The sequence below is a fragment of the Burkholderia sp. MS455 genome (assembly GCF_016899445.1).
Classification (GTDB): domain Bacteria; phylum Pseudomonadota; class Gammaproteobacteria; order Burkholderiales; family Burkholderiaceae; genus Burkholderia; species Burkholderia pyrrocinia_C.
Map to the genome: position 1 here is coordinate 2,333,681 of NZ_CP041778.1, position 57,671 is coordinate 2,391,351.

At 61.1% G+C, this 57,671-nt stretch carries 34 protein-coding genes and 2 pseudogenes (1 of these 36 cut by a window edge); 9 read left to right on the top strand and 27 right to left on the bottom strand.

The features are described from left to right. Positions 1-23: 23 nt before the first annotated feature. From FPJ27_RS14960 to FPJ27_RS15075, 24 genes are all read right to left on the bottom strand, one after another. Entirely contained in the window at positions 24-6,605 is a 6,582-nt protein-coding gene (locus FPJ27_RS14960; RefSeq protein ID WP_204421635.1) for a cycle-inhibiting factor, read from the bottom strand. A gap of 253 nt (positions 6,606-6,858) precedes the next feature. After that, entirely contained in the window at positions 6,859-7,068 is a 210-nt protein-coding gene (locus FPJ27_RS14965; RefSeq protein ID WP_204421636.1) for a hypothetical protein, read from the bottom strand. 233 nt (positions 7,069-7,301) lie between these two features. Then, positions 7,302-13,865 (bottom strand): cycle-inhibiting factor, encoded by a 6,564-nt coding sequence (locus FPJ27_RS14970; protein WP_204421637.1) that lies wholly within the window; start codon positions 13,863-13,865, stop codon positions 7,302-7,304. Between the two features lie 613 nt (positions 13,866-14,478). Continuing rightward, the gene (locus FPJ27_RS14975) at positions 14,479-14,856 is read right to left on the bottom strand and encodes a phage holin family protein (protein ID WP_204421638.1); all 378 of its coding nucleotides are present in this window, start codon (positions 14,854-14,856) and stop codon (positions 14,479-14,481) included. After that, a complete protein-coding gene (locus tag FPJ27_RS14980; protein WP_204421639.1) occupies positions 14,853-15,239 on the bottom strand; it encodes a putative holin in 387 nt (128 codons plus the stop codon). The genes FPJ27_RS14975 and FPJ27_RS14980 overlap by 4 nt, the downstream gene beginning before the upstream one ends. A gap of 118 nt (positions 15,240-15,357) precedes the next feature. Further along, on the bottom strand, positions 15,358-16,242 hold the full coding sequence (locus FPJ27_RS14985) for a DUF4255 domain-containing protein (protein WP_204421640.1): 885 nt from the start codon (positions 16,240-16,242) through the stop codon (positions 15,358-15,360). 70 nt (positions 16,243-16,312) lie between these two features. After that, positions 16,313-18,547 carry an ATP-binding protein gene (locus FPJ27_RS14990; protein ID WP_204421641.1) on the bottom strand — a complete coding sequence of 745 codons (2,235 nt, stop codon included), beginning with the start codon at positions 18,545-18,547 and terminating at the stop codon, positions 16,313-16,315. Continuing rightward, a complete protein-coding gene (locus tag FPJ27_RS14995; RefSeq protein ID WP_204421642.1) occupies positions 18,544-20,424 on the bottom strand; it encodes a contractile injection system tape measure protein in 1,881 nt (626 codons plus the stop codon). Before FPJ27_RS14995 ends, FPJ27_RS14990 begins: the two co-directional genes overlap by 4 nt. Positions 20,425-20,909: 485 nt before the next feature. Continuing rightward, positions 20,910-23,792: a hypothetical protein gene (locus FPJ27_RS15000; protein WP_204421643.1), complete on the bottom strand. Its 2,883-nt coding sequence runs from the start codon at positions 23,790-23,792 to the stop codon at positions 20,910-20,912. Positions 23,793-23,867: 75 nt separating this feature from the next. Continuing rightward, complete coding sequence (locus FPJ27_RS15005) at positions 23,868-24,440, bottom strand: hypothetical protein (RefSeq protein WP_204421644.1); 573 nt, start codon at positions 24,438-24,440, stop codon at positions 23,868-23,870. A 58-nt stretch (positions 24,441-24,498) separates the two neighbouring features. After that, positions 24,499-27,621 carry a hypothetical protein gene (locus FPJ27_RS15010; protein WP_204421645.1) on the bottom strand — a complete coding sequence of 1,041 codons (3,123 nt, stop codon included), beginning with the start codon at positions 27,619-27,621 and terminating at the stop codon, positions 24,499-24,501. A 408-nt stretch (positions 27,622-28,029) separates the two neighbouring features. After that, positions 28,030-32,892, bottom strand: coding sequence for a hypothetical protein (locus FPJ27_RS15015; RefSeq protein ID WP_204421646.1), 4,863 nt, complete (start codon positions 32,890-32,892; stop codon positions 28,030-28,032). A gap of 52 nt (positions 32,893-32,944) precedes the next feature. After that, positions 32,945-33,373: a hypothetical protein gene (locus FPJ27_RS15020; RefSeq protein WP_204421647.1), complete on the bottom strand. Its 429-nt coding sequence runs from the start codon at positions 33,371-33,373 to the stop codon at positions 32,945-32,947. After that, positions 33,358-33,828, bottom strand: coding sequence for a GPW/gp25 family protein (locus tag FPJ27_RS15025; RefSeq protein WP_204421648.1), 471 nt, complete (start codon positions 33,826-33,828; stop codon positions 33,358-33,360). Before FPJ27_RS15025 ends, FPJ27_RS15020 begins: the two co-directional genes overlap by 16 nt. Before the next feature lie 34 nt (positions 33,829-33,862). After that, positions 33,863-36,097 carry a contractile injection system protein, VgrG/Pvc8 family gene (locus tag FPJ27_RS15030; RefSeq protein ID WP_204421649.1) on the bottom strand — a complete coding sequence of 745 codons (2,235 nt, stop codon included), beginning with the start codon at positions 36,095-36,097 and terminating at the stop codon, positions 33,863-33,865. A 24-nt stretch (positions 36,098-36,121) separates the two neighbouring features. Beyond that, a complete protein-coding gene (locus tag FPJ27_RS15035; protein WP_204421650.1) occupies positions 36,122-36,778 on the bottom strand; it encodes a hypothetical protein in 657 nt (218 codons plus the stop codon). Continuing rightward, positions 36,778-36,951, bottom strand: a complete 174-nt coding sequence (locus FPJ27_RS15040) for a DUF5908 family protein (protein WP_204421651.1) — start codon at positions 36,949-36,951, stop codon at positions 36,778-36,780. The genes FPJ27_RS15035 and FPJ27_RS15040 overlap by 1 nt, the downstream gene beginning before the upstream one ends. Beyond that, complete coding sequence (locus FPJ27_RS15045; RefSeq protein WP_239483205.1) at positions 36,948-37,454, bottom strand: phage tail protein; 507 nt, start codon at positions 37,452-37,454, stop codon at positions 36,948-36,950. Before FPJ27_RS15045 ends, FPJ27_RS15040 begins: the two co-directional genes overlap by 4 nt. Continuing rightward, entirely contained in the window at positions 37,451-38,776 is a 1,326-nt protein-coding gene (locus FPJ27_RS15050) for a phage tail sheath C-terminal domain-containing protein (RefSeq protein WP_204421652.1), read from the bottom strand. The genes FPJ27_RS15045 and FPJ27_RS15050 overlap by 4 nt, the downstream gene beginning before the upstream one ends. A gap of 113 nt (positions 38,777-38,889) precedes the next feature. After that, positions 38,890-40,356 (bottom strand): phage tail sheath C-terminal domain-containing protein, encoded by a 1,467-nt coding sequence (locus tag FPJ27_RS15055; RefSeq protein ID WP_239483206.1) that lies wholly within the window; start codon positions 40,354-40,356, stop codon positions 38,890-38,892. 25 nt (positions 40,357-40,381) lie between these two features. Continuing rightward, complete coding sequence (locus FPJ27_RS15060; RefSeq protein WP_239483207.1) at positions 40,382-41,896, bottom strand: phage tail sheath C-terminal domain-containing protein; 1,515 nt, start codon at positions 41,894-41,896, stop codon at positions 40,382-40,384. 62 nt (positions 41,897-41,958) lie between these two features. Beyond that, complete coding sequence (locus FPJ27_RS15065) at positions 41,959-43,419, bottom strand: phage tail sheath C-terminal domain-containing protein (RefSeq protein ID WP_239483208.1); 1,461 nt, start codon at positions 43,417-43,419, stop codon at positions 41,959-41,961. A 64-nt stretch (positions 43,420-43,483) separates the two neighbouring features. Next, entirely contained in the window at positions 43,484-44,704 is a 1,221-nt protein-coding gene (locus tag FPJ27_RS15070) for a phage tail sheath C-terminal domain-containing protein (RefSeq protein WP_204421653.1), read from the bottom strand. A gap of 47 nt (positions 44,705-44,751) precedes the next feature. After that, positions 44,752-45,201 (bottom strand): phage tail protein, encoded by a 450-nt coding sequence (locus FPJ27_RS15075; RefSeq protein WP_204421654.1) that lies wholly within the window; start codon positions 45,199-45,201, stop codon positions 44,752-44,754. A 1,160-nt stretch (positions 45,202-46,361) separates the two neighbouring features. Here FPJ27_RS15075 and FPJ27_RS15080 point away from each other — a divergent pair. The 3 genes from FPJ27_RS15080 (at position 46,362) to FPJ27_RS15090 (ending at position 48,420) form a co-directional block, all read left to right on the top strand. Then, entirely contained in the window at positions 46,362-47,372 is a 1,011-nt protein-coding gene (locus FPJ27_RS15080) for a hypothetical protein (RefSeq protein ID WP_204421655.1), read from the top strand. Between the two features lie 434 nt (positions 47,373-47,806). Continuing rightward, complete coding sequence (locus tag FPJ27_RS15085; protein WP_204421656.1) at positions 47,807-48,043, top strand: type II toxin-antitoxin system Phd/YefM family antitoxin; 237 nt, start codon at positions 47,807-47,809, stop codon at positions 48,041-48,043. After that, complete coding sequence (locus FPJ27_RS15090; RefSeq protein ID WP_204421657.1) at positions 48,043-48,420, top strand: type II toxin-antitoxin system VapC family toxin; 378 nt, start codon at positions 48,043-48,045, stop codon at positions 48,418-48,420. Before FPJ27_RS15085 ends, FPJ27_RS15090 begins: the two co-directional genes overlap by 1 nt. Positions 48,421-48,538: 118 nt before the next feature. Here the strand turns inward: FPJ27_RS15090 and FPJ27_RS36515 are convergent. Next, positions 48,539-48,848: pseudogene (locus FPJ27_RS36515) on the bottom strand (IS701 family transposase); the annotation flags it as partial. Positions 48,849-48,928: 80 nt separating this feature from the next. Here FPJ27_RS36515 and FPJ27_RS15100 point away from each other — a divergent pair. The 4 genes and pseudogenes from FPJ27_RS15100 to FPJ27_RS15115 all read left to right on the top strand — a co-directional run bounded on the left by FPJ27_RS15100 (position 48,929) and on the right by FPJ27_RS15115 (position 53,618). Then, on the top strand, positions 48,929-50,086 hold the full coding sequence (locus FPJ27_RS15100) for an IS110 family transposase (RefSeq protein ID WP_204421658.1): 1,158 nt from the start codon (positions 48,929-48,931) through the stop codon (positions 50,084-50,086). Positions 50,087-50,531: 445 nt separating this feature from the next. Then, positions 50,532-50,726: pseudogene (locus FPJ27_RS36520) on the top strand (IS5/IS1182 family transposase); the annotation flags it as partial. Positions 50,727-51,085: 359 nt separating this feature from the next. Next, positions 51,086-51,937, top strand: coding sequence for a hypothetical protein (locus FPJ27_RS15110; protein ID WP_204421660.1), 852 nt, complete (start codon positions 51,086-51,088; stop codon positions 51,935-51,937). A gap of 955 nt (positions 51,938-52,892) precedes the next feature. Next, on the top strand, positions 52,893-53,618 hold the full coding sequence (locus FPJ27_RS15115) for a hypothetical protein (protein ID WP_204421661.1): 726 nt from the start codon (positions 52,893-52,895) through the stop codon (positions 53,616-53,618). Between the two features lie 202 nt (positions 53,619-53,820). On the opposite strand, the gene FPJ27_RS15120 is transcribed toward FPJ27_RS15115, so the two are convergent. After that, complete coding sequence (locus FPJ27_RS15120) at positions 53,821-54,777, bottom strand: IS5 family transposase (protein ID WP_204421564.1); 957 nt, start codon at positions 54,775-54,777, stop codon at positions 53,821-53,823. 109 nt (positions 54,778-54,886) lie between these two features. Here FPJ27_RS15120 and FPJ27_RS15125 point away from each other — a divergent pair, with 109 nt between their 5' ends. Continuing rightward, positions 54,887-55,120, top strand: coding sequence for a hypothetical protein (locus tag FPJ27_RS15125; RefSeq protein ID WP_204421662.1), 234 nt, complete (start codon positions 54,887-54,889; stop codon positions 55,118-55,120). Between the two features lie 405 nt (positions 55,121-55,525). Beyond that, complete coding sequence (locus tag FPJ27_RS15130) at positions 55,526-56,563, top strand: IS630 family transposase (RefSeq protein ID WP_204421199.1); 1,038 nt, start codon at positions 55,526-55,528, stop codon at positions 56,561-56,563. 63 nt (positions 56,564-56,626) lie between these two features. Here FPJ27_RS15130 and FPJ27_RS15135 read toward each other — a convergent pair whose 3' ends face one another. Further along, positions 56,627-57,671: the 3' portion of an IS256 family transposase gene (locus FPJ27_RS15135; RefSeq protein ID WP_204420906.1), read on the bottom strand. The gene runs 239 nt beyond the window's last position; 1,045 of the gene's 1,284 nt are visible here — the last part of the coding sequence; its start codon lies off the right edge, out of view; it ends in the stop codon at positions 56,627-56,629.

Sequence of the window (57,671 nt, forward strand, 5' to 3'; positions counted from 1 at the left end):
TCACACCAAAGCCCTCCGACACCTCACGACTGATTTTTTAGCGCCCAGGTCATCGATCCCAATACCTTCTGCTCCCGCTTATTCGGCACCATCACGGTATCCTCGGACAGGCCGCGCACATGCACGCCTGTCGCGTCTCGATACACCAGCGCATAGCTGTAGCCCAGTCGCCCGACTCTAGGCCTGGATACTCTGTTGTAATCGAATGCCCGAACGTTCGTCGGCAGATTATTCGCATTAATTTTCGTTCCAGCCTTCCCCAGATAGGTGATCACGGTCTGATCGAAGGACTTGAACAATTTCCCGAGATCATCATTTATCCGGATATCCGAACCCGGTACCGGGATGGACGGATCGGCAATGCGCCTGACCGTATCCGCCAGGTTGCGTACGCCCTCGACCCCGGTATGCCACGCCTTGTCGCCCGCATCCTGTCCCGTGTGAAACACGTACAGATCCGAGCCCTGTTGCGCATAAACCATGGTGCAGCCGCTTAGCGCACCCGACGTGATGACCAACGGCTCGCCCTGACGCATTTGTGCCAGCGGGATCTTGAGCGCGACGGTCCCCGAACGACCGTTACTGACTTCCAGGAATTTGACGCGACTTTCCAGTTTATGATCGCCCCCCCAGTAGTGCCCCAACAGGACATTGGCTTCCATCGAACTCACTTGCGATCCGTCAAAACTCGTGAGCAAACCTTCGTATGCCCCGCCCGACGTGAGCATCAAGGATTCAAACGGCTTGGCCTGGAGTTCGTTGGCCACCTTGTCGTGACGCAGAAGAGTGAACTGCAGGGATGTAGGCGTCATCGTCGGCGACATCGCGTTCACCAGCCCTCTACCCGCCAGCACCGACACGTCGCCTCGACTCAGCCGCTCCGACTCACTCCACTGCGCCAGCTGCTGGCGCTTCACCTGCAGCTCGATCGCACGCTTGAGCAAGCCCGACAGCCGCTTCTTGCGATTCTCGTTATCCCCCTTGGCCGCTTCGATCAGGTTTTTATTCTTCATGATGAGCCCATCGAGTTCCGTAACCTGATCCACGGGCGTCTTCATGACGAGGTCATTGCAAAACCCGTCGAAGTCTTCAACCAGATCGTCCTGCTCGCTCCACAATGCGCCGATATCTTTCTTGACGTCCTTGTGTGAGCGCAGTCCCATCGCATTCCGATCGAACTTGAGCGGATTGACCAGGTCCTTCAACGCCTCGTCGTCAATGGCACGCAGCGCCTCGCCATGCTGGGGCCAGCGCCCCATCGGGGTCGCGGCAAACTGATCCCGAAACATCGCACGCTCGAGATGGGCGAGCCCGTACGGGCTTTGGCTGCTCGCATACCAGGATGTTTCGCGCAATACCTCCCGATCGGTACCGATATGCGCGGGATACAACTCGGGCGTCGCCACTGGCGCACGGTACTGGTCGACCGGCACGGTTTTCAGCGTCACCAGACCCACCGGCTTGGCCTGCAACATCATCGCGACCCAGTCCGAGCGCGGTCCGATATAAACCTGCTGCCGATAGTGACTCAGCCCCGGGATCTGCCCGAGCGTCGCATCGATGATATATCGCTCTCCACCCACTTCGACCTGGGTCGCCACGTGATTGCCCGGTTTGACCTCCTGCGGTTTTCTCCAGTCATCGAGCGTAACGATACTGACCTTGTACTGAGCAGGCAGCGCCGCAGCCACGCGTTGGGCGGTATCCCGGTGCTGCAGCGCGGGCTGCGCCAGGTACTGCCTGATCTCCCCATGGCGCTCCAGTTCGCGCGCAAGCAAATGCGCCGCCATCTTGCGCTCCAGGATGCCCACGTTGATGGCCTGCTGGGCAGGATCAAATTCCATACCCTGCACGCTCACCGGCTTGGTCATGTCCACAATCGTTTTGCCGTTCGACTCCCGCACCAGGGTGCGGGTGTTCTGGTTCAGATCCAGCACATGCGCAAGCAGTGCATCCTGAACGTCAATCGGCAGATCCTTCATCCCGGACGACAACAGGCGCTTCAGCGTTTGAAGGGCCATGATGCTGCGTGCACGCGGTCGCATCCAGTCCGAATGCTGCAGGGCGGGCAGCGTTTCCCCCAGATTGGACTGCATCACCGAGGCGACGTACCCATCGACTGTGCGCCCTACCACCACCAGATACTGGAGCCCCAACCGGGCATCGTCGACCAGCAAGGCATAGTGCTTTTTAATATCCAGGTTATCCAGAAGCGCGCCCACTTTATCGTCGCCGCTCACCGCCGGCAGATGCGTGGGATCCACCGCCCCATGTTCCTCGACCGTCAACTTGAACAAATCCCGGGCGCCGATGCCGCTGACCGGCTCGGTCACGGATGCGGATGCGCCACCGGGCGCCTCCACCCCGTAGGCCTGCATCATCTCGCTCTGCTCGGCGGGCGACAAACCCCATCCCTGGATCCGCTCCCGCACGTCCGCCTGGGCCGTCCTGGCCTGCTGGATGATCTCTCCCGGATCACGATCCACGATGCGATGCTGCCAGTCAGCACGCCACGGCATCGCATTGTCGGTCTGATCCTGCGCCAGCACGCGTTGCTCAACAGCCTGCTGACTGGAATCGACCGAGGCCGAGGGCACACACGCTTGCGGCGCAGCACCCTTGCACCGCGCGTGCTTTCCTACGCGGGTCAAGTGTTGCATGCCTTCATGACTGAGCGCATGGAATTTGCCGGGATTCGCCTGCAAGCGTGCCAGCGTGAGGGCCACTAACGCGGCCCGCTTATCGTCCGAGATGCCGAGAATCAATTCATACAGAATTTCTGCCCGATGATCCGCACCCAGTGAGCGCATCTGCGCCTGCGTCTGATGGATCAATGCTCGCTGCATCGGAAGCTTCAGCGGCATCTGCGTTGGCGGCGCCCCAAAATATCCCCAGAAATCGTGCAGGAAACCGTCCAGCGATGTCGCCTCGCTCAAATCGGCATGCAGATGCTTGATCAACAAGCGTTCGAGTTGCTGCGCCTCGGTGAGCGTGTAGGAGTCGACCCACAGACTGATAAATGACGTCGCCTCAATCTGCTGCGTCAACCATTGGGCTGCCTGATGAAAAGGCTCACCAACCTTCGCCACATAGTATTGCTTCGGTAAAGGCGTTGCGATGCGATCCTGGATCAGATCGACGACGCCACCATAGGCACGTGCCTGCGCCTCGACGCCGCGTTTGTTACCCACCACCGCGTCGGCCAGATCGTCATACCCGTGTTCGTCAATGAGCGCGTCGATCCAGTGGGTCGACGCCTCACCGCGCGCATGCGCGCCCAACACCGGTTGGGCAAACGGCACCAGTTCGTTGCGCAGCACCTTCGTTCTGACCACCGGACTCGATGCAGACCACCGCATGTTCCTGAACGCGGTCGCAAACGACGTATGCTTTTGCTTGAACAGGTTGTATATCTCAATCGCCTGGTGCAGATTATCCGCGGTATAAATCCGCCTGATTGCCTCATTGGCCGCCTGCTTTCCCACCGCGACTACCGGCGGCACCAGAATCATGACCAGGCTTGCGACGCTCGATCTGATTGCCTGGCGAATCTGTTCATCGTGGGTCTTTTGCTCCGCCACGGTGGCCGCGCCAGCACGCTGAAGGTACGCCGCCCCCACTTCCACGCCGGAATCCACCCCCCAGAACAACAGATTGGCCAGCCACGAGGCACCCGGCCCATAGATGATCCCGGCGACGCGATACAACGTCGAGAGGTGGCTCAGCAGATGCCCGACCTGCGCCAGATGGAGTTCGTCCTTGGTATAAAGTAACGTGTCAATGTCGGATTCCAGGCGGGTGAGCAGATCCTCACGCAGCTTCGCTGGCAACTGCTCCAGCGTCTTGGACTCACCAAACGCGATCGGATAGTCCGCCTTGAGCTTCCCGCTGGCGCGCGGGCCGATCTGTACACTCAACACACTGAGCGGCACAACGGTTGTCACATCGTAGTCGACGGGCTTTTCCATCATCTCCGGCTTCGCCGCACTCAATGCGATGTGCGCGGCCAGCCATTTCCTGACCTTCGATTCGTCCTCGAACGGCAATATCGCGTCGGACATCGCCGATGACGTGCCCCACACGTTGTCATAAAGCGTGCGCGTACCTTGACGGATGATGATCGGGTCGTCCTGGTGGGCACTGAACAGGATTCCCGCTACCCCTTCCGAGCCCACCGGCAGGTAATACACCCCCAATAAGCGCTGGCCGCGATATGTCAGCCCGTGCTGGGCCTGCACCCGCTGCTTCAGGAAATCGCTTACCGCCGTGCGCACCGCCTCGTTCACCCCGGGCTGGTCGAGCAGGGTCAACGCCTGAGTCTGAATCCGCTTGGTCAGCTCACCCTGCGCGGCCTGCTTCGCCGGTTCGTTCTGCCGATACTGCTTCAGGGCCTGTTGCATCTCGGCCTCCAGCCCGCCCACCTGGCCGACCACCGCCTCCACCAGCGCCGGCATACGCGCATCGCCGCCGTACGACACAATCTCGTGCTGCACCAGCAGCGGCTGGTGCCATCCGGTAGCCAATTCGCGCCACTGGAACCGCTTGGTCAGCGTGGGCTCCACCCGGTGATGCAGGGGCTGCACATTCGCGGCGATACGCAGGCGATAGCCCACCTCGATCCATTGATCCGGGGCAATCGGCTCGGACATGCCCAGGCGTGCCTGTTCGGCCGCCGTGGTGCGACGCACCCATTGGTCAATCCACGACAACGGGTTCAGGATCGGCGCATTCGCGCGCGAAGACTGCGCGCGCGCATCGCGCGCGGCATGTTCAATCAACATCGCCCATTGCGTGTCCGCATCCGCCAGACGCAGCTGCTCCAGTCGAGTCGTCACCGCCTCCGTGGTACCGGATGGATACGTGAGCGTCCCATTGGGATACGCCATCGCCTCGAGCAGCGACATGTCCTTCACGATGTCACCATTCCGGTACGTCACCGAATCCTGAACCCCTATCGTCGCCGGGGCGGCCCCGAAAATTGTCTTCAGCTGCGCCTCAAGCAAGGTCTGCCGCAACGGCGCCCCCATCTCGTCCCCCTGGTCCAGCAAGGCAGGCCACCTCCAGACGAATCCCTTGGCGCTCCCGTGCTTCACCAGATATTCCGCCAGCGTCAGCCCCTTGTTCAAATAACGCAACATCGTCTCGTCATCCCCCACCGGCGCAGTGGCGCCGGCCGCGGGTAACGCCCGGGATAAACGGGCTGCGCGATGATCCGCCACCGATGCGCCGCTCGCCCCCGGTATCCCCCAGACTGCGCTCTCGGGGGGCGCAACCGCGCGTGACTGTCCCGTCAGCTGGCGATGGAGTAGCTGATTCATATATCCGCGCGCCAGCGGCACCACGGGTTTCAGTTGGCCAAAGACCAGGGGCATCATGTTGACCGGCACCGATTGACCCGGTGTACCTTCAGCCGCCCTGCCTTGACCCGTCAACATATCCACTCCCCATCGCTGTAACGTCTCGGTCCATTGCGCCACCCACGCCGATTGCTCACGCACGCCCCGAAGTTGCCCCCACTTGCTGCGCAGCTCCCGATCCGCATGCGCCTCCGGTACACTCATCCAGAGCGGGCGGCGTTCGGACTGCGGCAGACTCGCCTCGTCACGCCCCCAGCTCGGCGGATCGGCCTGCGCATAGCGTCCCGGATGCAAACTCTCGCGACCGGGCCGCTCGCCCACCACCCCCCACTGATTCGCCAGCTCGAACAACACTTTGACCACGCTCGGGCGCATCTGAAACGACGTGAGCCCCACCGGCGCCTCATCCTCTGCTTCTGCCCCCCACGGCGCGCCGGCGTCCGATACTTTCTCCTCGTCCGTATCCGCTTGCGCCTCGTCCGACGTGGGCCGGTCCTGCGACGCGCTCCCCCGCAGCGTCGTCCAGATATCCTGGAACGCCCCCACCACATCCCGCCACGACGGGATCAGTGAAACCGCCTGATACGCGTCGCCGCGCGCCGTCCTCAAAAACTGACCCCACTTCTCCACCGCCTGCGGATCGCGCTCGCCCACCGCTCGATCAATCTGCGCCAGCCACATCGTCCTCACCGGATGGCGTAAGAACACCTCCACCAGCTCCAACACAATCCCTTCTTCCACCTCCTGCCTGTACACCATGAACAGGCCGCCCAAATCCTCGAGCGCCTCTTGCAGCCACGCCCGCGCAAACTCGCGCATCAAGGACCGCCCCGCCTTCACCCGCGCGGGGCTCACACGTCGAGCCTCCTTCCACTGATCGGCCGCACCCGGATCAGCGCTCAACAACGCTTGCTCGGCCGCGGCCACGAGCGCGTTCAACACTTGACGACGATGCCTGCGGTCCCGGCGCGCCCGGGCTCGTCTGCGACCGCCCTCATTGGGCCGCGCCCCGCCTTCGGTCGACTCGTCCTGCGTCGACTCACTCTGCGTCGACTCGTCCCCTGCCGGCGCCTCCTCCTGGCTCGCCCGGCGATGAATCGCATTCAGCGCCGCCCGCGGCAATGAACGCTCATCCGGGTGCGAGCCCGACTCATCCACCTCCCCCGGCAGCGGCGCCCATCTCACATGGCGCCCCTCGCGCGACGTCCCCGATGCCTCCTCGTGTCCTTGTATGCTGATGGGGTTCATGGTCCCGTCTTCCTGTCACGACCCGAGTGAGCGGGCCTGCGGCAAGCACGCCACGCGAACCGGCCATGCCGCGCGCGTACCCATCGCCAATGTCACGATGTTCAACCCCATCAGTACCGCAACCGCCTTCCGCTGGTGCACCGCACACTCCATCGCACCACTCAACCCTGTCTGAATGACCATCATCATGATGTCGTCTCGCTAATCCATTTCATGTCCGGCCGTCACCGACAGCCGAACCCACTCACCGCACTCACACCTTCAGCACCTGTCCGACCTGAATCCAGCGTGCCTCACGCGGCAGCCCAGACTCCATCGCCGCCCCATTGATCACGCGCATGGTTCCCCACCCCATCTCCCCGGTCCGCATACGCGTCCAGCCATGCGCCAGCCAGAACCATTGCGCCGAGCGCGCAGCAGACACAGCCTGTTCCCGCCACTCAGGGTGCAGCAGCAAGTCCACCCCCAATACCTGACCGCACGCGCGGCCGTTGTCCGCAAACGTGATCGGCTTCAGTCCTCAGCCGCGCTAGCGCCCACCGTCGCCGGTTGACGCAGCGTTATTCCCGACCTGGCTCATCAGGCGCTACCCAACTTTTTAGTACTACTATTCGTTAACTCTTCATCCAACTCACCCAAAATATCGATACACAAACACTTTTATCGCTGACTGCTACCCAACAACACGCCCCTTACTCACGACTCACGTCCCCCATCCAGTTTCCATGTCAGCGATTCCAGCACTTTTTGCTTACGCCGGTTCGGCATAATCTCCATATCCTCGGACACGCCACGCACATGCACTCCGCCTGCATCGCGATAGACCAGTGCATGGCTGTAACCCAGTCGGCCGACGATCGGCGTGGGAGATTGGTTGTAGTCAAATACCTGGACATTGTCCGGCAGCGCCGCCGGGTTCACGCGTGTGCCTTCTTTACCGAAAAAGGTAATCATCGTCCGATCAAACGACTTGAACAGCTTCCCCAGGTCATCGTTTGTTCGGATATCCTCGGTCGTGACCGGGATGGACGGATCAGCCATGCGTCTGACCGCCTCGGCCATGTTGCGCACCCCTTCGACCCCGGTGTGCCACGCCTTGTCCCCCGTATCTTGCCCCGTGTGAAACACGTACAGATCCGAGCCCTGTTGCGCATAAACCATGGTGCAGCCGCTCAATGCCCCCGATGTTATGACGAGCGGCTCACCCTGACGCATTTGGGCCAACGGGATCTTGAGCGCAACAGTCCCCGAGTGTCCGTTATTGACCTCCAGGAATTTGACGCGACTTTCCAGCTGATGATCGCCGCCCCAGTAGTATCCCAACGGGACATTGGCTTCCATCGAGCTCACTTGCGAACCGTCAAACGTCGACAGCACCCCCTCGTATGCCCCGCCCGACTCCAGCGTGGCAGGATCAAATGGCTTCGCCTGGAGTTCGTTGGCCACCTTGTCGTGACGCAACAGAGTGAACTGCAGGGACGTGGGTGTCATCGTCGGCGATATCGTGCTCACCAGACCTCTACCCGCCAGCACCGACACGTCGCCTCGACTCAGCCGCGCCGACTCACTCCATTTCGTCAGTTGCTGGCGCTTCACCTGCAGCTCGATCGCCCGCTTCAGCAAGCCCGACAGCCGCTTTTTCCGATCCTCGTTATCCCCCTTGGCCGCTTCGATCAGGTTTTGGTTCTTCCTGATCAGCCCATCGAGTTCCGTGACCTGATCCGCAGGCACCTTCATGACGAGACCATTGCAAAACCCGTCGAAGTCTTCGACCAAATCGTCGTGCTCGCTCCACAACGCGCCGATATCGCTCTTGACCTCCTGGTGCGAGCGCAGTCCCATCGCATTTCGATTGAACTTGAGCGGATTGACCAGATCCTTTAACGCCGCGTCATCGATGGCACGCAGCGCCTCGCCATGCTGGCGCCAACGTCCGGCCGCCGCAGCAGCAAACTTGTCCTGAAACATCGCGCGCTCAGTATGCGCGATCCCATAGGCGCTTTGGCTGCTCGCATACCAGGACGTTTCGCGCAGCACCTCCCGATCGGCACCGATATGCGCCGGATACAAGTCGAGCGTCACCACCGGCGCATGGTACTGGTCGGCCGGCACGGTTTGCAGCGTCGCCAGACCCCTCGGCTGGGCCTGCAACATCATCGCGATCCAGTCCGAGCGCGGCCCGATATAAACCTGCTGCCGATAATGACTCAGTCCCGAGACCTGCCCGAGCGACGCATCGATGACATACCGCTTGCTACCCAATTCAATTTGCGTCGCCACATGATTGCCGGGTTGGGTGTCCAGCGGCCTCTCCCAGACATCGAGCATGACGATACTGGTCTTGTACTGAGCAGGCAGCGCCGCTGCAATGCGCTGGGCGGCATCCTCGCTCGGCAGCGCGGGCTGCACCAGGTACTGCTTGATCGCGCCATGCTGCTCCAGTTCCTGCGCAAGCAGATACACCAGCATCTTGCGCGCCAGAATCCCCACGTTGACCGCCTGCTGGGCAGGATCAAATTCCATGCCCTGCACACTCACCGGCTTGGTCATGTCCACAATCGTTTTGCCGTTCGACTCCCGCACCAGCGCTCGGGGGTTCTGCTTCAGCTCCAGCACACGTGCAAACAGTTCATCCTGAACGGCAATCGACAAATCCTTCATGGTCGACGACAACAGGCGCTTCAGCGTTTGAAGCGGGAGCGTGTCGCGTGCGCGCGGTTGCATCCAGTCCGAATATTTCAGTGCGGGCAGTGTCTCCCCAAGCTCGAGCCGCATGATCGACGCCATATACCCATCGACCGACGGCCCCGTCATCACCAGATATTGGAACCCCAACCGGGCATCGTCGACCAGCAAGGCATAGTGCTTTTGGGTATCCAGGTTATCCAGGAGCGCGCCCACTTTGTCGTCGCCGCTTACCGCCGGCAGATCCGTGGGATCCACCGCCCCTTTTTCCTCGACCATCAGCTTGAACAAATCCCGGGCACGGATACCGCTTACCGGCCCGGTCACCGATGTGCCAGCCACCGCCACCCCATAGGCCTGCATCATCCCGCTCTGCTCGGCGGGCGACAATCCAAAGCCCTTGATTCTGTCCCGCACCTCCGATTGGGCCGCGCTGGCCTGCCGGATAATCTCTCCCGGATCGCGCTCCACGATGCGATGCTGCCAGTCATCGTGCCAGAGCATCGCGTCGTCGGCCGGCTGCTGATCCTGCGCCAGCACACGTTGCTTCATGCGTTGCCGCTCGGCTTCCACACCCGAATTGGATTCGACGCTCGTTGACGGCACGCAAGATGGCGGCGCCGTACCCTTGCACCGCTTTTTCGTTCCCACGCGTGTCAGGTGTCGCATGCCCTCATGACTGAGGGCATCAAACTTTCCGGGATTCGCCTGCAAGCGTGTCAGCGTGAGGGCCACCAACGCGGCCCGCTCATCGTCCGATATCCCATGAATCAGCTCATACAGAACTTCTGCCCGATGATCCGCACCCAGTGAACGCATCTGCGCCTGCGTCTGATGCATCAACGCTCGCTGCATCGGAATCTCGAGCGGCAGCGCGGTCGACGGCATCCCGAAGTATCCCCAGAAATCGTGCAGGAAACCGTCCAGCGATGTCGCCTCGCTCAAATCGGCTTGCAGATACTTGGTCAGCAGATGTTCGAGCTGCTGCGCTTCCGTGTGCGTGTAGGAGTCGATCCACATACTGGTATAGGACGTGGAATCGATCTGCTGCGTCAGCCATCGAGCCGCCTCCTGAAAGGCGTCACCCGACTTCGACACGTAATATTCTTTCGGCAACGGCGTCGCGATACGATCCTCAATCAGATCGACGACTTCGCCGTAGGCGCGTGCGTGCGCCTCGATTTTTTGCCGGTTGCCCGCCAGGGCGCCGGCCAGATCGTCATACCCGTGTTCGTCAATCAGGATATCGATCCAGTTGACCGACGCCTCACCGCGCGCACGCGCGCCCAACACCGGTTGCGCAAACGGCACCAGTTCGTTGCGCAGCACCTTCATTCTGACCACCGGACTCGCGGCGGACCACCGCATGTTCTTGAACGTGGTCGCAAACGACGTATGCTTTCGCTTGAACAGGTTGTATATCTCCATCGCGTGGCGCAGATTATCCGCGGTATAAATCCGCTTGATCGCAGCATTGGCCGTCAGCGCGCCTGCCTTGATCACCGGTGGCGCCAAAAACAGGATCAGGCCCACGACGCTGGACGCGATTGCCTGGCGAATCTGTTCATTGTGGGTCTTTTGCTCCGCCAGGGTAGCCGCCCCCTCACGCTGAAGGTACGCCGCCCCCACTTCCACGCCCAGGTCTCCCCCCCAAAACAACAGATTGGCCATCCACGACGAGCTTGGCCCATAGAGGGCGCCGGCGACGCGATACAACGTCGAGAGGTGGCTCAGCAAATGTCCCACCTGCGCCAGGTGGAGTTCTCCCTTGGTATAAAGTAACGTGTCAATATCGGATTCCAGGCGGGTGAACAGATCCTGCAACAGGCTCTGTGGCAACTGCTCCATCGTCATGGACTCGCCAAACTTAATCGGATAGGTCGCCTCGACTTTCCGGTCCCCGGACGTGTTCAGCAATGCAAGCGTGCGCTTATACCGTCGAGTGGTTTTCACATCGTAGTCGAGGAACTTTTCCATCACGTCCGGCTTCGCCGCGCTCAGCGCAATGTGCGAGGCCAGCCACTGCTTGACCTTCGATTCGTCCTTGAACCGCAATATCGCATCGGACATCTGCAATGACGTACCCTCCACGTCGTCACGAAGCGTACGCGCACCTTGACGGACGATGACCGGCTTATCCTGGTGGGAACTGAACAGGATCCCCGCCACCCCATCCGAGCCCACCGGCAGGTAATACACCCCCAATAAACGCTGGCCGCGATACGTCAGCCCGTGCCTGGCCGACACGCGTTGCCCCATAAAATCACGCACGGTGGTCCGAATGGCCTCGTTCACTCCGGGTTGATCAAGCAACGTCAGCGCCAGAGCATAAATCTGATTGGTCAGTGCGCCCTGCGCGGCCTGCTTCGCCGGCTCGTTCTGCCGATACTGCTTCAGGGCTTGTTGCATCTCGGCCTCCAGTCCGCTCACCTGGCCGACCACCGCCTCCACCAGCGCCGACATGCGCGCATCACCGCCATATGACACAATCTCGTGTTGCACCAGCAGCGGCTGGTGCCATCCGGTAGCCAATTCGCGCCACTGGAACCGCTTGGTCAGCGTGGGCTCCACCCGGTGATGCAGGGCCTGCACATTCGCGGCGATACGCAGGCGATAGCCCACCTCGATCCATTGATCCGGGGCAATCGGCTCGGACATGCCCAGGCGTGCCTGTTCGGCCGCCGTGGTGCGGCGCACCCATTGGTCAATCCACGACAACGGATTCAGGATCGGCGCATTCGCGCGTGCGAGCTGCAGATACGCATCTTGGGTGAAACGTTCAATCAACATCGCCCATTGCGTGTCCGCCTCCGCCAGACGCAGCTGCTCCAGTCGAGTCGTCACCGCCTCCGTGGTACCGGATGGATACGTGAGCGTCCCATTGGGATACGCCATCGCCTCGAGCAGCGTCATGTCCTTCACGACGTCGCCATACCGGTACGTCACCGAATCCTGCGCCCCCAACGTCGCCGAGGCGCTCCCGAAAATTGTCTTCAGCCGTGCCTCAAGCAAGACCTGACGCAACGGCGCACCCATCTCGTCGCCCTGGTCCAGCAAGGCAGGCCAAGTCCGGATATATCCGTCAGACGTCCCGTGCTTCGCCACGTATTCCGTTAGCGTCAAGCCCTTGTTCAAGTACCGCCATTTCGTCTCTTCGTCCGTGACTGGAGCCGCTGCCTCGGGTGTCGGTAATGCAGGCACCACCGGAACCAAATAGGTCCCACTCGCCCCCGGCATGCCCCAGGCACCGTTCCCGGATTGCGCAACCGCGCGTGACTGTCCCGTCAGCTGGCGATGGTGCAGCTGATTCATATATCCGCGCGCCAGCGGCACCACGGGTTTCAGTTGGCCAAAGACCGGGGTCGCCGCGTTGACCGGCACCGATTGATCCTGTGTACCCTCCGCCGCCCTGCCTTGACCCGTCAACACATCCGCCCCCCATCGCTGTAACGTCCCAGTCCATTGCGCCACCCACGCCGGTTGCTCACGCACACCCCTAAATTGCTTCTGCTTGCGACTCAGCTCCTGCGCATCCAGGGTGCTCATCCGGATCGGCGGGCGATCGGACTGCGGCAGACTCGGCTCGGCGCGCCCCCAGCTCGGCGGATCGGCCTGCGCATAACGCTCGCGACCGGGCCGCTCGCCCACCACCCCCCACTGATTCGCCAGCTCGAACAGCACTTTGACCACGCTCGGGCGCATCTGAAACGGCGTGAGCCCCACCGGCGCCACATCCTCTGCTTCTGCCCCCCACGGCGCACCGGCGTCCGGTACTTTCTCCTCGTCCGTATCCGCTTGCGCCTCGTCCGACGTGGGCCGGTCCTGCGACGCGCTCCCCCGCAGCGTCGTCCAGATATCCTGGAACGCCCCCACCACATCCCGCCACGACGGGATCAGCGAAACCGCCTGATACGCGTCGCCGCGCGCCTTCTGCAAAAACTGCCCCCACTTCTCCACCGCCTGCGGATCGCGCTCGCCCACCGCTCGATCAATCTGCGCCAGCCACATCGTCCTCACCGGATGGCGTAAGAACACCTCCACCAGCTCCGACACAATCCTCTCTTCCACCTCCTGCCTGTACACCATGAACAGGCCGCCCAAATCATCGAGCGCCTCTTGCAGCCACGCCCGCGCAAACTCGCGCATCAAGGACCGCCCCCCCTTCACCCGCGCGGGGCTCACACGTCGAGCCTCCTTCCACTGATCGGCCGCACCCGGATCCGCACTCAACAACGCTTGCTCGGCCGCGGCCACCAGCGCGTTCAACACTTGCCGACGATGCCTGCGGTCCCGGCGCGCCCGGGCTCGTCTGCGACCGCTCTCATTGGGCCGCGCCCCGTCTTGTGTCGACTCGTCCTGCGTCGACTCACTCTGCGTCGACTCGTCCCCTGCCGGCGCCTCCTCCTGGCTCGCCCGGCGATGAATCGCATTCAGCGCCGCACGCGGCACGGAACGTTCGTTCGACTCGGCGTGCGCCTCTGGCCCAGCATACGAAATCGGCCCCCATGTCACCCGTCGCCGCTCACGCGGCGTCTGCGATGCCTGCTCGTGCGTTTGTCTCAGGATGGACTTCATCGTCCCACCCTTGCTGCCGTGACCCGCAGCGCCAAATTCACAAACGCCTGCATGACCGTACCGACCGGCCCGGACCAACACGTGGTCAAATCACTTGTCAGGTATGCGACCTGTACTCTTGCCCCCTTCATCCATTTGTTGTCCCCCGCCACGCCCCGTCTTACATGAAATTCATGCTTATGTATTTTCAATTATATTTTCCACTCTATTAGTACACCTACTCACTCCATCATGCCGCTTCCTCGATCTTTCCTGCCACACGTACCGTGTTTGTCACGATCCCCCCAGGGATCCTGTCCCTCACCGCATCAACGCGCCGATAACAGGCGCGCTTGCCACCTCCCCTCCGATCGGCAACTGCCTCGGTCATGCCGGGACAAGCGCGCCACAAACCTCGCCTGATGCGCAGGCGGCCCCGTGCGTGCGTCTGATAGATCAACGCACGCTGCATCGGAATCTCGAGCGCCAGCGTGGTCGACGGCATCCGGCGTATCCCCGGAAATCATGCAGGAACCCGTCCAGCGACGGCGCCTTGCGCGCTTGCATGCTGACGGGATTTGTTCTTCCCGTCCTTTCGTTACCCAGGTCGGCGTAGCCGTCGACTCCCACGCCTTTACGTTGCCTTGTGCTCCGTCAGGACTGACTCGCGCGTCGCCCGCATCTGGCGCAGCGCCCGGATAATCACCGCCACATCTCCATGGGCCATCACCACCAGCGCCAGCACCAAGGCGTTCACCGCGACATGCGTGGGCTCCACAGGGGTGTAGTACCAACCCAACCACACTCGGACCGCCAGCACACCGTACGCCGCCACCAGCAGAAACCGCGCGCCCCGTTCATACCAGGTCAAGGCAATATGGGGAGACGCTGCACCGCGATAAGCGAACAGCAGAATCGCAAAAATCCCGCTCGCCAGCGCCCCATTGATCCACAAAAGCAGCAAGTCCCACACACCGTGCGCGTGGAAGTACATCATCAGCTCATCCATCATTGTTTGCTCCCATCATCTGTTGTGTCGTGCCCCCGGCTACTGCCGATAAAGCGCTGCACGGCCTGCGTCAACAGGTTCGGCACCGACTTCTCCGACCAGTCCAGCACCACGGTCGCCAGGGTCACGATCGCCGCCGCCGTCAAGAACGCCGCCAACCACTCCGGCAGGCCCGCATGGCCCTGGACCGACGGCGTCACCGCAAAGCCGCCCACCACCGACACCCCGAAATACACCACCTTGCGTGGCCAGGACGGTTCGTGGCTGCGCAACAGAAACACCAGCGCTCCACACAACACGCCACTGACCAACGTCAGGTCCCAATGTGGCCAATTCCGTAACCCAAACCCCGAGACGGATTGCCAAAACGCCTCGTACTGCATCATGCTCATTCTCCTGTGAACATTTCTCGCGGCCGAATGCTCGACCTGAATTCGATACCTGTGCGGCCCTGCCGAACCGAGTGCACGAATCCGGCGTGGCCGGCTGGATCTCGGCATTGCGCTACTGGATGACTTTGACCTCGTACAAGTTTGTCGAAACAACCGTCACGGACATCTGTTCGGCTACCGACGTGACGGTGCTGCCAACCAACGGAAACAACTTGCTATCGAGCCCGCCGGACAGATTGATGGCCGGCTTCGGTAGCGGCGCACCTTTGTCATCCACGTACGCGCATGTCACCTGCAAACGCGCCAGCTGGGCGCGCACCGAATTCCAGTCGGTTTGGGTGGCAGGGCACGCCTTCAACATCGCCGTCACCCATTCCCGCTTGAAATGCAGTGCCTTGTCGAGATCCTCCCAGCCCTCTGGCGGCGGGTCCGTTTCGTCCAGCTCCGTACTCATCACCGGCGGAACGGTATCTTCGTGATCGAGCCCGAGTTCAATCGGAATCGTCACCGTAAAATTCAGGCACAGACGCGGCTTGTCACCCAGCGATTGCCAGAAATTCCCCAGACTCGACAGGTGCTCCGACGGCGCCACCACCTGTACGTACGCCGCCGGCAGGTGCTCCAGTCGCATGTTCAGCAACCCATTGAGCGCCGTGTTCATCACCTGGACCGGTTGGCCGTCATACGGGACCGGGGTGGGTTTTGATTGTTCCCAGTAGGTCAGCAGATAGCAGCAGCGCATGTGAACCCGTCGCGGCGCCAGTTGATGCACGCTCGCCTGATAAGCACGCGGCTGACCGTGCCGCAACTCCAGATCCTCCTGAATATCGTAAAGAAACACACAGATGGTCGGGTCATTTGGCAAGTTTTCCTTATCGACCATATCAAATCGAATTTTAATGGTGCCATCGATATATTTTGTGAGTGCATCCTCAATCCCCTTGTTCAAGAAGATCAGTGTCCCGTCACTTTTGGCATTCATTTTTCCCTGTCCCATGATCTCGTCCTCATCGCTTGCTTTACCCGTCTATCGAGCCTTGCCGACTCAACCGTTCGCACAATTGTCATCACTGCTCCAGCGTCGGCATGATCCGCCCCGTCTTGCCCAACTCGCGACGCACCGCCCGTTCGATATCCGCATGGGTCACCTCCCGCGCCTCTTCCGCCGCCAGCCAGCTCGCGAGCAGCGCCACGTTGCGAATCCCCGCACCGGTCAGTGTCGTCGCCGACGCCCATTGCGCCCAATCGACCGAGTCATCGACGCTGACCTGCTTGGGCCAGATCTCGCGCCACATCCGTTCGCGCAACGTCTCGTCCGGTGAATCGAAGCGCGTGATAAACGTCAGCCGGCGCGTGAACGCATCATCCAGATGCGAGCGATTGTTCGTCGTCAGCACCACCAGCCCCGGATACTGTTCCAGTCGCTGCAGCAAGTACGACACCTCGATGTTCGCGTGCCGGTCGTGCGCATCCTTGACCTCGCTGCGCTTGCCGAACAACGCGTCCGCCTCGTCGAACAGCAGCACCCCCGTGTCGGCCACCGCCAGATCAAAGATCTTCGACAGGTTTTTTTCCGTCTCCCCGATGTACTTGTTCACCACCGTCGACAAGTCCACCCGGATCAGGTCCAGCCCCAGCTCGCCGGCCAGCACCTCCGCAGCCATCGATTTACCGGTACCCGACTCGCCATAAAACAGCGCGCTGATCCCGGTTCCGTACCCCACCTTGCGCGCGAAGCCGCGATCGAGCACCGCCTCGCGCTGCCGGATCGCCGCGAGGATCTCCCGTAAGTTCTCACCTAGCGCGTCGCCGATGATCAGATCGTCGAACGTGCGCCGCGGCTGTACCCGTTGCGCCAGTGTCCCGAAATGCTGCTGCCCCCGCACCCGCAACGCTTGCTGCAGGTCGCGCTGCGTGAGCGCTGCCTGCGGGTCGCGCAGCGCCCGGTAGCCCTGCGCTTCGCGCCACGTCTGCGCCAGCACGTCCGGATTCACCCGCGTGCGCCTGAGCAGGCGGGCCCAGTCCCAATCGCCCTCGCCCGCATCGTCCCCCAGGCTGTCCTGCAGCAGCCGGGCGTCGTCCTGAGTCGTACGCGGCGGCAGCGTCACGCACAGCCGCGGCAACCCCGCCAGCACGTCCCCCGCTTCCTCGGCCGACACCAGGCACACCACCGGCTGCCCGTGATCGGCCAGGTACGGCTCCAGCGCCTCCAGCAGTGCCCGATGGCGCGTCAGGCCGGCCGACCATCGGCGCAGCACCAGCACGCAGGCGTACAGACGCGCGGCGCGCAGCGTCGCGCGCAGCAGCCCCCACGCGTCCTGCTCGTCCTGAGGCAGCTGGCTCAGATCCAGCACCAGCATCGGCCGCCCCGCGTCGTGCGCCAGTTGCCCCAGCAGCGCCTCGCGGCCATGGCCTCCTTGCAGCATCAGTAGCGGCGTACTCGCCCCCTGCGGGTTGGGCACGAAGCACGCCCGCGCGATCTCGTCCGCATACGGCGCCCACGCCCCTGCGCGCAGCGGCGAGAACGTCGTGGTCTGCCACCACTGCGCCGCCTCCCCGAGCCCCGTGCGCAACGCCTGGGCCGCCCCACCGCTCAGAAAATGAAAGACCGCATCGTCGATGCGCAGGTAATACGCATCGCCTCGCGTCGAAAATCGTCCGTTGCGCTCCGCCGTATGCACCAACCCTTCGCGCAGCAGCGTCCCCGCTTGCGCGCACAACATCTGTCGATGCGCGATGCGCTCGGCCGGCATCGCGCTAAAAAGCGCCAACGCCAGTTCGATCCCCGGCCAGCTCGCGCTGTCGTCGCCCTGCAGGTAGGCCACCAGCGGCGCGTAGCGCGGCTCGAACAACGGCAGTGCGCAGAGCACCAGCACCAGCGTCTCGAATGGCGTGAGCGCAAAACGCTCGACCACCTCGGCCAACCGTCCCTGCGCGGGCGGTCGCTGCAGTCCCTCGAGCCACGGCGCCGCCGCAGGCTGACGGATCCAGTACGGCGTGCCTTGCAACTGGGCACGATTCGCCTCAAACGTTTCGGGCGGCTGCAACAGCCCTTGCATATTGAAGCGATCCTCGGCGTGCTGTTGTTGCCACATCAGCATCCCTTGCATGACGTGGTCCACGTACTCGAGCCAGGGGCCAAGTGCATCGAGCGCATTCAATGCAACGGGTGCGTTCGCGGTCGTCGTCGCCGGCGGCGGCGTCGCCGTGTCCCGCGCGCGGCGGGTGCGTCGCGCCTTCGTGCGCGGCGAGTGTTCGCCAGCGGCAGCGCCGCCGGTCGATTCGATCAGAGGGGTTTTCATGAGATCCAGTCCACTTCAATCGGAGTCGGCAGCCACGGCAGCATCACCTGCGTCAGCGGCCACGGCAATCCATGCAACAACACATCGGTGGCGTCCGCCTCCACCGCCACGCTCACCCGTTCGTCATCCACGAGCATCCCGGGTCTTTGCAAGAAAAACCCGCGCAGGTCGCCCACGCTGCACCGGTTCAGCGTCGGAATCCCGCCAAACATCTGAGCCAACCACGTGTCGAGCGCGGCCTGCTGCTCGGCCTCGAGCGCTTCTGCGTCGAACGGTGCGTCCCATGCGATCCCGCACAACACGCGCGAGAACGGCGTGCGCCACTCGGCCAGCTCCGGGTCGCCCCACGCCAGCCAGTCCAGCGCGCTCAGCGCCTGCCAGCGGGCCGCGTCGTCCACAAACCGGCCTTCCTCGACCCAGCCGAACTGGGCGAACAGGCTCGGCAGCAGCGGCCACAGCAGCACCAGGCCCGCGTTCGATACCGCCCACGGCTCGCGCGCGTCGGGTGTCGGGACAGGACGGGTGCGTGGGGTCGATTCGGGCGCGCGGGCGTCCGGGGCATGCCTCATCGCGCGCCCTTCAGCAGACAACGGGCCCGAGCGCGTGGCATGGGGTACGCCGCCGGTGGCCGTCCCCGTGTCAGGCCGATCGGTGGGCGACGCACCGGCACGGTTGACGTGCAACGTCGTGCGGGGCGCAGGCAGGCCGAGCACCGCGCGCAGCCGTTGACGCACTGGCGCCGACAGGTTGACCACCCGCGGCGTCTTCTGATGGGCATGCGCCGGCTCCAGCAACCAGGCGTGCAATTGCGCACGCAGCGGTGCCGACAAGGGCGTGCGCAGCAGCGTGTCGAGCCAGGTGTCGAGCGTGGGGTCGGTAGACGACGATGCCGGCGCGTCACTCGGTGCTGGAAGCGCTTCGCTGGGCGTTGCACCCGTGACCGGCTGTGACCGGCCGGATACGTAAGATGTCCCTGCCCGGTCAAGCCGCTCAGCGAGCGACGCGGCGCCCGTCCCGATCGGTCCGTTCGTGAAGGCCCTCGACGTTGCGCTCCCGCGCGACACATTTGGGAGCGACACCGACCACAGTACGGGTTCGTAATGCGCCGCAGCCTCGGGGTGTTGCTGCAGGGCGATCAGGGCCGCCAGCGGCAGTAGCCGCTCACCGTCAGGCTGGGTCGGGATCGGTAGTCGCGTCGGCGCAATCAGCCAGGCGATCAATCTGGACACGCCCGGAGCCGACCACGTCGACACCAGCCGTTGTCGGGCGCGCGGCTGCAACATGCGCAATGCCAGTTCCACCTGAGGCGGTGCTACCGTTTCAGAAGCGGGCGCCTGTACAGTTGCTTCAAATGCCGTCGCCAACCAGCGCTCACGTGTCTCTCGCGTCGACCACGGTCGGGCGTCGGTCATGTAGCCGGTGTCCAGATAGCGCAACAGTTGCGCGAAGGCATCCACCGCGCGCGCGCCGGATGGTGCGCGTGTCATCGCGTCCCCCTCACCGTTCCGCTCCGCACTCGCCCCCCCGTCATCCGCACTCGCGTACCAGCCGGCACGCGACGACATCTCGTCTGTGCCGTTAGCCCCGCATACATCGACGGCCTGGCGATACCCCTGGAGTTGTTCTGCCAATGCCTTCATCACGCGTTCACTCATCTCCGTTTCAAAGCGCGATAGCGCAATCTCGCCCACCTCAAGCGTCAGACGATCGATCAACAATCCGGCCTCGTGTTCCAGCGCACACGCCGTCAGCAGCGTCTCGAGCGGCGCGCGTCCTTCGTCATGGAACCACGCGCTGCAGCGATGCTGCACCGGCTCGGCCTGTTGCCCCGATGTGTGCAGGCGAAAACGGATTTGTCCTACACGGGCTTGTTTCACGAGCACTCCTTCTCCTTTACTGTGTTTTACCGTCAAGCGATCAGATTGTTGAGGCAGAAGGCGTCAATGATGCCTCTCACCGACATGCCACTCCACTTTTACCTAAATTTGAATGTATTCGGCCCAATCTCTAAACGGGAAGAAAACACTACACCCCATCTTCCGCCACCTCCATTCGCGCCCCATTACAAAAAATATCCATTTGAAAATAGCAATTTATCCAATATGGATTGAATCCATTCCTCTGTTAATTACCCCCTCACCACCGCCCCCATCCTGACAGCCACTTCGAAAAATCGAAACCAATTTGATGGGCAAGTGCATCGAATCACAATCGCCATTTCAGGCGTTCAATGCACAGTCATTTCGAACAAGGCAGGAAACATATGAAATCACGACCCTTTTCAGAAAAATCAGCGCTGCGTTGATACAGCGCCCCCGAGTCGACTACCTGACTCTCCTCCATCTCATTCTGCACTCTATATTCAACAAGTGAGGTAGAATCGGACAAATTTCCCGTTATTCAATTCAATCAGTTTCACATCCCCATCAGATAATGGGATGTGCGGAGTGCCGGTACCACAATACTCGAAGCGCTTAATACTGAAGCCTCTTCCATCTTCGTCTTGGTCCTGCCCCTCTGCGCTCACGTACCGCAACGCGATCGAGCCATGGACAACATCACTCTGGGGTACATTGGGATCGTTTGCAATTAATCTGGTATAGCCCTGACAACGTGCTGGGGAAAACGTAGCTGCCGGCGACTTATCCGATCGAACCACCTCGACTATCCAACCGTTTTCCATCGTGAGGTCGCTCGACTGAGTCGTCGCAACTTTTTTCACCATGTCTTTTTCGAATTCCAAAACATAAGCAGCGAAGCTAAATCCAAAACTAAAATGGCGTTTGCCATCGTGGTATACAGACGTATTACAATCCCAGTTCGACCCTGTATCATCGGAGTAGCATGACAAGCTAGCCTTCGGTTGCTGACCGACGGTGATATAAACGTCAATATTTCCGTCCGCTGCTTCAGTGATAGTAGCTTTTAGCGCATCATCTACCACACCCTTGCCAGCAGGCTTGACAGTTACATTTATCAGATTACTTTTTATGTTTGCCACGGAATTTACGTTACTTTCCTGGTAAATACCATGCGCCGGACACTTGATTTTCAACTCAATCGTTTGGCCGACACGCGCACCCGTCACTCTTGTGCCGGAAATTTTCACCTCATCAGCCCCAGGAGAGACACTCCCCTTCGTAACAGTGATTCCCGAACTCGCCCCACCGTACCCTTGAATAAATCCAGCAGACACTACGTCAAATCCATCCTTACTCCAGGTCAGATTCTTTTCGCAACCTTTAACACCCTCATCTATGGCGCTCACCTCCACCGCCACTCTCCGACCAGCAGGGATTACCCCCCCAATCATCTCATCATTTGATGGAACTTCAAACACGACCAGTTCAAACTTTCCCAGACGGTCCTTTTTTAAACTAATCTTTCCCTTAGGATCCAGCTCATTCACGTACTTTTTCCAGTCGTCGTCACTTGTCGAACCCTGTACAAATATCAATCGCCCACCCTTTGTCGGCTTTATTCCATATTTTTCGACCAAATCCTCGGCCGTACCTGCAGGAATCTTTACCGAGTCGGGCCCAGACGGCTGTGCTTCTTTCCTTTCACGATCATCAAACCCATCCCCAAATGCCTTTTTCAGAGATTTTTGCAGCGCGATCTTTGTATTACTCCAATCCTTTTGTTCTTGACGATATGCACCATCCTTCTCAACGATTGCAAGTGCAGCACTAACTGCATCTCGGATCCGATTCTCGACATCCCCCTCATTTTTGGTGCTTCCACAATCAAATCCATCATAATCCGTCTGCTGCTTGATAGCATACTTCACTCTCTTGGCACTTGTGTCGTACCAATCATATGCAAACTTACCCAATTGCTCCTTCCAGGGGCGACCTTCATAATGCGTGGCAGCGTAGGCATCTTTTTCGATATGCCTTTTGACAATTGCACCGGTGCTTTCGATAGTCTGCGTCAGCGCATCATTCAACTCAGCGCCGATTTTCTTTGCATCTCGTAGAAAATCCCACTTTGGCATATCGATATCTACGCCCGATTGTTCAAGCAACCCTATTCTCACGTTAAACTTTGGAATAGGATCAATTGTCGGACACCACGACCATGCACCCACGGCTCGCCCCGTATCCCATTTATCCAAAAAATCCCACTTCCCCACAACCGCTCTCACTTTATCAGCATCATCATGAGCTTCGCCGACAACAATCATCAAGGCATGCTGCGTATAATGGTCGCCTCCATCCTGGGGATTTCCATCCTTATCTAAAAGACCCAATACCGCATAGATACCGGAATCAATTTTAGAGATACTTTTGTCCTTGACCGTAGGGAGCCAAGTGGCCTCGCCATCGGCACCGACACGCGCCATTCTGAGTTGCCGTGTCTCGTAAGGCGATGCACCACTCGTATAAAGGTCCAGGTAGTTATTCAACCCAGAAAGCGAGATAACGCTATCCTTGATAAAATTACCCGGACGTCCCTGCCTGAAATCGTTCAATAATTTTGCCAACTTCTGCACAGCCTGCTGCAGATTCCACCCTTCTCCATACGCTCTATTGAGTGCCGCAGCAATCTGGGCCTCTACACTTTTCGGATCCTTCGCGACGGTATCGCGTTGAAAACCATGTGACGTGTTATTGTCTGCATCTTCGAGCGCCTTAATTGATATCGACTTGAGCGCATCCTTGATTTTAACGATCCCGTCAGCGGTGATCGCAAGACCCGCATCGCTTTTCTGAATGAAATTACCGTCCGCCGGGCCGATCTTCACCTCCAGCGCACCAGTCGTTTTGTCAAATTCCAGCCCGGATGCCGTGGGGACAATCGCAACGCTCAATTTATCACCGGCTGTCGACAGGCCACTCGGACTTGCCAGCGCAAGCTCCAGACCATTCTTCCCCGTGGTAAGACCCTGGGCAGTTTTCACATGCAAACCGCCCGTGGTATCCAGTCCACTATCACCGTCTTTGAGCGCGACCGCCAATGCGTCCAAGGTTGTATCGACCTTCACCGTGGTACCGTCCACCTTCACAGCGACCCCGTTCTTGTCGACCGTAACCCCAGCCCCCTCCTTGACGGTCAGCTTGTTGTCTACGAGCTCCAAACCGTTTCCTGGATGCAGTGTCGTCGCGTCTTGTGGCGTGGCCCCAAGCGCCTGACTCCCGACCGCCGCCAGGTCGATCAGATTCTGGTAGTCATCTTCGTTCGGCGTGGCGCCAGCCCGGTACTTGTCTTTCACACTCGCCACATTGATCGTCTTGTTAGCCATCTCGGCTCTCCTCATTCGAAATTTTTGGGCTTGACCGTCCGGCCAAGCTTCCTGGATACGCTCAATCGACGGGATTCACGTTGGATTCAGAATATGGTCCAGATCCACCGTCAGATTTCCGTTGGCATCGATTTTCAAGCCCTTGTTTTTTGCACACTGCACAAAAACAAATCCCTGTTTTGGATCGAATGCCACCGTCTTGCCGTCCACGTTCAGACCCACGTTGTAATCGCTCCACTTGAGTCCGTGGTTTTCGTCAATGTCCAGTGACACCTCTGTCCCGACCCGCAATGGCTTGACGGCTTGCACCGCGACGCCTTTAACGGTGGTCATGCTCTTGTCGCTGACGTCGACATAAACCTGATCGTTACCGTTGAGCTTCAACCCTCCGCCATTGATGTTGACTGCCACGCCAGTCGCCGTTGCGGAAAGCCCCCCCAGCTCAGCTGCCTTGACCACCAGGGGCGTAATGGGGGCGGCGACTTCATCGGCTCGCTTTGAGGGATCTCCGCCAGCCAGGCCGTCGCCCGGCTGAAACGACACGGCGGCCACATCGATCAAATGCGCGAAATCCTGCTCGCTGGGCACATGCCACGCATCAAAGTTTTTCTTCAGCTCGCTCAGCGAGACTTTTTCCTCAATTTCCATGATATGGAATCCTATTCATGTTGCTGGACGACATATTTTTATTTGGGCTGTTCAACGACTAATTGAGTGACCGCAGCACGTCTTCCGATTTCGTCTTACTCTTCTCAACGTAGACCACGGCTTGCTTCTGGAGGTAGCCACTGCGAAGTGACTCATCCAAGCCCGATGCGTGCTCCGTATAGGTTTTACTTTCATCCGTATTCGCAACGCGCACAAAGCCAATCCCCGTGCGCTGATCGACCGGCCGCTCGCCAATACCCAACAGACGCAACAGTTCGTACGATTGATCGCCTACCGGACGCCCGTCGTTTTGCCAGGTCCGGTACTTGCACGCGAAGTTATCGAAATCGTCCAGCCAGTGAATCTGCAAATTCAGATGGCTGGGCATTTCCTCGCGCACGATCTGCTCGATCCATTGACTCAGCTCGGCCTTATTCTCACTGCCTTTGAGCCAGACTCGATTCAACACGATGCTCATCGTGAACGAGAAACTCTCGACCGAGTAGGGAACGGACCAGGCGTAAGCGTGATCAAGATCTCCCGTCGTCATATCCCAATGCGCCGCCGTCTGCTCTTTCGTATTCAAATCGACCGGCTCAACCGATGGCGGACTAGCCTCCGGGTGCTGCTTGACAGGCAAATCTACGATCCAGTTCACCGTCACGGTTCCCTGAATCGGATCGGCCGCAGCGACCTCGACTACGACATCCCGAAGCGCTTGTGTCTTCGTCAGATCATCCTTGGTCCACACGCTTTGCCAGCGCACCTTGGGCCGCAATGCAAAGCGTTGCCCGACCTTCAACCCGACCGGAAACGACGGCGTCACAAGCAACGTTGCCGTTCCCTTGGTATTGTCCGAACTCAGATATTGCAGTCCGTACACCACCCGCTTCAGCCAGACCTGCGCCAGCCGCCACTGCCAGATATAGAGGTGGTCCTTGTCCTGCAGGAGCTTGGTGCTGTACTTCAGTCGGAGGTGATCGCTCAGATTGATGTGAACCGATACCTTGCCTTGATCACTCGTTACCTCGTGAATCACGATCGCCGTAATCGGCTCGAGTAATTTGCCACCACTTTTCTCTGTTGCCCGCAGTTCGATCAACTGCCCCGGCTGGAGCTTCTGGGAATCCGCCTTGTCAAGAACCAGTGTCAGCTCCGTCTCATCTTTCGAAACATCGACCTTGCTGACGGTTTGCACGTTTGGCCAATCGGCCCCGGGGTGGATCTGCTCCGGCGCCGGCGCGCTGGGCAACAATTCCTGATGCTCGATCACATAGAACGGCAATGCCTCGTCGGGAAACTTTGCCGTTGACTGTTGCAGCGCTTCATCGAACAACATGCTTCCCACACCGAGTCGGGCCGCAATCTTGCGTTGCAGCGCCGACACCTTGCTGATGCTGATCGCTGCACGGTCATACGCCAGCCGCGTTACCTGGCGCAAGAAACCTTGCTGAACGCTGCGGAACTCCAGCGGGTCCGACGCCGATGCCGTCCCAGTGCGCTTGTCTTCCAGGGTCCGCAGCGCCCGTCGTTCACCGAAATACCCGAGCAGGTAATCGAGAATCTCCAGCTCTTTTTCATTGTCTACCGACTGGCCAAGACGCACCCACTGCATCTGGTCGAGCACGTCGGCCTTGATGCATTGCTGGATCTGCTCGACCGCGAGCGGATCTTCGTCCTTTTTCGGCCATTGCGCCGCCCCCCATACCTGTGCGGTGGGATCGCGTCCATCGAACGCCAGCAACCTCGGCAGTTTCTTCAACTGATCCGCACTATTGGCCAGCAGTTGCTCAAACGGTCGCAGGAACTGCAGCAAACGACGTGCAGCCTCGTCTTTACCGGGTGTAAAGGCCTCTGCGGACTGTTGCAGCCCGTAGACGGGCGGCAAACTCGCGCCCACGGTTCGATAGAATCCCGGATTCCGGTACCGACCGTACGGAACCTGCCGCAAGCGATCGTTCTTCGCCGTTTGAGCATCGCTGCGCAGTGTTCCGTCATACGTGAGTTGCACGCCGAACCAATCGGGCGCCACCGTCTGGCCCCGCTTGTAGATCGAAATAGATTGTTCGGGATGATCCAACAGGCCATCCGCCTTGACCCACAGCTGCACCTGCTTGCCCGGTGGAATTTCAATCGGCGCTTGATGCGCGTCCATCCATTGAACCGATTTGATGCCCGGCACCACCCCGACCACCGCTGCCGACAGCGTTTGCAACGAGATACGGTATGCACCGAGTTTGCCGTCGACCACCGGCCGCTGCGGGGGCAGTTGCGTGATCCACCCGTGCTCGAGCCGCGGCCCCGCATACACCTGTTCGGCGGGCTCCCCCTGAGCCAGACGATCGGCTGCAAATTGCCGCGTCGGCGCCGGCAGCAACGCCTGGTTGATTGCCCAGATCGCACGGGCGATCACCTCGTTCATCTGTTGATTCACGGGCAGATCGTCTTCGAGCACAAACTGGACTTTCGGGTTCTGAAACTCCACCGGCACCACCGGCTCGGGCACAATCTCCCACTCGCACAGATTGCGATGATCCTTCAGATATGTCTGCAGCGTATCCAGTGCGGCCTGCTGCGGCACACCTGGGGTGAGCGTCACCCACAGCCGATAGCGCCCCGCCACGTGATAGCGGGCTGCCTCGGGCGTGGTCTGCGATAAAAACTGGAACGCGTACTGATTCGGGTCGTAGGTGTATCCATAGCTGTCGCCCGGCGCGACCGGCGCGATCTGCACGTCCCTAAAACAAAACGTGTTGACCGTCGATTTGTCGTGATCCACCCCCACGGTCAAGTCCAGAATCGCCCGCCGGTAATCGTCGAGCGTCACCGGACTGCTGGTCAGCGACTGTTCCGGGCCGAACTCATGCGCAAAAATCCCGTCGTCGTGTTTCAGATGGATCTGCGGGGATTCAGTCGGGGTGGGCTTTGGCGTCGTCTGCTCCGTCAGCAAATCCGTCAACGGCAGCGTGTGCCGATAGCTGACGTCCGACACGCCGTAGCTGAACGCCTGCAGCAGCGTCACGCCGGGATCGGCGTCACCGCGCGCGCTCCAGCGTTGCCCTGCATAGACTTCCAGCGCGTCTTGCGCGGTCGACCACAACGTGTCGAAGTGAATCTGCTCCTGAATCGCCTCGCTCATTGCGGTGGCGCTTGTCGGTGCCGGCATCGTGGTATCAGCCATGGTTTTCGTTCTCCCGAATCCTCGGCGGCACGCGAAGCCGCCCTGGGCGCGTCACACGGACCGCCCGTCGATTGTTGTGTGCTAGCGGCAGCCGCATCAGGCGCCGCCCCATTGCCATGCGTATCGGAGATCGCTCGCGAGCGGTGTCGCGCGAGGCGGCGCCGCGCTCGACGACCAGCAAGCACGCTCGTGCGTCATCCATCTCTTGCGCCGCGTCGATGCGATGATGGGCGCACGGCGCGAGTGTGCGACGCATCGTGACGCCCGCCCCATACGGACGGAATGCCCGGCGCGTGCGCGACATCGGCCGGCCGCTCCCATCGCGCATCGCCTTGAGCCGACGCATCGCAACAATCGGGCAAACGCCTGTGCCGGCCCACCGGCAGGTGCGGGTGTCCGAATGCCGGTTCACGATTGCACCTCAAGGACGTCGGGTGGGGCGAGCCTAAATGCTTCGAGCACGACCGTGAATGCACCACCTGGCCATCCCTTGACTTCGACGGCCGCTTCATACGGCGTGTCACCACATGCACGTCCAATCTCGCTCTGTGAGTGCTCTGGATCAGGTAATTTCTTTGTGCTCAACTGCATCTCATACACGACCCACGTGTGAGGATCCCGGTCCGGCACGGTGAATGTGATGGGCTGATTCCCCAATGAAATCACGCCAACGGTTGAATTCGCCGCCAGGCCAATCGCCTTCTTGGGTTCTGGATCCACCCACCACAGGTGAATCGTGTCGTTCGCTCCTGCCAACGATGTCAGGGTTTCTGTCCCGGACAAGAGCAACCCCTTTCCGGCGCTGCCAATCTCCGTATCTCTGCTCACGTTTTCTTTCGTGACGTGATCCGTGTCTTGCGTGGAGCGCGTAAATGTCAGGATGGACGCGACGGCAGGTTCCACCTGCAAAACGTAGGGCGTCACCGTGCATGTCACGTCGGCCGGCAAGGCTTTCGCCGTTACCGTCAGGTTGGGCTTTTTCACCCATTTCCATTCGACAGACTGGAGCTTGGGCGTCGTGTCCATGGTCAGCGCCTGTTGCCATTGCCGCGCCGGTACGCTCGCATCAAAAACCGTCACCGCGCACGTCACGCAGACTTGATTGACCGCTGCAGCGATCCCTAAGTCCTCGGTTGCTTTCAGATCCGTTTTCAGGCGCAGCGCATAGACAGCCAGTTGCCGCGGCGCACGCGCGTCCGGCGTAAAACTGATGGCGCCGCCCAGCTTCGCGAGCCCGATCGACGACCCCACGTCCACCCCGTAGACCTCGCCCGGGTTCGGATCGACATACCACAACACCACTTCGTCGTCGCAATTGTCAGCCCCACGCGTCACGCCATGGGGCGTCACCGTGGTGGTAATCGGATGCAGTCCAGGCGCGTCCTTCACGCCACATGCTGTTTGCCCCTTCAAAGCCTCATCACTCATCGCGCCCGGCACCGCGAACTTCAGCACGCTCTCGAGCCACTGCGCGTCCTTCATGCCATACACATACTTCTCGAGTGTCGCGCTCCACTGAGCCGGCGCGGCCAACGATTGCTGATTCACCTGCGTCAAGCTCCATCGCGCCGCATCGCGCCACAACGCCGCCGTCGACGCCCCTCGCACATTCACCGTCACGCACGCGTCCACCACCGCCGACTGCAATGTCACGTCCGGCACCTGGTCGACCTTCAACCCCACCGCCACCCCCAACTGATGCACGCCACGCGTGCCCGCGCTCGCCCCCACATCGAAGTACCGGATCGTCATGTCCGCCCGTTCGCCTGGCGCCGGGCCACGCGGATCCGCATAGCACGCCGGATCCCACTGAACCGGCGTCGTGCTCGGCTTGGCCCACAGGCCCGCGCCACTCGGCGCTTCATCCGCCAGCCGCTGGCCGGTCTCGAGATCGACCAGATAGACATCCGCATCCGACGTCGCGATCGGTGCCACCCCCAGGCCTGTCACCAGCTTGGGCAGCGTCACCTGCACCGTGGCATGCTCGCGCCCATCCCCCACCATCGTCAGTTCTCCAAACTGCATGGCGCTCGTGCCAGTTGTTGGACACAGCCACGTCACCGTCAACCCGGTGTATTCGAGCGGCACGCATGTCACAACGGCCACCTGATTCGGCGCGATCGCGCCACGCGGCGCCCCGCTGGACGCATTCGCGTCGGATACGCCATCCAGATACACCGCGTTCACTTTCGTGACCTCGGCCACCGTGCGCAACACCCCGCGGACCCGCTCGTGCGTTACTGCCTGGCCGATCGCCTGCACCGTACCGTCATCCGAGGCCTGCGCCCACGGCGACAACGCCGCATCCAGCGCCGCCTTCGCCTTCGCATAACCGATCGCGCGACTCACCCCCACCGCATAGTCGGCGTCCCAGCTCACGCTCATCGGCACATAGGCCGGATTCACGCACGCAAGCGTCAGCCACGGCGAGGTACGGGCCTTCAGCCACGTCACCAGGTCGGCCAGGTGCGGCGCGCTCAGCCCCGGGCGGCGCACGTCCACGCTGTCGCTCAGGGTCGGCCCCGGCATCACCACGATCGTCTGCTTCAGCGCCCCTTTCTCGTCGCGCGCCGGCGGCAGCACCGTCAGCTCGCGGATGCCCGGATACTGCTCGTGGAGCAAGGTGGTCAGGTCGATATTGTTCAGGCCGCGCTCGCGGTGACGCAGGCGTCGCGCCACACGTGCCTCGAACACCGCACGCGAGTCCGCCGCCCGCCCGCCCGACGACGGCCACGGCTGCTCGACTTGCTGCACCGTCTCGGGCGCACCCAGCGCCTGCGTCACGTGCTGGGCCGGCAACCCGCCCTCGAAATGGTCCGCCTGCACCATCTCGGGCGCCACCAGCGTGGCCGTAACCGCGTTGGTCGCCAGACCCGTCAACCACGGCGTCCTCGCCAGGGCGATCTGTTGCGCATCGCGCAGCGGCAATTGACGCACCCGGCCACGCAGCCACATCCGGCCCGCCGGCAGGCTCGTGGCCATGCGGCTGGCATCGCCCGGCCAATTGACCGACCAATTCCCGCTCGTATGCCACGCCTGCGTATCGTCGATCACCGGCAAGCGCGCCCACCGTTCACCCGGCGTCAGGTATTGCCACTCCAGCGGCAGGGCCTCGGGGCTGTTGAGCTGCCAGTGCATGCTCAGCAATTGCTCCGCTTCGATACCGTCCAGCCCCAGGTACAGTTCCGCTTCGGCCGGCGCCTGCGTCGCCGCGTCGTCTTGCGCGGCGTAGCCGAACGGCGTGATCACCTGTTGGCTGACCTCGGTGTCCTGCGCCGTGTAATCGACCCGCAGCCCCGACCATTGCGGCACGTACGGTGCCTGCCACTGCGCCTTGGGCACGGCCACCGGTACCGGCGTCACGGTGGTGACCGCTTCCTCCTTCATCGCCGGCAGAAAAATCGGCTTGCCGTCTGGCGTCGTTTGGCCGGAATCGACCATTTTGTAGACTTCGCTCTGCTGGTCTTTCGCTTTGATCACCTCCGGCACCAGCTGCTTGGTCGTCTGTTCGGTCACGAACGTCACCACCTGCTGCGGCGCCTGCTGATGCGCGGCGTATGTCGCTTGCAGGAACGACTGGCCCAACGCCACCCGCACCCGCCACGGCCACTTGGCCGGATCGTCGTCGTCCGGCGTCGGCGCATCGGCCGCGGCCGTCGGCACCGACTTGAGCAGCACGCTCAGTTGTTGCCCGACCGGCGGCTTGTCCTTTTCGTTGTCGAACAACGATTGCGCCTCGCCCAGGCCCACGGGCGCACCGGTCTGTTGGACCAGCGTGGCCTGTACCTTGAAAGCCGCGTTCGTCGTCGGCTTATCCGGATACCCGCCATCGGCAACAATAAGCTGCTTGACCTCCGCTTGATTCGTGACGCGCCCGGCAAGCGTGGTTGACCCATAGTCCGTCAGGTGATCCAGCGTCTTGCCATTTTTGAGATCGACATTCAGATCCTGATCCAGCTTCAGCCAATCGGTGGTCTTTTGTTGCGCATCCGGCCCATACCAGTCCGGGAACGACTGCGGCGGCAAGCCCGCCCAGGTCGGCGTCACCGTCACCTGCTGCAGCTTCGGCCCCAGCCGCCACCATTCCGCCGAGATCAGGCTCAGCCCGCTGCCGGCCTGCGCCGTCTCGCCAAACGGCAAACCACCCCCGTTCAGCGCCGTGCCGTCGTCCGTCGCGCAATGCACCCCCACCGCCCCCGTGACCGTCAATTCGATCTGGGCGATCGGTGGCACCGGCTCGCCCGATTCGTCCGTCACCCGCAGCAAGGGCGTGGCCGCGTGCAAGCCATCGAGCGCCGTCACCGCGCTGGGCACTGCGCCATTGGCCGCCAGCTTGACCGTCCACACCGTCGCGTCGGACGCCTGCTCGCAGTCGAGTGCCACCCACGCATCGGCCACGCTCAGCGCCATGCGCAGCGGCCCCACCGGCGCCGTCTTGAACGTCACCTTCCACTGCCGATCACCGCCCGCGGCGGCCAGCACCGGCGAGCCCACGATGCGCCCGCTCGCCACCGCCCGGTCCGCGTCCGGGCGCGGCGCCTCGCCCGCCTTCGCCGGCGACGCCTCGAACAAGCGCACGCCGGCGGACGGCCACGGTTGCCCGGCCGTCTCATCCAGCACCACACGCGCCCGACGCCCGCCCGGCACGCACGGATCGCGCACCACCCACCGCAGGTCCGTCACCCGGGCCGCATTCGCCGCCAACGGCTGGTCAAGTGCATAACGCAACGGCGTGCCCGCGCTGTCCTGCCCCGCATCCAGCAGCAAGCCGGCCGGCAGCATCTGCTCGCGCACCCCGTCGGTCAGCGCAATGCGCACCGTCACCTGGTCGGCCTGCGCGCCACGCGGCGCGACCGCCAGCATCTGCCGGTAATACAGATCCCGATACTGGGCCGGCATCTGGTTGAGCAGCGCCTGCGGCGTTTCCAGCAGCCCCAGCAGCGCCAGCAGAAATGCCCGCTCCGGCGGCATGCGCCCATCCGCGTGCTCCGGCGCGTCATACCACGCAGCCAGCCGCTCGCGCACGTACGACCACGCCAGATCACCCATGCCCTGAATCGTCACGGATTCCTTGGCGCTCGGATCCCACGCGCCCGCCTCAAACCCCAGCACCACCTGTGCCCAATTGGTGACCATCGCCGGCCACGTGGCACCTCCACCGAACGTGCCATACGGCAAGCTTCGGCTATAGGCCCGAAACGTATCCAGCCGCGTCCCGATCGTCCGGTCGTCCAGCACGAACGCCGCCGTTTCCTTGTTTGCCACAGTCATGGCTGCTGTCCTCTTCGCTTCGCGTGTTATCGTCGTCCTGCTTCCCGGCTCGTCAGGCGGCCTTCACCTTCACCTGCGTCACCACGAACCGGCCCTTGCCCGGCGTCGGCACGCCGACGGTCGGATCCGGCATCCCGGAGCTCGGGTCCGTCGCCGGCCCCGTCGGGATGAACATCGCCTGACATTCCCCCCCCTTGATCAGCACCGGCGGCCCACTGAGCACCTTTTTGGCCACCTGGTCGGGGCCCGCCATCACCAACTGCACCATGCCCACTCCCGGCACCGTAAAATTCCCGGCCGTGTACGGCACCCCCGGCACCACCACCTTCGTCAGGTCGCTGATCACGCAGCCGGGCTTGCCCATCACCATGAACCGTCCCGTGCCCGCCAGCACCGCCTGCGCCGGCGCCAGCAAGGTCCGGTTCCCGAACGTCGGCTCAAAGATCACCAGGTCACCCGTGGCCACTACGAGGTCGCCCATGAATTCCAGCCTCCGTCCACGCCGTCCGACAGGTTCAGGCTGCCCGACACCTGCCGCGTTTGCCCCGCCAGTCGATAGGTGAGCTCGATGCGCAAGGTCCCCGCCTGCCGCGCGTCCTCCTGCATCGCGATCGTCACCCCTTCGGCGCGCGGCTCGTAGCGCGCCACACTCTCCGAAATCCGGCTGTGCAACGACGCGAGCGTCGCCTCCGACACGTTCTCGAACACCATCGATTGCATGTCGCAGCCATAGGCCGCGCGCATGATCCGCTCGCCCGGTTGCGTCTGGAACAGCATCGCCAGACTCTGCGCAACGTTATCCGTGCCCGCGGACATCACCACCGCGCTGCGCGTCTCGATATCCTGCCCAACGACCGGCGCCGGCAAGTCGAACGTCAGCGGAAACTTCCATCCCGTGCCGTACAGTCTTACCAGTTCGTTATCCTGATTGTCCATCGTCCGCTCCCTTGCATCCGCGACCGACTCTCGGTCAGCCCAGGTTGATGAGGCTGCCCTTCACGTTCGTGATCCCGCTGCCTCCCACATCCGTCATCTCTCCATCCACCTTTACTATCGGTGCCTTGACGCTGGCCTCGGCCGTGCCGTCGATCGCCACCTTCGGCGCCCCGACGCTCACCTCCGCCTCGCCCTTGAGCGATACCTTCGCCCCCTGCGCCTTCACCGCTTCGTTGCCGTTGATCGTCACCGTCATCGTGCCCGTCACCTTCGTTTCATTGGCCGAGAGCGTCGCCTTCTCCGGCGTCAGCGACAGCTGTCCCTTCTCGCTCGAAAGCGCCACGCTGGCCTTGCCCCGACCCGTGAGGTGATCCTTCGCGTCCAGCACCACGTCCTTGTCACTGTCCACCTTCACGCCGGTCTTGCCCGACACCGTCACCTGCTCGTCGGCCTTGAACTCCACCGTCTTCTTGGTCTTCCACGATGCGCCCCCTTCCTTCACATCGATCTTGACGTCCCCCTTCAGGTTCGTCACCGCCACCCCTTTGGCCAGATCCACCACCACCTGCTGCTCCGGCTTCTTGTCATCGCCCACCACCCACGTCGCCTCGTGCTTGTCCCGATCAAAGCTCAGCTCCGCACGCTTGCCCTCGTGCCGCAATACGATCCCCTTCTTCGCGTTCTTCGCGCTCGGCTCGATCGCCGCGCTCAGCTTCGGGTTGTGCAGCGACGCCACAATCACCGCGTCGCCCCCCACAAAGCCCAGCGCCACCTCGTCGCCCGTCTCCGGATAGAACGTCACCCCGCTGTCCTTGCTCGCATACACATGGCCCATGCGCGCCCACAGGATCTCCGAACCCAGCATCGGCACGGTCACCGGCAGTCGGTTCCACCCCTTCTTCGGGTCCGCCTGAAACTTCGCCACCTTGCCCATCACCAGCCCCGACGGCGTCGGCAGCGGCGGCGCCATCGCCGCCTGCTCGTCCAGCCCGATGCCCACAATCGTCTTGCCGACCCGGCTCTCCGCGTCGCAGACCACCTCGACGCGCGTGACCAGCGCCTTGCCATTCAAATGCGTACCGAATCCGCTCAGTTCCAGCGTGTCCCCCACCGCATACGACTGATACCCGGCCAGCGTCAGCGTCGCCCACACCGCCTGTGCATGCTGCGCGGCGAGCCAGCCGTTGACGGCCGCCTGTTCAAGCGCGGGTTCCCACTCCCCGATCAGCAATGCCTGTCCTACCCCGCCCAAAGCATCCACGCTCGCCGGCTTCAGGCCCCCGTCCCCCAACGTCACCGGTTTTGCCGTCTTCGATTCCGCCGTTTGCTTGGCCAGGTCCCAACTCGTGACCTTCAGCCCTTTGGGCTGCATCAGCCCGGAGTACTTCCATTCGATATCCAGTACCGTCGCACTCCCCGCGCCCGGCTTGGCCGCGATCCGGTGCGTCTTGCCGCCCAGCTTGGGCACCTGCACTTTCACTTTGCCGTCCGCCTGCGGCCACAGCCACGCGCCATGCTGCCCGAGCACCGCCCGCACGAATTGCCAATCCGAGCAGCTCCACTGCGCCCGCTGCACCGGCTCGTCCGCCGCCAAGGTCACGCTCGCCGTGACCTGATGGTCGTTCAGCACCTCCTTGATCACCTTCGTATCCGGCCCCGGCTTCCAGATCCGGCTGCGCACCGTCGCCTTCAACCCCTGCAGGCCCGGCTTGAGCCGCAACTTGATGCGTCGGCTCTCCCGGCTCACGCGCACCTCCATCGCTCCCACCTTCCCGGTGAACACGGTTTGCTTGCTCACCTTCACCGTCGCCGTCTGCCCCACCGCGCACTGCTTGAGCAAGCTGTCGAAGGCCGCATCGTCGTCATGGGCCACGTGCGGCGTTATCAGGACCACCGTCGCCGACGGAATTTCGTTGACCGCATGCCGTGTCTCGACCCGCTGCACCGTCACCTTCGTGGACGCCAGCGTCTGACCGCCGAGCTGCACCACCACCTCGGCGGGCTCCACCGCGCTCGCCGCGGCGCCTTTGCCCCCTTTGCCACCTTTCGACATCAGGCCGCTTGCCGCATCCATCAGGCCGGTCGCCGCACCGGCCAGTTGCGCCGCGTCTCCCACCTTGCTCGCCCACCCGTTCAACGTCCCGCCCAGCGCGTCTTGCCCCGAACCGAGCGCCTGCGATGCCTGATCCGAGACCGCCTGGGTCGCATCCGACGCCGCGTCCTCGACCGTCTTCGCCGCCTGCTTGATCCGGCTCTTGAACGATGTCATGTTCATCTTCTCCCACGGATCCCGTTATCGTTTCGCAACCAGTGACTTGCCGGACGGCAACTCGGTCAGGTTATTCAAATCGTTGTCCTTCGCGTGCTCCAGGTATTTCTTCTCCCCTTCCGGAAACGTCTGCGGCAACGGCGTCTTGTCCTTGACTTTCTCCGTTTCCTTGGCCAGCGCCCCGCCGGCCTTGAACTTGGCCATCTCGTCGCTCGTCTGGGCCCGCAGCACCAGCTTTGCCGTCGCGCGCAGCGGCGTAGCATTGCGATCGAACAAGGTATAGGCCACTGACATCGAGACCAGGCGCCCGTCAAAATACCCGTGCCCGTGCCAGCTCATCTTGCCCCACGTCACCCGCAAATAGGGCGATTCCCCTTTACTGCCGACCGTAAAGCACAGCGCGCGCAAACTGCTCAGTTGCTCATCAACCGGCTGCCCGCCGCGCGGCCCGCGTGCATCCAGAATCAAATCCAGCGTCAGCGTCGGCACATTGACTTGCTGGTACCAGCTGTCCTCTTCATGCTGGTTCACGCCCGCGACCTCGTTATACTTCGCCGCGTAATAGAGGTACACCGACTCCGGGTTGTACATCGCGTCGAGTGAGCCGAGCTTCGAACTCTTATCGCCCGACTTGTACGACTCCAGCTTCAGTTTTGCCAACCCGCGTTCGAGCAGTCCCATTACAGTCGCTCCCGTTGTTCGCTCAACCACTCCAGTACCCGACGCGCGACCTGCTCGACCAGCTTCGCCCGCTCCGCCTCGCTGAACGTCTTGTCCATCGCGACCGCTCGGCTCGGTGACGTGTCGTCAACCACGCGCGCTTCGATCACCAGCTCCCGGATCTCCAGCGTCATCCCGCCACCCCCAACCAGTGCATTTCCCGATACGCCAGCTCCAGCGTATCGACCAACACCGTGCTGCCCGATGCATCCAGGTTGCCCGTCTGCCATTTGACCGGCAACGCCTCGGTCACCGTCCAGCTACAGATCGGGACCATCTGACTGGTCAGCAACAGGATCACCACGTTGATATACGTGCTCTGGAACTGGCCCAACACATGATTGAACAGCAGCGTGACCGGCGTAACCGTCATCACGCCACGCTCGAGCACCAGCGTGCCGTGCGACACCCGCTCGGCCAGATTGACCAGCCCCAGATTCTCTCCGCCTTCGCGCAGCCCCGTCACCTGCAACTCGCGCCCCAGCCCCGACACCCGTGCAAACCGGATGTCCAGCGGACTCGGGATCCCCTTGATAAAAAACGTCGCTAGAAACCGGTGCGACAGCGCCGGCTCCACCAACAACGGACTGACCAGGTCCGGCAGTTTCATGGTCAACGGATTCAGATCCAGATTCATGCCTGTTCACTCCCTGCTTGATCGGCTGCACCGGCCTGGGTCTCACCCGCCTGCAACACCAGCTTCACCTCGATAAACTCCGCCGCATGCAGCAGCGCGACCCCGATCGTGACGATCAACCGCCCCGCCTCGATATCCACCGCCGTCATGCTCTCGTTACGCCCCACCTGCACTGAGTACGCATGCGCCTCGTCCGCGCCGGCCAGCCCACCATCGAGCCACAGACGCCGCAGCCACGCGCTGCACAGGCCGCGCAACTGGAACCAGGTGATTTCATGGTTCGGCTCGAATACCGCAAACCGGCAAATCTGCCTCAGGTTGGTCTCGATCCACGTCACCGCGCGACGCACCTGCACGTAACGGAACGGTGAACCGGCCCGCCCGTCCAGCGTGCGGCAGCCCCACACGCGTGTGCCGCGCCCCGCAAAGCTGCGGATCAGGTTGATCGTCACCTTGGACACATCAAACCAGCCACTGGTCAAGGTCTCGCGGACCTGGGGCTTCACCACATGTGCAAGCGCCTCATTGGCCGGCGCCTTCCATACTCCGGACGCCGCATCCGTGCGCACATACACACCCAGCACCGCGCCACACGGCGGCACCACCCGAAACCCGTCCACCTCGACCACACTGACGTCGGCCTGCGCCGATTGCCGGTAATCCGTCACCAGATGCGGCCCGTACAACGCAGCGTGCTGCCCGAGCGCCCCCAACGCCTGATCCCCGCGCAGCAGCTCCACACAGGCGCGCGCAGTCGCCGGCTGGCTGGGCGCATCCAGTACGAAAAACAGGTCCGGGCGGCTGGCGCACGCACTCAACAACACCCGCCAGGCCGCAATCAGGATCGACTCGACCGAGACTGCGCCCTGCAGCTGAGCCTCGGCAGAGATCCCCATCCATTCGACTTGCGTCACCAACTGCGGCACCGCCGCCAGCGTGATCGTCGGCTCGCTCAGTACCCGGCCACTGACTTCCTGCACCAGCGTCTGCCACCAATTCGCAAACTCCGTCGCCGTGCTCAGGTCCCCGGGGGGCTGTGCGGTCAACACAAAGCACGGTCCGCCCCCGTTGTCGAAATAGTGCTGCACCGTGTCGCACAACACCGGCGGCCATACCTTTGCCTCGGCGGGCAACTGCTCCCACGACGCCACACTCGACCAGCACGCGGCATCCGAATCGTTATGCGGCACCGACGACCACCCGATAAACACCGGCACCGCACTCGGCAACTCGTCGCTCCAGCCATCGGCCGCCATCGTCGCCTGTGTCAGACGCACACCCGGCTCCAGCCACGCTTGTTCGATCACCCCAGCTTCGCCCATGGCGCCGCTCTCCTCATTGTGTTCATGGCCCGCTCGCGTTCACCGCCGCAACGGCCATCCGTATCGGCTGTCGGATCGACCTTCAGCCGCCTCACCTTGTGTTACGCCGCGCGCTAGCCCGGCATCCCGTCTTGCGTCAGCTCCAGCACGATGAACTCCGCCGGGCGTACCACCGACACGCCGACCTTCAGCACCATGCGTCCCGCGGCAATATCTTCCGCGCGCATCGTCGCGCCCAGGCCGATCGACACGAAATACGCCTGTGCCGCCGTCTCGCCCTGCAACGCCCCTTGACGCCACAACCCGCTCAGGTAGTGGTCCGCCGCGCCCCGCACCGTCTCCCACGTCACCGCGCTATTGGGCTCGAACACCACCGTGCGCAGCATCTCGCGCAAATCACGCTCCACCGCATTGCACAGCCGGCGCACCGACACATAGCGCCACGCCGTTTGCGCCGCCGGCGCCTGCGTACGTGCCCCCCAGACCATCACTCCCAGACCGTTGAACGCGCGCAGCGCATTGATCCCGGCATCGACCAGCTTCGTGTTCATCGCATCGTCCACGCGCACCGCGTCGCCCGTCTGCAGATTCGCCAACGCGGTGCTGCCTTGCACCACCACATTGGCCGGGGCTTTCCACACCCCGCGCTCACGGTCCACCCGCGCCATCACGCCAGCCATCGCCACGCTCGCCCGCAGCGGCAGGTCCTTCATCGGCCAATCCTCGGTCAGCGCCTCGATGTGGGTGGCCAGCCGTGCGCGGGGCGGATGAGCAGCCTCCTTGGCGGCCCGGCGAGAATTGGGATTGGTCTGTGTAAAAACCTTGTCAAGCGCAATTGCCAGCGCCTCGGGATGCGCGATTTCTTCGCGCGCAATCACGTCTTCGAACGCGTCGGCCGTCAGGGTCGTTGTCCCCCAGAAATCGGCGTCCAGGCCCGTGAAGTAGACCACCGGCGCCGACGTCGCGCCCGCATCCAGTCCCGGGTAATAGGCCGCCGTCTGAATCGCCACCGGCGTCTGCGGCGCGCTCACTTTTCCTGTCGTGTCCTGTTCACCGTCGGTCAACAGGAAGTACCCCGCGTTGTTCGCGCCCTCCGACAGCAAGGTGCCCAGCGCCGTGTAGACCGCCTGATCATCAGTCAGCTTGGCTTCCCGCTCGCACCACACCAGCAGCGAGATCTCCGGGCAGGCGCGAATCCGCTCCGGCAACGCCGCCAACGCTGCTCCCCGGTTGTGCTTCGTATCGGTGGGCTCTGGCAACGACATCACGTAGCACGGTCCCCCGCCGTTCTCGAAATACAGCCGCACGCTATCGGCGCTGCGGTAAATCAGGGACGACGCACGTGCGCCTTTCGAGTCCCCCGCCACCATCATCAGAAACGGCCCCGTCATATACCGCCGACCAAACGCCATCCAGCTCTCGACCCGCTCGCAGCCATCCAGTGCGCACAGCTGGCCATTCGTGTCGTAGAACCGCCCCACCAGCACCGGCACCGCCGTCTCGCCCTCCACCACCGACAGCGATCGCCCGCCAATCTCCACCACCGACACCCCTGGCACGCTAAATACGTCGCTCATCATTGACTCCCGTTCGTTCTGCTTACCGTTATGCCGACGCCACGTTTTGCGTCAGCTCCAGCACAATGAATTCCGCCGGGCGCACCGCCGCCAACCCCATCCGGACGATCATCCGGCCTGCCGAGACGTCTTCCTGCTTCATCGTCGTCCCCAGACCGACCCGCACGAAGTACGCCTGTGCCGGCGTGTCGCCCTGCAGCGCGCCCTGGCGCCACAACGCATTCAGGTAGTGGTCCAGCGCACCGCGCACCGCCTCCCAGGTCACCGCACTGTTCGGCTCGAACACCGCCGTACGCAGCGCCGCACGCGCATCCCGCTCCACCGTATTGAACAGTCGACGCACCGACACATACCGCCAGTTCGTCTGGTGGGCATCGGCCATCGTGCGCGCCCCCCACACCATCGCGCCCTTGCCGCGGAACGCGCGAATCGCATTGATTTTCGCGTCGACCAGCTTCGCGTTCAGCCCGTCGTCCACGCGAATCGACGTCGGGTTTTTACCGCCCGGCTCGACGGAAACCAGATCCGCCACCCCGATCAGCCCCTCGTTCGCCGGCGCCTTCCATACGCCCCGGTCACGATCGACGCGTGCAACTACCCCCGCCATCGCCACGCTCGCGCGCACCACCACGCGCGCGGCCTGCGCAAAGTAAGGTGTCAGCACCTCATGCAGTACCCCGTAATAGAGCATCTCCAGCACTCTCCCGGGTGAGACGTCGTCCACCACCGACTCGCCCTCGACCACATCTGCCTCGTTTGCGGTCAAATTACGAGGACGCAGCTTGCCCGCCTTGACGTCTTCAAAGACCTGGCGAATGTAGGCCAACGTCACGTCGCCAACGGGAGGCGTCACGTACGTCGCGAACGCCTTGCGGTGCTCGTCCGAAATCCGGACGGTAACGCCCTCGTCGCTGGACATGCGCGCATAATCCGTTTGCAGCGCCGGGAAATACGTAGCCACCTGGGTCGGCTCGGCAAGCGTCGGCGCCTTGATTCCCGTGGCCTCGTGCCAGGCATCCGCCAACAGGAACATCCCGCGATTACCCCCCGACGTCGCGCTCGCCCCCAGCAAGGTTCCCAGTGCGTCGTACACACTGGCATCCTGATCGGTGTATTCGCACCAGCACAGCAGCGTGATGTCCGCGCACAGCTCGATTGCCGCCCCGATCTGCGCTTTCACGTCGTTCGTCCCTTGCACCAGCCGGTCCCGATCCACGCTCAGCACGTAGCACGGCCCGCCACCGTTCTCGAAGTACAGGCGCACGCTGTACGAGCCCACGTGCGCGTGGCATTTGCTGTCATCCACCTTCGGCGGCGACTGGTCCGCAATGACATACACCTGATCCGACGCACCAAAGTGCTGCGTAAAATCCAGCCAGCTCTCGATACGAACACACGCCAGCGGTGCGTCCGGCTTGGGTGGATGAACGGCATTAAAAAACCCCACGAACACCGGCACCGCTGTCTCACCGCTCTGAATACTCAACGCCAGCGCGTTGCTCTCCGTGACATACACGCCCGGCACCGCATACGTTTCGCTCATGATCCTTCCTCAAATGGGTGTGAGCAGCGGCGCCATCCGGCGCCGTCCGGCCACCTCGTCCCTCAGGCCGTCGCCACGTCCTGCGTCAACTCCAGCACGATGAATTCCGCCGGGCGCACCGCTGCCAGCCCCATCCGGATAATCATCTTGCCGTTGTTGATGTCGTCCTGCGTCATCGTCGTGCCCAGACCGACCCGCACGAAGTACGCCTGCGTCGGTGTGTCGCCTTGCAGCGCACCCTGGCGCCACAGCGCATTCAGGTAGTGGTCCAGCGCACCGCGCACGGCCTCCCAGGTCACCGCACTGTTCGGCTCGAACACCACCGTGCGCAGCGCCGCGCGCGCATCCCGCTCCACCGTGTTGAACAATCGACGCACCGGCACATACAACCAGTTCGTCTGGTGAGGATCGACCATCGTGCGCGCGCCCCACACCATCGCCCCCTGGTCGCGGAACGTGCGAATCGCATTGATCTTGGCGTCGACCAGCTTCGCGTTCAGCGACTCGTCCACCCGAATCGGTTGCACAAATTCCTCGTTTTTATTCAAGCCGACGGCAACCAACTCCTTTACACCCATCAACCCCACATTCGCCGGCGCCTTCCACACGCCGCGATCACGATCGACGCGCGCATACACGCCCGCCATCGCCACGCTCGCGCGCAAGATCACGGGCTCTTCCGTCTTTTGCGAATCAAGAAGATATGTGTTTAGCGCACCGTTAATAAATTTAACAACCTTACTCAAATCAGCTAGACCCGCGGCCTTTTCCAAAATCTTGTCAAAGGTCACGAAACCATCTGGCGAGAGTTCCACGTGCGCATCTTTCAACGTCGCCTTTTGATCCTCGTTAGGATGCAGGCGCACCCCTCGGGCAACATGGCCACTGTAGTCTCGGCTATATCCCGTATGCACGGCCGGAAAGTAGGTCGCCACTTGTGTGCGCTCCGACACAGCCGGTACCTGGAATGTCCATGTCGATGGCTGGTCCGGCGCGCCACTCACGCCCGCATCGGCCAGCAGAAACATCCCGCGATTGCCGCCCGAGGTCGCACTCGCGCCCAACAATGGATTCAACTGGTCGTAGATTTTCTTATCGATCTCGGGCGTAATAAACTCACACCAGCACAGCAGCGTGATATCCGGATATTGCTCAATTGCCGGAGCGATGTGAGCAAGAACGTTATCATTTTCAAGGTCGCCACGATCGAGACTCAGGACGTAACATGGGCCGCCGCCATTCTCAAAATATAGGCGCACGCTGTACGAGCCCACGTACGATGTCGCATTCACCTTTCCCGTCGAACCATCGACCGTGATCCGGTCCGAGGGCCCAAACTGCTGGGTAAAATCCAGCCAGCTCTCGATGCGCACACACGCCAGCGGGGCATCCGCCTTGGCCGGGTGAATCGCGTTGAATAATCCCACGAACACCGGCACCGCCGTCTCACCGCTCTGAATACTCAACGCCAGCGCGTTGCTCTCCGTCACATATACACCTGGCACCGCATACGTTTCGCTCATGATCCTTCCTCAAATAGGTGTGAGCGGCGGCGCCGTACGGCGCCGTCCGGCCAGCCGTGCCGTCTCAGGCCGGCACCACGTCCTGCGTCAACTGCAGCACGATGAATTCCGCCGGCCGCACCGCTGCCAGCCCGACCTTCAGCTTCATCCTGCCGTTGTTGATGTCTTCCTGCGTCATCGTGGTCCCCAGCCCGATCTGCACGAAATACGCCTGCGTCGGCGTATCACCCTGCAGCGCACCTTGCTGCCACAGCCCGTGCACGTAGCTCTCCACCGCCCCCCGCACGCGCTCCCACGTCGGTGCGCTGTTCGGCTCGAACAGCGCCGTGCTCATCGCCGTCTTGATGTCCTTCTCCGCCGCATTGAACAGGCGTCGCACCGGCACATACCGCCACGTCCCCTGGTTCGACTGCAGCGTGCGCGCGCCCCAGATCAATGGGCCCGTACCACGGAACGCGCGGATCACGTTGATCGACCTGCCACCCGTGGCCGGCGCATTGCACTCCGCATCCACCGCGTCCGAGACCTTGTACTTCGGGGTCGCGCCGTTAATTTCGACGTTCGCCGGCGCCTTCCACACACCACGCTCACGGTCCACGCGCGCATACACCCCCGCCACGGCACCGCTGGGCGGCACATCCACGGGGCCGTCCTTGCCCGACACCGTCAGCCACGGGTAGTACACCGCGGCATACGGACTCTCCGTGTAACCTTGCACACCTGTTACCTCGGCCGGAGTCTTCAGCTCCTGGTTCGGGCCGTCATAGATCGCGAAATACGTTTTGCCGACACCGCACAGCGTGGCAACCTTTCCGCTGAAAGCCGTCAGGTCCGTCCCCGCCTGCACCAGCAGCGTCACGTCGTCCAGCGCCGGCACCAGCGCGTCGAGTGACCCCACCGGCGCGATATAGCAGTGACCACCGCCATTGCGGAAATACAGCTGCAGCGACTGGTACAGCGCGTCCTTCGCCACCGCGTTGTCGAAAGCCTGGCCGGCTTTATCGGCCTCACCCTTCTTCTCGCCTGGCGTCCCCGATGCTGCCGCGTATGCCTTGTCCCAGAACTGCTGCCGCACCGTCGTCACGTCCAGCCACGACTCGAGCTCCGTCACCCCGGCGGCGTTGATCACGTGACTTTTTTCTTTGGTGGTGTCGCCAATTGCACCGCCCCACGTGGTGGTCGCCGCAAACGCAAACACCGGCACCGCCGTCTGCCCCGTCTGAATCGACAGCGACAGCCCGAACGGCTCCTCCACATACACCCCAGGTACCTTGTAATCCGCCATGATTCCCTCTCTCAATCCGTATCCCGTTCAACTCAAGCCGGCGCCGCTCAATGGAACTGCACCGACAGCCGGTCCGCCGCCAGACTCACCTCCTCGAACGCCACCTCGTTGCTCGTCGCATCGAAGCTCGGACCCGTCCACTTCGTCGGGAACGCATTCATCACGCTCCACGTCACCAGCAGTACCGAGCCCGTCTCGTTCGTCAGGCTGATCGACAGATCCTTCTTCTCCACCTGGTTGAACGTGATCGAATTCACCCACGTGTACAGCTGGCTCTGCTTGGGCATCACCCCGCGCTTGAGCGTGATCGTCAGCGGCTCCACCTGACCCGGCATCTGGTACAGGTTGCCGCACCCGTCCTGGTACTTCACCAGTTGCACCGACTGGTCCAGACCCGACACGCTGCTAAAGCACATCTGGTCCTTGCCTACCGACACCACAAACCGGTACGTCGGAATCGGATACGTGTTGCCCATCGTCTTCGCATCGAGTGCCATTTTTGTTGCTCCTCTTCAAATGCCGCGCTTGCTCGCGCAGCGGATCACCATCGCTTCACCATCGGCCGCCACCGGCAGCACAAGGCTCACTTTCCACGTCAATTACTCTTTCGGACTCCGTACTACCTGTACCACCTGACCTCCGGCAAGAGGTCCCTCCCCTCGACCTGGCAGCCCCGGCTGCTCGCGCAGACAGGTCCCGTCGATCGACCGCTACAACGCACGCGTTCCGATCACCGGTCATCAGCACCGCCATATCGTCACACCATCCTAGGCAAATCTGACCCCACACGATAGGACAATCGATTTCCGGAATTTCCGGTCATTTCCGCCCCCTCAGGCCGGCGGATCTGCACCCAATGCGCTCGCTTGCATCGCGTACCGACGCCCCCTAGCGTCTTCGGAATCAGACACAAAACCACAATAAATCAATAGGTTATCGATCCTTCCACCCCGCTTGGCTCACACGCTCTCGCCCAGGCATGTGCCCGGCCAGCCACGTCCGGTTTTGATTGTTATGGCCCCATATTCCGAAAATAAATTGTCTTTCCGATTATTTCGTGTGGTTTTTTAATCGATATCAAGCTCAAACTGACGTCGCCCGCCTGGCTGGTCGCCGTCGATCCGCAGCCGTTCGTTGCGGTGCGCATATGCGACCGCTCGCAAGACGTGGGCGACACATTTCGGTAGCGCGATGGGTGCGAACCTCCCCCCTCAACCGCAGCGGGCACCGGTCACCCGCGCCGACTCGGGGCCGCTTGCGCGGTGCACGTGCCCAGGCCAGGCCGCGTTTCCGCTCCATTCGGCGCACGTGCGGCGCTGCCATGCCCACGTATCGAGCATGGCAAGGGGCAATATTGAGTTCGGACGCCTGTTCGGAGTCCTTTTTTTGCCTTGCTTTAATCGCCAGCCGGTTATATTTTTTTTGAAAAAGCTCAGCGAGCGCTCATTCGGAATATTCGTTGCGCGCCTGACAGGGACGAATGATTTCCCTTGATACCCCATAAAACATGGATTAACCCACCTTTACGAGATCATCGTTATCCGACTCGATAACACACCAATCAATCGCATCCAATACATTTGTCTTGAAGGAAGTTGCCGCACGCGACGTGATCGATTGAAATTTTGTTACCTTTATTTGCTTATCGGGATAAAAAATGAAACAGCACGGACAAGCAATTCCCCGGGCCTGGCTCCGGATTTTGCGAGCAGGCATGATGGGCTGTTTTTTACTGAGCCGGCTTGTCTTTGCCGCTGGACCCACCGGGTTGACGTTCGTGACGCAGGACGGCACATACCTCGCGGGCGATTACGCCGTTGAACCCGGTGATGCGCCCGGCGCGTTGGTTATCTTTGCTCACGGGCACCACGAGGGGCGCAATGTATTTTATGGGTACATGCAAACGGGCAATCCGCAAAGCATTACGCAAGTCGGCACTGCGACAATGACCATCGATTACCGGGACGATCAGGGATTCCCCATTCTGCAAGGCGCCTACGATCTCATTTATGCGGCAAGATGGGCGCTCCTGAAATGGCCCTCCATCCAGAAAATTACGCTGTTCGGTGCATCCATGGGAGGCGCGACATCGGGGACCGCCATCTCCGAGCTCGCCAGACCTGAAAATGCGACCTTGCTGAATGGAAAGGTGTTCAATAATTGGATCGACGTATCCGGCGTGAGCCTGCTCAGTGAGACAGCGCTACAGGCTTCACTGTTCATGCCCGGCGCGGTGACCGAGATCAGGCGCGACTTCCAGGCAACGGGCGATTCCTCCTATACACGCCGCTCGCCGGCGATGAATGCCGGAAAAATGAAAGCCGCCGGTCTGCAGCAAGTCGCGATCGTTCATGCGCGATACGACGGCCTGGTGACTTACGATCAGGCCGGGCAAATGAAGCTTGCGCTCGGGGGCGCCGCCATTCCCGCTTCCCTGGATACGTTGACGTGTGCGTCGAACCAGGCACCCGCCGGTGCCACCCTGTTTGACGATGCCGGGACTGTCGTACCCTCGCCGCTGGCCACGCTCGGTGCACAGGTCTTTATGTTGCTGGAAGGCTGCAATCTCGTCATGCAACGCCTGGCAGGACACGTCATCTCGGCCCGATCGGATAATCCCGCGATGAACGCAGGGATTCAGGTGCTCAGAGCCGTTTTAGGGCAATAGTTGATGCCGCGCATCGACACGGAGGGGGACACGCCCCTGATCAGCGCCCCGAGTCCGATCCCAAATGCTTCGGATGAACGTGATCCCGAGCTGCATCAGCTGTAAGGCTATGCAAGAAGTATCGCAAGCTGCCACGCCAGGTAAAAACGTCAACGTGGCCGTTGCGCGGGCGCTGGCGGATTTCGTCTGGGATATTGATCGTCGCTGACACTGTCACAATGCACCGTGGAGCCGGCTGCATAACTGCGACGTTCGATCAACAGCATCCTGAGAGCTTCCTGAAGGCGGCGGAGATGGATCCGTTCGATGCCTGGTTATCGGGATAGCATCAGGGATCTTTGCCGGTCACAATCGTGGTTGGCTTATTTATTGACGATCAGACTAAGGTGGACTAACCTCGCACTTGGTCCAAGCTAGTCCATACGGAGCAGGTCATGCGCACGGTCAATATCCACGATGCGAAAACAAACTTCTCACGGCTCGTTGACGCTGCAGCCGCCGGCGAAGAGATTGTGATTGCCAAGTCTGGCAAGCCCACAGCTCGTCTTGTTCCCATCGAGCCGGTAAAGCCGCAACGGCGCTTCGGCGGCCTAAAGAGCAAGGGGCAAATCACTGATGACTTCGACGCGCCGTTGCCTGACGATGTGCTGGCATCGTTCGAGGGTCGCTGATGCGCTTGCTACTTGATACGCACGTGTTCTTGTGGTCGGTCTTCGACGATCGCAAGCTATCCAAGAGCGCTCGCAAGCTCATCTTGGATGCCGACGAGGTCTTTGTCAGTGCCGCGACCATTTGGGAAGCGTCGATCAAGGCTGGCCTCGGGAAGCTCGATGTCAACGTGAACGATCTCGTGGCAGAAATCTCGGCCGCCGGGTTCGTTGAGCTGCCGGTACGTGTCGCACACGCTGCAATGGTGCAGGACCTGCCCGACATTCATCGTGATCCGTTCGACCGGCTTCTCGTTGCGCAGGCCATGACGGAGCCATTACGACTCGTAACTGCAAACGAGCATCTGGCTAAATACACGGATCTCGTCGTCGAGGTCTGATCAACACGTTAATCTTACTGTGTCAATGAATCAGCATTGGACGCTGAAAAAAAACGGACATCGCTGGAGCCGGCGCGCGATGCAGGCAGCGATACGCCAGCGCAGCGTGGTGATGGAATCAACCACGTGGCGCTGCGCGCGCTGGGGACCCGCGCGGCACGTAATCCGAGGGTAAGGCAAATGGGTCGCGGATCGCAGAGTTTTTTTACTGCCGCCTTGAATGAGGCGTTGAGCAATAAGAACCTATAGGCAGCAATACACAACGATGCATGGTGATGGAAGCCACGCCAACCACGTCCTTCGAAGTGTCCCAGGCCGAACTCCTGCTTGAGATCCTGATAGTCCCGCTCGATACGCCTGCGCATCTTGGCGACATGGACCAATCGTTCGAGCGGCGTGTCTGGGGGCAAAGTCGAAAGCCGGTACTTAGATCCTATGTGGCGTGAGAGTCGTCAAGGGCCCGGGGCGTAAGATAACCGGGCCAAGGCTTGCTCGACGGAGGAGCATCATGAACGCAAATCACGTTACCGGATCACATGCTGATGAGGGAGTCATCCTGGCGGTTTCGCTCGAGTTGTCTGCGGCCCAGTGGAAGGTCGCGCTTCACGACGGATTCAGGCAGAGGCCAGCGATCCACACAGTCAGCGCGCCACAGGCGAACCAGCGACTGCAGGCTGTCCTCGAACTTATTGCTCAGCACAAGCAGAAGTGGGCCCTGCCGTCGGATGTACGCGTGGTTGTCAGCTATGAGGCGGGGCAGGACGCATTCTGGATTCTTCGGGCGCTGTCCTCCCGCAGCATCGAATGTTATATGGTCGATGCCGCAAGCATCCCTGTGGAACGCCACAAGCGGCGTACGAAGACAGACAGGTTGGATGTCATCAAGCTGGTCACCAATCTGCGCGCCTGGCTGCACGGCGAACGTGACCGCATGCGCGTGGTGCGCGCGCCCTCCGCGCAAGACGAGGCCTCGCGTCATCTGATCCGGGATCGTGGACAGTTGCACAAGGAAGTGCTGCAGCACCGCGAGCGCATGCGCAAACTGCTCGTCACAATGGGTTGCTGGGACGAGGTTGACCACCGTTCGTTTGCCAAACGACTCGTGCGCGGGGACCTGACCTGTCATGACGGCACGCCACTGCCGGAAGAGTTGCGCGAACGACTGATGCGCGAGACCGCGAGGCTCGAGCTCGCCGAACAGCAGCTCGCCGCTCTTGAGCGCACGCTGCAGGAGCGTTTGCCGACACCGGTGCGTGACCGGATTGCCAGTCTGAGGCGTCTCAGGGGCATTGGCAACATCGGCGCATCGCGCCTCATTCTCGAATTATTCTGGCGGGAGTTCAACAACCGTCGCCAGCTCGGAGCCTGCGTGGGGTTGGTCCCTCAGCCATATGACAGCGGTCAGAGCCACGTCGACCAGGGCATCAGCAAACAAGGTAACCGCCGCGTACGCACCCAGCTCGTCGAGACGGCGTGGTGCTGGCTCCGATATCAGCCCGACAGTGCACTGGCCCGGTGGTTCAACGAACGCACCCAGGCGTCTGTGCCCAGTCGTCGCGCGCGGCGCATTGCGATCGTTGCCCTTGCGAGGCGCCTGGTGATCGCATTGTGGCGCTATTTGAAGGACGGCGTCGTTCCCGATGGCGCACGGTTCAAACCTGCATGAGAAACAACCCTTATATAGTTTTGCATCACTGATGTTCGAGTGGAACGTGCCCGGAGGTCCGACTGGTTGTCCAATGCAACCGATAATTAGATGGGGCACCTTCCCAGGATCCAAGGATCCGGCGTAACGCGCATAAAGGATGAGGCCGGCACGACACCGGCGGATAGAAGTTGGTGAGACGTCAATGTCTCACGAGCGCAACGGTAGACTCGAACGTCAGCATAAAGAACCCGGTTCGCATGGATCCGGATTCAAGGAGTCTTTTTATGACCTGAACAGGTATGCTGAAGCTAAACGGTGCTTGACAACTCACCGCCCATAGAGGTCGGACCTGAAAAACACTGCCGAGGCTGATGTACCAAAGGGTTGAACGGAATTTGGGAGCTGCAGAACTTCCAGAACGAATATCGATCTGAATCGAATCCTGGGAGTTGAGGACACGGAGATGACCGACGATATTTTCCGTAGTCGCCTGGATGCGATGATCGATCTGCGCCACCCGCTCGTGGTACTTGCGACGCGACTGCCTTGGGCGCAGATTAAAGCCACGCTCACGCCGCTGTTTGCGCGACGTGTGCGGGAAGGTATCGCGACGCAAGAGATCGATCTGTCCGGACCGACGCCAAAGTTCGCGGGTGCGGTTCATCCAATCCAACGTACGCCGTGCTATCGTTCTTCATGCTGGCCCCGGGTGAAAATCGCCAGGTGTGGCCCTGCCCACACCATGCGGCTCTGGCAGCGATGTTAGCCCGCGTTGAATTCGCCACGCTAGGCCAAGCCAGCCCATGCCTCATCGAAAGTCATACAGGCTTAAAAATCTCGCGCCCCTGTCCAAACAAGCGGCGTCACCTCTGTCCATACTATCAACGTACGAGAATAGATATGTATAAGAAAGCGATCCTTCACAGAGTGCCGCGAACGCACAGGGCGGTAGACGAATCTACCCATACTAATGATGGAGGGGCGGGGGGATTTCTCCGGGAAGGGGTCCGTGCAATCATGCAAGTCACCACGGGCCAGGTCAGGTACCACCAAGGGACTGGAGAGCACGTTCCCAAGCCGGCAGAAGGGCTCGACAATGACTTAACGAACGATACCTTTTTTGCACAGCTAATCTCAAAGTCGGCGACGGGGACCGCTCAGATTTCACGAGACGAAGATGATATATTGGACGAAATTTTGGAATTACATGAGCAATACTCACGTGACCATGGCAATATCCAAAAACCTTCAAATCCTTTCTCCAATATACCCGATTTCGTCGATGCAATACCTCAGGAGGACGCGATTCTTGATAGTATTGTCGAAATGGATATGCCAAATTACCAGGATCGCGTAGTTAGTTCTGCGATTGAGGAGACGGCGCCCAACGGGGTGCAACTTGCTCCACTTCCACGTGGATTTAGTCCCGATAACTATCACTGGAATGAGCGAGGATTACTTGAGCGAAAGCGTTTTGAAGCAATGGTTTATCGGGCGGACCGGAGATCGCCTGACGAGATTTTGGAATATGGTTTTGCACCATCGCGAGATTTTGCTGCGATCAAAAAAATGATTGATAACGATGCATTGATAGTCGCCGGTAGCCTCGAGGCCGTACGGCGATATATCCGGGGACGATCGGGCTACTACGTCTATGAGATTAATGCACTGGATAGTCCTGGCGCGTCCCTAAATGAGAACTACCTTTTTAATCGACGCGGGCTGATTGCTCACCTTGGAAATCCTAGCCTCTACTCGAAAGATCCAGCGGAATTGACTATGGGAGCGAATACACTCATGGAAGTACATATCCCCATTGAGTATGTTAACAAGCGAAGGGGAACTATTGTTCGTCATTTGACAATTTGACCTTACCCCCATTTAGCCGAACATGCAAAATCACTCGACTGTGTCGGTCGGAATGAAGCGGATTTCGATCGGAATGCCAACCACTTGGATTCGAGTTGCGGATTGAACGTTGCTTGTGGTCGGATGGCGCGCGTAAAGGAAACGAACGCACGGAGCACATTGTAGGCGGCCAGCAAGCCGCACAACGCGATGAGCTTGATGCACAGGAGGGCGATTGCCCGCACCAATCTGGGAGTTGAGAGACGCGCTGATGAGCGCCGACTATTTTTTCCGTAGCCGCCTGGACACAATGATCGACCTGCGTCATCCGCTCGCGGTACTCACGATGCGGATGCCGTGGTCGCAGATCGCCACATCCGTGGCAAGTGGGCGTGCAAGGCTTGCGAGACGCTGATTCAGGTGCCCGTTGCGCCCCATGTGATCGACAAGGGTTCCCACCACCGGCTTGCTTGCGCAGGTGCTTGTTGCCAAGTACGGTGACCACTTGCCGCTGTCACAGTCGCTGGAATACCTTCGCCAAAGCCGAATTCAGCGGTTGTGTCATCGTTCACATCGCAGCTTCATTGAGACGGGCAGCGCACCACCTCTCCTTACTGCGACAGAACCCGTGACGGCTATACGTCACGCCGGCCGGCGCATCGTGTACGCTGCTGCGTTCGGCTCCGGCAACGGCGGCACCGCGTCCAGCACCAATTACATCCGGCGTTGACAGCGTTGTGGTCGAACGCTATAACCACCTAGAGTTCCGAGATCGTGCCGATGAGCTGCTCGCCGAGGTTTCGAGACTGCAATGTTGGCTCCCTTGATATTGCAGGGATAGCGCTATCAGATCAACACGGCGTAGGATTTGTATCGGAGCCTTGTCAGATAAGACGCAGGTACTGATGCATCATAGTTGTTGTATTGTTCGGAGGTACTATGCCAAACCATTCTTTGAAATTGTCAACGACTTTGCATGCCCCCCCAAAGATCTCATCCTAGTCCAGATGTTGATTTTGATGAGGCGTCAAGCAGCAACAATGGCGAAATAAAATTTGGCCTTAATTGGATTAAGCAACACCAATTGACTGAAAGTGCGTCGTTACGCAACCCTTTCGCCGAGACATCCGATCCGGTCGCGCCACAGAAATCACTCTCTGTTTTGTCGCATGTACTCTCCAAATTCAACAGGAAAATTAAATCTTTTAACGTTGATGCGTCCCAATATAAGGTGACTCACGACGATAATTCTCGACTCTACGCAGCAAACCTGTACCAATGCACGGCTATTGCGGCCGTCTTCAACAATACTCGTGTGCTCTTTCATTTTCTTAACTCAAACTTGAATCATTCCCTCCAAGAGATGGTGGGCGCGGAAAATGAAAATCAGATAGATCAATCTGCAGTCAAAAGGGCGACAACTACGCGCCTATCATCGGGTGTGCCACTCAATTTTCTCATGGACGAAATTAAATCAAAAAGAGAGTCCGGAAATTTGAAGCGACTGGAAGTCGCGCTTACCTTTGGCGCATTTTCCGGCTTATCCGATGATAAACCGGAGAAGTTCATCAGTCAATCTATTGGCGCTGACCAACCCGTCAAGCGGCTGATCGAATTGGTTGGTAAAGATAAAGTCAAATATTCGACTGGCACGAGCATCGAAATCACTCCAGGTGGCAAAATTCGTCCGATAAAGTTATAGGATTGATTATCGGCGCCTTTCAAATATTCGACCTACGTCAGTTCGATTCTCGATGGCGACTGGGCTGACCTGTGGAACAAGCGTAGGCGGCAGCGTAGTTTTTGAATGCAGGCTGTGTCAGACAATACGACGGTACTGTTGCATCATTGGGCGTTGTTGCATAAATCGAGCGTGATGACGAGGTAAGGCCTATGTTCATGTTTCAGGCAATGCGAACGGATTGCGGGCGTGCGAGGTCCGCCATGCGATTCAGCACGCCCACGCGGATAGCGACCTCGGTGGCCTGCGTATCGGTGCGTCGTGCCCACAAGTGGTTACCCGTGAGCATCTTGAAGCGATACATCGCGTTCTCCACGAGCGAGCGCCGATGGTAGCCGCTGCCCTTCTTCCATTCGTCGCGGCCGAGGCGGGCGGTCGTATCGACGGCGTCATTGCGCCACTTCGCGCCGGACGTGTTCGCGGGCCAATGAGCGGCGCCTTCGCGCGGCGGAATCGAGGGCGTTGCGCCGCGTGCGGCGATCGCGGCATGACAGGGTTTGGTGTCGTAGGCCCCGTCACCGCCGATGACATCGAGCAACTCGTCGTCCGGGATCTGGTTGAGCAGTTCGGCCAGGACGTCACCGTCGGCGACGTCCTGATGCGTCATCAGCGCGGCACGTACCTGACCGGTGTTCGCGTCGAGCCCGAGATGCACTTTGCGCCATGTGCGACGCTTCGAATAGCCATGCTGGCGCACCTTCCATTCGCCTTCGCCGTAGACCTTCATGCCGGTGCTGTCGACCACCAGATGGATCGGCTCGCCGTCGCCAATGACCGGCAGTTGGACCTCATGCGTCTGCGCTCGGCGACTCAGTGTCGTGTAGTTCGGCACGGGTAAGGTGGCGAAAGCCAGCTCGCGCAGGCTTTGCGCGAAGCCTTGCAGCGCGCGCAGCGGCAGACGGAACACGGTCTTGATGCCCAGCAGCGCCTGGATCAGCGCGTCGCTGTACAAACGCGGACGGCCGCGCGTCGGCCCGGCCTCCAGCGTGCTCGCCAGGGCGGCTTCATCGATCCACATCGTGACGTTACCTCGGTTGATCAGGCCGGCGTTGTAGGCTGGCCAGTTCTTGACTCGGTAGCGCGCCTTCCGCTCGCTCGTCTTGCCCTTGTCCCTGCGCATCTTCTCGAAGCCAAAAATCGAGAATCTACGCAGGAACCCGAATCGTTAACAGGGGTGCCGGACCGGCCGTTGTGTGTAAACGTCAGTCGACCGCGGGCGTGCCAGATTTATGCAACAACGCCGCATCATTGGTCTGCGGCTTACCTTTCCCGCGGCGCCTACAGTTCTCGCGCACAAAGCGCCCGAACTCGATCGGCCGCGTCTTGTCCTCGTGCAGCTTCAAGCCGAATCGGGCCAGTCTCTCGGTGGCCGCGCGCTGGAAGCGCTCGGCATCCCTCAAGTGCTGAACGCAGGGATTTCACCCGCAGCCTTGTTCGACCGCTTCTCCGGTACTTCGCAGTAGCCCGACTTCCCACGCCCGTGGTTCATCATCGTACGCCCTCAGGCTTCACGATGCGCACTGCGTTCAACGCTTCCCAGCGCGACGCAGTCGGGCGTGGAATCTCCCGGTTCCCATGCAAGGTGTTTCCGCACACGCTCAGGGTCTCCGACTGCGCGGGGCCGGGATTGCCTTGCCAATGCAGCAATCCTGGTGCAGCTGTCGACAAGCGTCCTGTGCCTCGGCACCCCGATCGGCCCACGCCTTGCGGCACGGAGAATGGATTTCGCAGCTCGATACCTGGCCCATGCGTACCTCTGCCAACGCTTCACCTACGCCCTTACGAACGCACACGCATGATTCGAGGCCGAGCTATTGATTCGAAACATTTGATCTTGAAATTGGAAAATAAGCCCTCACGTTTTGAGCATGGAAAAACGAGACATGAGATCGCTTCCACGCGAAGCGCGCGAAGAACGGCGTCGACAGGTGATCGCCCTCCGGGAAGGCGGGATGACCTACGACGAGATCGCCCAACTTACCGATCTGTCGCGAACGGGTGTGTTCGATATATGCAAGCGTTACGTGCAGGAAGGCACGGCAGCCTTGCGTGACAAGCCGAGCGGGCGTGCCGTCACCCAGAAGCGCGCCCTGACGGAGCAACAGGAGATCGAGGTGCGTGTGTTGATGCGCGATCAAATGCCGGATCAGTTGAAGATGCCGTTTGCGCTGTGGACCCGCCACGCCGTGCGGGAGTTGATTCGACAACGTACGGGTCGCACGCTCACGCTGCAGGGCGTCGGTCTGTACTTGGCACGCTGGGGCTTTACGCCGCAAAAGCCGCTGAAGCGGGCGTACGAACAAAAGCCGCAGGCGGTTCAGACGTGGTTGAACGAGACGTATCCGGAGATTGCGCGCCGTGCGCAGACCGAAGGTGCGGAAATCCAGTGGGGCGACGAGACGGGCTTGCGTTCCGACGATGTGCGCGGGCGCTCCTACGCGCCGATCGGCAAGACACCCGAGCGGCGTGTCATGAGCAAACGCGAAGGGCTGTCGATCATGTCGACCGTGACGAACCGCGGCCAGGTGCGCTGGAAAGTGTTCGAAGGCGCGATGAACGCCGACATCCTGATCGACTTCTTGAAGCGACTGATCAAAGACATGCGGAGCAAAAAGGTGTTTCTGATCCTCGACAACCTGAAGGTTCATCACGCCAAGCTGGTCAAGGCGTGGCTGGCTGAACATGCCGACAAGATCGAAGTGTTCTACCTGCCCTCGTACAGCCCGGAGCTCAATCCCGACGAGATGCTCAACGCCGATTTGAAGGCCAGCATCACACGCCAGGCTCCCGCTCGGACCAAGGGGCATCTGAAGAAAGCCGCTATCAGCCATTTGCGACGGCTTCAGAAGTCGCCGCAACGGGTTACTCGTTATTTCATGCATAAACCCATCCGCTATGCAGCTTGATTCAAGATCAAATATTTCTGATCAATAATGTCAAATGTGGTGTACGACAGTCGAGCAGCATGATCAAGCGGCAAGCGGTTGAGCAGGAGCCGGTGTGCTCTCGGTCACCGGTGTTCCGTCCTTGAAGGGCACGCCGTTCAAGATCTGTTCGATTTTGTCGACACCGCGAATGCGGCGCCATGATTCCTCTGCTGCTTCGATGAGCTTGAAGGCCATGCCGAGGAAGGTCGCGCGCGACAGACAGTTTCGCGTGCGGGTCGTGCGGTGGCGGACCGTCGCGAAGGTCGACTCGATCGGATTCGTCGTGCGCACATGCTGCCAGTGCTCGGCCGGGAAGTCGTAAAACGCGAGCAGCTCGTCGCGATCCTTCGTGACCTTCTCGACAGCTTTCGGATATTTGGCCGTATAGGTCGCGACGAACTGATCGTAGGCGACGATCGCATCGGCGCGCGTCGCGGCGTTCCAGATCTCCGCGAGCGCGGCCTTGGCCTTGCCCTGCTGCGACTTCGGCAACGCGTTGAGCACGTTGCCGATCTTGTGAAACCAGCAGCGCTGGTGCCGCGTCTGCGGGAACACTTCCTCGAGTGCCGCCCACAAGCCCATCGCGCCGTCGCCGACGGCTAGCAGTGGGCCGGCTTGTAGACCGCGAGCCTTCAGATCGAGCAGTAGCTCGACCCACGAATCCTTCGACTCGCGGTAGCCGTCGGCGAGCGCGACGCGTTCCTTGCTGCCGTCTGGCTTCACGCCGATGATCACCAGCAGACATTGCCCGTCGGAATCCTCGCTGCGCGCCCCAGTATGAATGCCGTCGGCCCACCAGTAGACCCAGCGGGCCGCCGACAAGTCCCGATTGTTCCATTGCGCGAATTCGTCCGCCCAGATCGCTTTGAGACGAATGACGGTATTTGCCGACAGGCCTTTCGCCTGGTCGCCGAGCAATACGCTGAGCGCTTCGCTCATGTCGCCGGTCGAGACGCCGCGCAGATACAGCCACGGCAGCGCCGACGACACACGCGGCGACTTGCGCACGTAGGGCGGCACGATCTCCGAGTTGAACTTTACCCCCGAGCCCGAGCGATCGCGGACCTTCGGCACCTGGACCGTTACC

Excerpts from the sequence above, each read along its gene's own strand:
- FPJ27_RS14960 (WP_204421635.1), bottom strand. The coding sequence starts at position 6,605 with ATGAACCCCATCAGCATACAAGGACACGAGGAGGCATCGGGGACGTCG.
- FPJ27_RS14970 (WP_204421637.1), bottom strand. The coding sequence starts at position 13,865 with ATGAAGTCCATCCTGAGACAAACGCACGAGCAGGCATCGCAGACGCCG.
- FPJ27_RS14975 (WP_204421638.1), bottom strand. The coding sequence starts at position 14,856 with ATGATGGATGAGCTGATGATGTACTTCCACGCGCACGGTGTGTGGGAC.
- FPJ27_RS14980 (WP_204421639.1), bottom strand. The coding sequence starts at position 15,239 with ATGATGCAGTACGAGGCGTTTTGGCAATCCGTCTCGGGGTTTGGGTTA.
- FPJ27_RS14985 (WP_204421640.1), bottom strand. The coding sequence starts at position 16,242 with ATGGGACAGGGAAAAATGAATGCCAAAAGTGACGGGACACTGATCTTC.
- FPJ27_RS14990 (WP_204421641.1), bottom strand. The coding sequence starts at position 18,547 with ATGAAAACCCCTCTGATCGAATCGACCGGCGGCGCTGCCGCTGGCGAA.
- FPJ27_RS15000 (WP_204421643.1), bottom strand. The coding sequence starts at position 23,792 with ATGGCTAACAAGACGATCAATGTGGCGAGTGTGAAAGACAAGTACCGG.
- FPJ27_RS15005 (WP_204421644.1), bottom strand. The coding sequence starts at position 24,440 with ATGGAAATTGAGGAAAAAGTCTCGCTGAGCGAGCTGAAGAAAAACTTT.
- FPJ27_RS15010 (WP_204421645.1), bottom strand. The coding sequence starts at position 27,621 with ATGGCTGATACCACGATGCCGGCACCGACAAGCGCCACCGCAATGAGC.
- FPJ27_RS15015 (WP_204421646.1), bottom strand. The coding sequence starts at position 32,892 with ATGACTGTGGCAAACAAGGAAACGGCGGCGTTCGTGCTGGACGACCGG.
- FPJ27_RS15020 (WP_204421647.1), bottom strand. The coding sequence starts at position 33,373 with ATGGGCGACCTCGTAGTGGCCACGGGTGACCTGGTGATCTTTGAGCCG.
- FPJ27_RS15025 (WP_204421648.1), bottom strand. The coding sequence starts at position 33,828 with ATGGACAATCAGGATAACGAACTGGTAAGACTGTACGGCACGGGATGG.
- FPJ27_RS15030 (WP_204421649.1), bottom strand. The coding sequence starts at position 36,097 with ATGACATCGTTCAAGAGCCGGATCAAGCAGGCGGCGAAGACGGTCGAG.
- FPJ27_RS15035 (WP_204421650.1), bottom strand. The coding sequence starts at position 36,778 with ATGGGACTGCTCGAACGCGGGTTGGCAAAACTGAAGCTGGAGTCGTAC.
- FPJ27_RS15040 (WP_204421651.1), bottom strand. The coding sequence starts at position 36,951 with ATGACGCTGGAGATCCGGGAGCTGGTGATCGAAGCGCGCGTGGTTGAC.
- FPJ27_RS15045 (WP_239483205.1), bottom strand. The coding sequence starts at position 37,454 with ATGAATCTGGATCTGAATCCGTTGACCATGAAACTGCCGGACCTGGTC.
- FPJ27_RS15050 (WP_204421652.1), bottom strand. The coding sequence starts at position 38,776 with ATGGGCGAAGCTGGGGTGATCGAACAAGCGTGGCTGGAGCCGGGTGTG.
- FPJ27_RS15055 (WP_239483206.1), bottom strand. The coding sequence starts at position 40,356 with ATGATGAGCGACGTATTTAGCGTGCCAGGGGTGTCGGTGGTGGAGATT.
- FPJ27_RS15060 (WP_239483207.1), bottom strand. The coding sequence starts at position 41,896 with ATGAGCGAAACGTATGCGGTGCCGGGCGTGTATGTCACGGAGAGCAAC.
- FPJ27_RS15065 (WP_239483208.1), bottom strand. The coding sequence starts at position 43,419 with ATGAGCGAAACGTATGCGGTGCCAGGTGTATATGTGACGGAGAGCAAC.
- FPJ27_RS15070 (WP_204421653.1), bottom strand. The coding sequence starts at position 44,704 with ATGGCGGATTACAAGGTACCTGGGGTGTATGTGGAGGAGCCGTTCGGG.
- FPJ27_RS15075 (WP_204421654.1), bottom strand. The coding sequence starts at position 45,201 with ATGGCACTCGATGCGAAGACGATGGGCAACACGTATCCGATTCCGACG.
- FPJ27_RS15080 (WP_204421655.1), top strand. The coding sequence starts at position 46,362 with ATGAAACAGCACGGACAAGCAATTCCCCGGGCCTGGCTCCGGATTTTG.
- FPJ27_RS15085 (WP_204421656.1), top strand. The coding sequence starts at position 47,807 with ATGCGCACGGTCAATATCCACGATGCGAAAACAAACTTCTCACGGCTC.
- FPJ27_RS15090 (WP_204421657.1), top strand. The coding sequence starts at position 48,043 with ATGCGCTTGCTACTTGATACGCACGTGTTCTTGTGGTCGGTCTTCGAC.
- FPJ27_RS15100 (WP_204421658.1), top strand. The coding sequence starts at position 48,929 with ATGAACGCAAATCACGTTACCGGATCACATGCTGATGAGGGAGTCATC.
- FPJ27_RS15110 (WP_204421660.1), top strand. The coding sequence starts at position 51,086 with ATGCAAGTCACCACGGGCCAGGTCAGGTACCACCAAGGGACTGGAGAG.
- FPJ27_RS15115 (WP_204421661.1), top strand. The coding sequence starts at position 52,893 with ATGCCCCCCCAAAGATCTCATCCTAGTCCAGATGTTGATTTTGATGAG.
- FPJ27_RS15120 (WP_204421564.1), bottom strand. The coding sequence starts at position 54,777 with ATGCGCAGGGACAAGGGCAAGACGAGCGAGCGGAAGGCGCGCTACCGA.
- FPJ27_RS15125 (WP_204421662.1), top strand. The coding sequence starts at position 54,887 with ATGCAACAACGCCGCATCATTGGTCTGCGGCTTACCTTTCCCGCGGCG.
- FPJ27_RS15130 (WP_204421199.1), top strand. The coding sequence starts at position 55,526 with ATGGAAAAACGAGACATGAGATCGCTTCCACGCGAAGCGCGCGAAGAA.